The sequence below is a fragment of the Corynebacterium sp. HMSC034E11 genome, from assembly GCF_001835905.1.
GTDB classification, from domain to species: Bacteria; Actinomycetota; Actinomycetes; order Mycobacteriales; family Mycobacteriaceae; genus Corynebacterium; species Corynebacterium coyleae.
This window is the reverse complement of sequence record NZ_KV826385.1, coordinates 1-55,015: the sequence shown is the minus strand read 5'-3', so window position 1 is coordinate 55,015 and position 55,015 is coordinate 1. Positions and strand designations below refer to the sequence as shown.

Annotated in this window: 53 protein-coding genes and 3 tRNA genes (1 of these 56 cut by a window edge); 29 read left to right on the top strand and 27 right to left on the bottom strand. The window is 62.1% G+C overall.

Annotated elements, in window-relative coordinates:
• Positions 1-953, bottom strand: partial view of a hypothetical protein gene (locus HMPREF2690_RS01860; RefSeq protein WP_070421965.1) — the 5' portion only. The gene continues 298 nt to the left of window position 1, outside the view; 953 of the gene's 1,251 nt are visible here — the first part of the coding sequence; the start codon lies at positions 951-953; its stop codon lies off the left edge, out of view.
• An 89-nt stretch (positions 954-1,042) separates the two neighbouring features.
• Between HMPREF2690_RS01860 and HMPREF2690_RS01855 the strand changes: the two genes are divergently transcribed.
• Genes HMPREF2690_RS01855 through HMPREF2690_RS01845 form a run of 3 tightly spaced genes read left to right on the top strand, consistent with a single transcriptional unit; the run spans position 1,043 to position 5,165 of the window.
• Entirely contained in the window at positions 1,043-2,704 is a 1,662-nt protein-coding gene (locus HMPREF2690_RS01855) for a glutaminase (RefSeq protein WP_070820070.1), read from the top strand.
• 48 nt (positions 2,705-2,752) lie between these two features.
• Complete coding sequence (locus HMPREF2690_RS01850) at positions 2,753-3,997, top strand: ATP-binding protein (RefSeq protein ID WP_070421966.1); 1,245 nt, start codon at positions 2,753-2,755, stop codon at positions 3,995-3,997.
• 10 nt (positions 3,998-4,007) lie between these two features.
• Positions 4,008-5,165, top strand: a complete 1,158-nt coding sequence (locus HMPREF2690_RS01845) for an alpha-amylase family protein (protein ID WP_070820069.1) — start codon at positions 4,008-4,010, stop codon at positions 5,163-5,165.
• Here the strand turns inward: HMPREF2690_RS01845 and HMPREF2690_RS01840 are convergent.
• From HMPREF2690_RS01840 to HMPREF2690_RS01830, 3 genes are all read right to left on the bottom strand, one after another.
• On the bottom strand, positions 5,144-5,710 hold the full coding sequence (locus HMPREF2690_RS01840; protein ID WP_070820020.1) for a hypothetical protein: 567 nt from the start codon (positions 5,708-5,710) through the stop codon (positions 5,144-5,146). The genes HMPREF2690_RS01845 and HMPREF2690_RS01840 overlap by 22 nt on opposite strands.
• A 47-nt stretch (positions 5,711-5,757) precedes the next feature.
• Entirely contained in the window at positions 5,758-6,318 is a 561-nt protein-coding gene (locus HMPREF2690_RS11625; RefSeq protein WP_083316694.1) for an excalibur calcium-binding domain-containing protein, read from the bottom strand.
• Between the two features lie 188 nt (positions 6,319-6,506).
• Positions 6,507-7,820 (bottom strand): M20/M25/M40 family metallo-hydrolase, encoded by a 1,314-nt coding sequence (locus tag HMPREF2690_RS01830; RefSeq protein ID WP_070820019.1) that lies wholly within the window; start codon positions 7,818-7,820, stop codon positions 6,507-6,509.
• A gap of 41 nt (positions 7,821-7,861) precedes the next feature.
• On the opposite strand from HMPREF2690_RS01830, the gene HMPREF2690_RS01825 reads away from it, so the two are divergent.
• Together HMPREF2690_RS01825 and amn are read left to right on the top strand one after the other, a co-directional pair.
• Positions 7,862-8,452: a TetR/AcrR family transcriptional regulator gene (locus HMPREF2690_RS01825; protein WP_070815852.1), complete on the top strand. Its 591-nt coding sequence runs from the start codon at positions 7,862-7,864 to the stop codon at positions 8,450-8,452.
• A gap of 11 nt (positions 8,453-8,463) precedes the next feature.
• Positions 8,464-9,822 carry an AMP nucleosidase gene (gene amn, locus HMPREF2690_RS01820; protein ID WP_070484934.1) on the top strand — a complete coding sequence of 453 codons (1,359 nt, stop codon included), beginning with the start codon at positions 8,464-8,466 and terminating at the stop codon, positions 9,820-9,822.
• A 143-nt stretch (positions 9,823-9,965) separates the two neighbouring features.
• Here the strand turns inward: amn and HMPREF2690_RS01815 are convergent, their stop codons facing one another.
• Positions 9,966-10,847, bottom strand: a complete 882-nt coding sequence (locus HMPREF2690_RS01815) for a hypothetical protein (RefSeq protein WP_070421971.1) — start codon at positions 10,845-10,847, stop codon at positions 9,966-9,968.
• A 36-nt stretch (positions 10,848-10,883) separates the two neighbouring features.
• Here HMPREF2690_RS01815 and HMPREF2690_RS01810 point away from each other — a divergent pair, with 36 nt between their 5' ends.
• Together HMPREF2690_RS01810 and HMPREF2690_RS01805 are read left to right on the top strand one after the other, a co-directional pair.
• Complete coding sequence (locus HMPREF2690_RS01810) at positions 10,884-11,816, top strand: Sir2 family NAD-dependent protein deacetylase (protein ID WP_070820018.1); 933 nt, start codon at positions 10,884-10,886, stop codon at positions 11,814-11,816.
• A complete protein-coding gene (locus tag HMPREF2690_RS01805; RefSeq protein ID WP_070820017.1) occupies positions 11,813-12,952 on the top strand; it encodes a glycosyltransferase 87 family protein in 1,140 nt (379 codons plus the stop codon). Before HMPREF2690_RS01810 ends, HMPREF2690_RS01805 begins: the two co-directional genes overlap by 4 nt.
• A 764-nt stretch (positions 12,953-13,716) precedes the next feature.
• Here the strand turns inward: HMPREF2690_RS01805 and HMPREF2690_RS01795 are convergent.
• The gene (locus HMPREF2690_RS01795) at positions 13,717-14,469 is read right to left on the bottom strand and encodes a hypothetical protein (RefSeq protein ID WP_083319419.1); all 753 of its coding nucleotides are present in this window, start codon (positions 14,467-14,469) and stop codon (positions 13,717-13,719) included.
• The gene (locus tag HMPREF2690_RS01790) at positions 14,469-15,533 is read right to left on the bottom strand and encodes an ROK family transcriptional regulator (RefSeq protein ID WP_070820016.1); all 1,065 of its coding nucleotides are present in this window, start codon (positions 15,531-15,533) and stop codon (positions 14,469-14,471) included. Before HMPREF2690_RS01790 ends, HMPREF2690_RS01795 begins: the two co-directional genes overlap by 1 nt.
• A gap of 67 nt (positions 15,534-15,600) precedes the next feature.
• Here HMPREF2690_RS01790 and HMPREF2690_RS01785 point away from each other — a divergent pair, with 67 nt between their 5' ends.
• Positions 15,601-17,232: a DUF885 domain-containing protein gene (locus HMPREF2690_RS01785; RefSeq protein WP_246819493.1), complete on the top strand. Its 1,632-nt coding sequence runs from the start codon at positions 15,601-15,603 to the stop codon at positions 17,230-17,232.
• Here the strand turns inward: HMPREF2690_RS01785 and HMPREF2690_RS01780 are convergent.
• Positions 17,229-18,248: an AbrB family transcriptional regulator gene (locus HMPREF2690_RS01780; protein WP_141740806.1), complete on the bottom strand. Its 1,020-nt coding sequence runs from the start codon at positions 18,246-18,248 to the stop codon at positions 17,229-17,231. The two genes, HMPREF2690_RS01785 and HMPREF2690_RS01780, sit on opposite strands and share 4 nt — an antisense overlap.
• Before the next feature lie 18 nt (positions 18,249-18,266).
• Here HMPREF2690_RS01780 and HMPREF2690_RS01775 point away from each other — a divergent pair, with 18 nt between their 5' ends.
• Positions 18,267-19,016 (top strand): TSUP family transporter, encoded by a 750-nt coding sequence (locus tag HMPREF2690_RS01775; protein WP_070815844.1) that lies wholly within the window; start codon positions 18,267-18,269, stop codon positions 19,014-19,016.
• On the opposite strand, the gene HMPREF2690_RS01770 is transcribed toward HMPREF2690_RS01775, so the two are convergent.
• A complete protein-coding gene (locus HMPREF2690_RS01770) occupies positions 18,987-20,354 on the bottom strand; it encodes a basic amino acid/polyamine antiporter (protein WP_070484943.1) in 1,368 nt (455 codons plus the stop codon). The genes HMPREF2690_RS01775 and HMPREF2690_RS01770 overlap by 30 nt on opposite strands.
• 88 nt (positions 20,355-20,442) lie before the next feature.
• Here HMPREF2690_RS01770 and HMPREF2690_RS01765 point away from each other — a divergent pair, with 88 nt between their 5' ends.
• The gene (locus HMPREF2690_RS01765) at positions 20,443-21,087 is read left to right on the top strand and encodes a Rib/alpha-like domain-containing protein (RefSeq protein WP_070421980.1); all 645 of its coding nucleotides are present in this window, start codon (positions 20,443-20,445) and stop codon (positions 21,085-21,087) included.
• On the opposite strand, the gene HMPREF2690_RS01760 is transcribed toward HMPREF2690_RS01765, so the two are convergent.
• Positions 21,065-23,182: an ATP-dependent RNA helicase gene (locus HMPREF2690_RS01760; RefSeq protein ID WP_070820068.1), complete on the bottom strand. Its 2,118-nt coding sequence runs from the start codon at positions 23,180-23,182 to the stop codon at positions 21,065-21,067. The two genes, HMPREF2690_RS01765 and HMPREF2690_RS01760, sit on opposite strands and share 23 nt — an antisense overlap.
• Before the next feature lie 25 nt (positions 23,183-23,207).
• Here HMPREF2690_RS01760 and thpR point away from each other — a divergent pair, with 25 nt between their 5' ends.
• Entirely contained in the window at positions 23,208-23,750 is a 543-nt protein-coding gene (gene thpR, locus HMPREF2690_RS01755) for an RNA 2',3'-cyclic phosphodiesterase (RefSeq protein WP_070820014.1), read from the top strand.
• A gap of 1 nt (position 23,751) precedes the next feature.
• Here the strand turns inward: thpR and HMPREF2690_RS01750 are convergent, their stop codons facing one another.
• Positions 23,752-25,317, bottom strand: coding sequence for an HNH endonuclease signature motif containing protein (locus HMPREF2690_RS01750; RefSeq protein ID WP_141761170.1), 1,566 nt, complete (start codon positions 25,315-25,317; stop codon positions 23,752-23,754).
• Between the two features lie 160 nt (positions 25,318-25,477).
• On the opposite strand from HMPREF2690_RS01750, the gene HMPREF2690_RS01745 reads away from it, so the two are divergent.
• From HMPREF2690_RS01745 to HMPREF2690_RS01725, 4 genes are all read left to right on the top strand, one after another.
• Positions 25,478-25,786: a hypothetical protein gene (locus HMPREF2690_RS01745; protein ID WP_070820012.1), complete on the top strand. Its 309-nt coding sequence runs from the start codon at positions 25,478-25,480 to the stop codon at positions 25,784-25,786.
• A gap of 140 nt (positions 25,787-25,926) precedes the next feature.
• The gene (locus tag HMPREF2690_RS01740) at positions 25,927-26,505 is read left to right on the top strand and encodes a hypothetical protein (RefSeq protein ID WP_083320279.1); all 579 of its coding nucleotides are present in this window, start codon (positions 25,927-25,929) and stop codon (positions 26,503-26,505) included.
• 752 nt (positions 26,506-27,257) lie between these two features.
• Entirely contained in the window at positions 27,258-28,352 is a 1,095-nt protein-coding gene (locus HMPREF2690_RS01730) for a sensor histidine kinase (RefSeq protein ID WP_070820011.1), read from the top strand.
• 181 nt (positions 28,353-28,533) lie between these two features.
• A complete protein-coding gene (locus HMPREF2690_RS01725; RefSeq protein ID WP_070484946.1) occupies positions 28,534-29,157 on the top strand; it encodes a response regulator in 624 nt (207 codons plus the stop codon).
• A 55-nt stretch (positions 29,158-29,212) separates the two neighbouring features.
• Here the strand turns inward: HMPREF2690_RS01725 and HMPREF2690_RS01720 are convergent, their stop codons facing one another.
• A complete protein-coding gene (locus HMPREF2690_RS01720) occupies positions 29,213-29,464 on the bottom strand; it encodes a hypothetical protein (protein ID WP_070451955.1) in 252 nt (83 codons plus the stop codon).
• A gap of 159 nt (positions 29,465-29,623) precedes the next feature.
• Here HMPREF2690_RS01720 and HMPREF2690_RS01715 point away from each other — a divergent pair, with 159 nt between their 5' ends.
• Genes HMPREF2690_RS01715 through HMPREF2690_RS01690 form a run of 6 tightly spaced genes read left to right on the top strand, consistent with a single transcriptional unit; the run spans position 29,624 to position 33,256 of the window.
• Entirely contained in the window at positions 29,624-30,259 is a 636-nt protein-coding gene (locus tag HMPREF2690_RS01715; protein ID WP_141761169.1) for an alpha-ketoglutarate-dependent dioxygenase AlkB, read from the top strand.
• Positions 30,259-30,831 (top strand): LysE family translocator, encoded by a 573-nt coding sequence (locus HMPREF2690_RS01710; protein ID WP_070421988.1) that lies wholly within the window; start codon positions 30,259-30,261, stop codon positions 30,829-30,831. The genes HMPREF2690_RS01715 and HMPREF2690_RS01710 overlap by 1 nt, the downstream gene beginning before the upstream one ends.
• The gene (locus HMPREF2690_RS01705; RefSeq protein WP_070820010.1) at positions 30,828-31,538 is read left to right on the top strand and encodes an SDR family oxidoreductase; all 711 of its coding nucleotides are present in this window, start codon (positions 30,828-30,830) and stop codon (positions 31,536-31,538) included. The genes HMPREF2690_RS01710 and HMPREF2690_RS01705 overlap by 4 nt, the downstream gene beginning before the upstream one ends.
• A gap of 16 nt (positions 31,539-31,554) precedes the next feature.
• Positions 31,555-31,836, top strand: coding sequence for an RNA-binding S4 domain-containing protein (locus HMPREF2690_RS01700; protein ID WP_371326004.1), 282 nt, complete (start codon positions 31,555-31,557; stop codon positions 31,834-31,836).
• Entirely contained in the window at positions 31,836-32,525 is a 690-nt protein-coding gene (locus tag HMPREF2690_RS01695; protein WP_070820008.1) for a VOC family protein, read from the top strand. The genes HMPREF2690_RS01700 and HMPREF2690_RS01695 overlap by 1 nt, the downstream gene beginning before the upstream one ends.
• The gene (locus HMPREF2690_RS01690; protein WP_070820007.1) at positions 32,522-33,256 is read left to right on the top strand and encodes a hypothetical protein; all 735 of its coding nucleotides are present in this window, start codon (positions 32,522-32,524) and stop codon (positions 33,254-33,256) included. Before HMPREF2690_RS01695 ends, HMPREF2690_RS01690 begins: the two co-directional genes overlap by 4 nt.
• Here HMPREF2690_RS01690 and HMPREF2690_RS01685 read toward each other — a convergent pair.
• Genes HMPREF2690_RS01685 through HMPREF2690_RS01655 form a run of 7 tightly spaced genes read right to left on the bottom strand, consistent with a single transcriptional unit; the run spans position 33,192 to position 43,006 of the window.
• Positions 33,192-33,848, bottom strand: coding sequence for a hypothetical protein (locus tag HMPREF2690_RS01685; protein WP_070820006.1), 657 nt, complete (start codon positions 33,846-33,848; stop codon positions 33,192-33,194). The two genes, HMPREF2690_RS01690 and HMPREF2690_RS01685, sit on opposite strands and share 65 nt — an antisense overlap.
• Entirely contained in the window at positions 33,842-35,692 is a 1,851-nt protein-coding gene (locus HMPREF2690_RS01680; protein WP_070820005.1) for a M13 family metallopeptidase, read from the bottom strand. The genes HMPREF2690_RS01685 and HMPREF2690_RS01680 overlap by 7 nt, the downstream gene beginning before the upstream one ends.
• A 9-nt stretch (positions 35,693-35,701) precedes the next feature.
• Entirely contained in the window at positions 35,702-36,556 is an 855-nt protein-coding gene (locus tag HMPREF2690_RS01675; protein WP_070820004.1) for a cutinase family protein, read from the bottom strand.
• 12 nt (positions 36,557-36,568) lie between these two features.
• A complete protein-coding gene (locus HMPREF2690_RS01670) occupies positions 36,569-39,784 on the bottom strand; it encodes an arabinosyltransferase domain-containing protein (protein WP_246819492.1) in 3,216 nt (1,071 codons plus the stop codon).
• A gap of 10 nt (positions 39,785-39,794) precedes the next feature.
• The gene (locus HMPREF2690_RS01665) at positions 39,795-41,660 is read right to left on the bottom strand and encodes a galactan 5-O-arabinofuranosyltransferase (protein ID WP_070820002.1); all 1,866 of its coding nucleotides are present in this window, start codon (positions 41,658-41,660) and stop codon (positions 39,795-39,797) included.
• 30 nt (positions 41,661-41,690) lie between these two features.
• A complete protein-coding gene (locus HMPREF2690_RS01660; RefSeq protein ID WP_070820001.1) occupies positions 41,691-42,335 on the bottom strand; it encodes a response regulator transcription factor in 645 nt (214 codons plus the stop codon).
• On the bottom strand, positions 42,332-43,006 hold the full coding sequence (locus HMPREF2690_RS01655) for a sensor histidine kinase (RefSeq protein ID WP_070451922.1): 675 nt from the start codon (positions 43,004-43,006) through the stop codon (positions 42,332-42,334). Before HMPREF2690_RS01655 ends, HMPREF2690_RS01660 begins: the two co-directional genes overlap by 4 nt.
• A gap of 92 nt (positions 43,007-43,098) precedes the next feature.
• Here HMPREF2690_RS01655 and HMPREF2690_RS01650 point away from each other — a divergent pair, with 92 nt between their 5' ends.
• Together HMPREF2690_RS01650 and HMPREF2690_RS01645 are read left to right on the top strand one after the other, a co-directional pair.
• Positions 43,099-43,764 (top strand): ABC transporter ATP-binding protein, encoded by a 666-nt coding sequence (locus HMPREF2690_RS01650; protein WP_070422000.1) that lies wholly within the window; start codon positions 43,099-43,101, stop codon positions 43,762-43,764.
• On the top strand, positions 43,761-45,152 hold the full coding sequence (locus HMPREF2690_RS01645) for an FtsX-like permease family protein (RefSeq protein ID WP_070820000.1): 1,392 nt from the start codon (positions 43,761-43,763) through the stop codon (positions 45,150-45,152). The genes HMPREF2690_RS01650 and HMPREF2690_RS01645 overlap by 4 nt, the downstream gene beginning before the upstream one ends.
• Positions 45,153-45,267: 115 nt before the next feature.
• Here the strand turns inward: HMPREF2690_RS01645 and HMPREF2690_RS01640 are convergent, their stop codons facing one another.
• Genes HMPREF2690_RS01640 through HMPREF2690_RS01630 form a run of 3 tightly spaced genes read right to left on the bottom strand, consistent with a single transcriptional unit; the run spans position 45,268 to position 47,688 of the window.
• Positions 45,268-46,032: a decaprenylphospho-beta-D-erythro-pentofuranosid-2-ulose 2-reductase gene (locus HMPREF2690_RS01640; protein ID WP_070819999.1), complete on the bottom strand. Its 765-nt coding sequence runs from the start codon at positions 46,030-46,032 to the stop codon at positions 45,268-45,270.
• A 9-nt stretch (positions 46,033-46,041) separates the two neighbouring features.
• A complete protein-coding gene (locus HMPREF2690_RS01635) occupies positions 46,042-47,439 on the bottom strand; it encodes a decaprenylphosphoryl-beta-D-ribose oxidase (protein WP_070819998.1) in 1,398 nt (465 codons plus the stop codon).
• A 21-nt stretch (positions 47,440-47,460) separates the two neighbouring features.
• Positions 47,461-47,688 (bottom strand): hypothetical protein, encoded by a 228-nt coding sequence (locus HMPREF2690_RS01630; protein ID WP_070613890.1) that lies wholly within the window; start codon positions 47,686-47,688, stop codon positions 47,461-47,463.
• A gap of 29 nt (positions 47,689-47,717) precedes the next feature.
• On the opposite strand from HMPREF2690_RS01630, the gene HMPREF2690_RS01625 reads away from it, so the two are divergent.
• Positions 47,718-48,161 carry a GtrA family protein gene (locus HMPREF2690_RS01625; protein ID WP_070819997.1) on the top strand — a complete coding sequence of 148 codons (444 nt, stop codon included), beginning with the start codon at positions 47,718-47,720 and terminating at the stop codon, positions 48,159-48,161.
• Here the strand turns inward: HMPREF2690_RS01625 and HMPREF2690_RS01620 are convergent.
• Positions 48,124-49,026 (bottom strand): galactofuranosyltransferase GlfT1, encoded by a 903-nt coding sequence (locus tag HMPREF2690_RS01620; protein ID WP_070819996.1) that lies wholly within the window; start codon positions 49,024-49,026, stop codon positions 48,124-48,126. The genes HMPREF2690_RS01625 and HMPREF2690_RS01620 overlap by 38 nt on opposite strands.
• A gap of 73 nt (positions 49,027-49,099) precedes the next feature.
• Between HMPREF2690_RS01620 and HMPREF2690_RS01615 the strand changes: the two genes are divergently transcribed.
• Positions 49,100-50,062, top strand: coding sequence for a DUF559 domain-containing protein (locus HMPREF2690_RS01615; RefSeq protein ID WP_070819995.1), 963 nt, complete (start codon positions 49,100-49,102; stop codon positions 50,060-50,062).
• A gap of 146 nt (positions 50,063-50,208) precedes the next feature.
• Here HMPREF2690_RS01615 and HMPREF2690_RS01610 read toward each other — a convergent pair whose 3' ends face one another.
• The gene (locus HMPREF2690_RS01610) at positions 50,209-50,994 is read right to left on the bottom strand and encodes a galactan export ABC transporter ATP-binding subunit Wzt/RfbE (RefSeq protein ID WP_070422008.1); all 786 of its coding nucleotides are present in this window, start codon (positions 50,992-50,994) and stop codon (positions 50,209-50,211) included.
• A 9-nt stretch (positions 50,995-51,003) separates the two neighbouring features.
• Positions 51,004-51,852: a galactan export ABC transporter permease subunit Wzm/RfbD gene (locus HMPREF2690_RS01605; protein ID WP_070819994.1), complete on the bottom strand. Its 849-nt coding sequence runs from the start codon at positions 51,850-51,852 to the stop codon at positions 51,004-51,006.
• A gap of 144 nt (positions 51,853-51,996) precedes the next feature.
• On the opposite strand from HMPREF2690_RS01605, the gene HMPREF2690_RS01600 reads away from it, so the two are divergent.
• Positions 51,997-53,208: an aminotransferase class V-fold PLP-dependent enzyme gene (locus HMPREF2690_RS01600; RefSeq protein WP_070819993.1), complete on the top strand. Its 1,212-nt coding sequence runs from the start codon at positions 51,997-51,999 to the stop codon at positions 53,206-53,208.
• Positions 53,209-53,224: 16 nt separating this feature from the next.
• Here the strand turns inward: HMPREF2690_RS01600 and HMPREF2690_RS01595 are convergent, their stop codons facing one another.
• Entirely contained in the window at positions 53,225-54,181 is a 957-nt protein-coding gene (locus HMPREF2690_RS01595; protein WP_070819992.1) for an NAD(P)H-quinone oxidoreductase, read from the bottom strand.
• A 73-nt stretch (positions 54,182-54,254) separates the two neighbouring features.
• Between HMPREF2690_RS01595 and HMPREF2690_RS01590 the strand changes: the two genes are divergently transcribed.
• Positions 54,255-54,342: transfer RNA gene (locus HMPREF2690_RS01590), tRNA-Ser, on the top strand.
• A gap of 8 nt (positions 54,343-54,350) precedes the next feature.
• Here HMPREF2690_RS01590 and HMPREF2690_RS01585 read toward each other — a convergent pair.
• Positions 54,351-54,737 (bottom strand): hypothetical protein, encoded by a 387-nt coding sequence (locus tag HMPREF2690_RS01585; RefSeq protein WP_070819991.1) that lies wholly within the window; start codon positions 54,735-54,737, stop codon positions 54,351-54,353.
• Between the two features lie 74 nt (positions 54,738-54,811).
• Here HMPREF2690_RS01585 and HMPREF2690_RS01580 point away from each other — a divergent pair.
• Together HMPREF2690_RS01580 and HMPREF2690_RS01575 are read left to right on the top strand one after the other, a co-directional pair.
• Positions 54,812-54,902 (top strand) — tRNA-Ser (locus HMPREF2690_RS01580).
• A gap of 2 nt (positions 54,903-54,904) precedes the next feature.
• Positions 54,905-54,977: transfer RNA gene (locus tag HMPREF2690_RS01575), tRNA-Arg, on the top strand.
• Positions 54,978-55,015: the final 38 nt, after the last annotated feature.

The following is a 55,015-nucleotide window of genomic DNA, read 5'->3' as shown; positions in this document are numbered from 1 at the left end:
ATCAGGTCGGGATCGGTGGTGGACGTGAGTTCGTCGTAAAGCAAACGCGCGGGTGCCGCGGAAGGGTTACGGGCCACAACGTGATGTAGCGATTCGCCGACCGCAGCAACGAGCGGGCCCGCAGCGGGGGATTCGACCAGTAGGCCCGTACACTCCTGGGCGCGGGCGCACGACAAGTAGTACTCGACCGCGCTCGTGCCGCAGCCCACCAGGCTGTCCAGGTAGTCGTCGATGCCGACGCGCACATCGCGCAGGATCTCGTGTGGCAGCTCCGTGCCGTCGTCGTCCACGTCCACCCGCAGAGATACTCTTCCGAGGGGAAATGCGCGGTCGATAAAGACCAGTGGGACGGTCTCCTCCGGGACCATGTCCAGTGAAAACACCTGGCGTCCTTCGCGGACGAATTCGTCTGCGGTGAGTGAGCCGATACGCACGCTAAACGTGTCGGGGTCGGGCAGGCGCATGATGTCGAAGTCGGCGGGGGACTGGGTGTCGTCGACAATGGCGTACTCGGTCACTCCTGGGATCGGCCGCGTCAACGGCTGAGGCATCACCGCGCGGAGCTCGTCCCAGGCGCCGTCCATCGCGTCTTCGATATCGAACTCACCCGCAAGCTGCGTTGCGTACCGGGCGAGAGAGTGGGCGTAGACAAACCGGGGTTCGACCCGTTCCAACTGCTCCATCGCCTGCCGCAGCGCGTCGAGGTAGAAAAACTGATCGGAGACGTGCATGTCGGCTGCGTCTCCCGCCAGGTCAAAGCACTGCCGCGCATACGCGAGCGTGGCGTAGTCCATGGGAGTTTTAAAACCACGGGTCGGGCGTGGTTTCCAGACCGCGAAGAAGTCGTCCATAAAAGCCTGCACGTTGTGCAGATCGCGGTCGTTCAGATCGCCCCAGATCTTCCACGTAACTTCAAGGCCGTGTGGGCGGGCGGTGCCACTGTAATCGCTCATGAGGTGAATCTAACCACCGCGCACGACACGAGGCGAACAGGTGTTCGAACATGTTCGAATGTGTCGTGCTCGGGCCTACACTTGCCACCATGCCTTCGCCAGTGACTGAATACCTGCAGGACATCGTCGAATCCGTGCGCGACCACGACTCCGGCCACCGCGCCGACTACATCGACGTGCTCAAACACGCTGACCCCGACAAGCTCGGCCTCGCACTCTGCACTGCGGACGGACAGCTCTACGCGGTCGGGGACTGCGACTACAAGTTCTCCATCCAGTCCATCTCCAAACCGTTCGTCTACGCGCTGGCGCTGGACATGTACGGTCCCGATGAGGTCCACGCCCACGTCGGCGTTGAGCCCTCCGGTGAGGCATTCAACGCGCTTTCGCTTGACGACGAAGGCCGCCCCGCCAACCCACTTATCAACGCCGGCGCCATCACCGTCAACCAACTTATCGGCGGCCCCGACATCCCCGTGGAGCAGCGCAGCGAGAAACTCCGCGCCTACTTCTCCCGCCTTGCCGGCCGCGAACTGAGCATTGATCAGCGGGTATTCGAATCCGAGAAGGCAACCGCCGACCGCAACAAGGCGTTCGCCCACATGCTGCGCGAAGCGGGCACGATTAGCGACGATGCCCACGAGGCCGTCGCCTCTTATATCGCCCAATGCGCCATTCTGGCCACCGTGAAAGACCTCGCCGTCATGGCTGCCACCCTTGCCAACGCTGGCATCCAGCCGGTCACCGGTGAGCGCATCGTCTCGGCGGAAGCAGCTCGCCTCGCCCAGGCAGTCATGGTCTCCGCAGGCATGTACGACGCCTCCGGGCGCTGGATGGTCAACGTCGGCATCCCTGCGAAGTCAGGCGTGGCCGGCGGTTTGATCGGGACGTTGCCAGGCCAGTTAGGTATTGCGTCGCTAAGCCCGCGCCTGGATAAACAGGGCAACTCCGTGCGCGGCGTGAAAATCTTCCGAGAACTGTCCAGCTCCATGGGGCTGAACCTGCTGTCGTCGAACTTCTACTTCGCGCCGGGCATCCGTCGCATTGAACGCCGCGACGACGCCGAAATCGTCGAACTGCAAGGCATGATCACGTTCACCTCCGCCGAAAGGATCCTGCGTGGTCTTTCCGAGCGCCGTCTGACCAGCACAAACCTCATCCTTGACGTCTCCGGCGTGACCGCGTTTAACAAGGCTGGCCGCGACCTGATCAAAGACGGTCTGATGCAGTACCGGGACGAGGGCTACAACATCTCCATCTACGACCCGGACCACACGCTGTCGGACTACGAGTTCGCCGACGGCACCACCGCCCAAGCCATCCGCGACTTCACCGCCTCCTTCTCCGTCCCGGCCACCCGCGAAGAGGTCTACGAGGCGATCACCAAACCCAAAACCTGGTGGGACGAACGCGTCGAAGGCGACGCCGCCGAACAAGGCTCCGAGTTCCACTACTCTGACGACGACCGCTACGTTGGCTTCTCCGTCAAGGAAGCCGACGACGGCAAGCGCATCGTCTGGGATGTCGAACCCACCGACAACCCCAAAGAGGACCACGAGTGGGACGACACCTCCCTCATCTTTGACATCGAAGAGGACGAATCCGGCAAAACCAAGGTCAACTTCACCCACCGCGGCATGCGCCCCCACGACAGCGGCTACGAAGAAATTGCCAAGGAGTGGCGCGAGCGCATCGCCAAGGGTCTGCAGCCGCTCATTCGGCGCAGGGAGGAAAATTCGACCGATTCATGACGGAAAAAACGACCGATTCACGACGGAAAATTGGTATGGTTCGTGTCTATGGGATACCTGCAACGGGCCGTAGACACCCAACTTGACCAGCTCCTTCCGTATGCGTCTGCTATTGCGGTTGAGGGGCCGAAAGGTGTCGGCAAAACCGAAACTGCGCGCCGGCGAGCGTCGACGGTGCTCAAGCTCGACACGGATGAGGGTGCCGGAGTTCTCGCCTCGGATCCGGCGTTCACCGCAAGCCCTGATGGCACGATCTTGATCGATGAATGGCAGCGCCACCCCGAGTCCTGGGATTACGTCAGGCGGGCGGTGGATAATGGTGCTCCCGCCGGGCGTTTTCTCCTGACCGGCTCAGCCACTCCCGTAGCCGGGACTGATACTCACAGCGGAGCAGGGCGCATCTTGTCAATGCGAATGAGACCGTTGGCGTTGTTTGAACGGCGTGGCTGGGAGTCGTCGATAAGCATGCGCGAACTTTTTCAAGGTGACGCAACCATCGCAGGCGAGACCGACAAAACCCTGAAAGACTACATTGACGCGATAGCGTCCGGCGGCTTCCCGGGCTTCTATGAAGCGCCACCGGTACTCCGCAACCAGCAGCTGGACTCCTATCTCACCCGTGTGGTGGATCGCGACCTCCCTGAGCAGGGCTACACCGCGCGCAACCCAACAGCGTTGATGAACTGGCTAGCGGCGTACGCAGCAGCCAGCTCCACGACGACGAGCTACCAGGAGATTCTCGACGCAGCCACGCCCGGACAAACCAACAAACCCGCTAAATCCACGACGATGGTGTACAGAGAAAAACTCGCCGAGTTGTGGATGCTGGACCCCGTGCCAGCTTGGGATATGCGACGCTCCCCGTTCGCTGGCCTCGCGAAAGCACCGAAACACCAGCTTGCGGACCCAGCGTTTGTCCTGCGTCTGCTGGAGATTCCAGCTGCGAAACTCACGGGGCGGTTTAACTATCTGCTCGGACCACTGTTCGAGTCGCTCGCCACCCTCACCGTGCGGGTAGCGGCGCAAGCATCCTTCGGTACCGTCGGCCACTTCCGCACGGTCAAAGGGGATCGAGAGGTCGACCTCATTGCGCAGGACCAAGACGGTGCGATCGTGGCATTGGAGGTCAAACTGGCCGCCAACGTGGGTGACGACGACGTCAAGCACCTGCTTTGGTTGCGCGAGAAACTCCCGGACGATGTTGTGGACGCGGTGATCCTCACCACCGGCACCCGCGCCTACCGCCGCCCCGACGGAATCGCGGTCGTACCGCTGGCGCTGCTCGGTGCGTAGGCTCGGGCACATGTTGGATCGCACAATCTGGTGGCACGTCTACCCGCTCGCCGCGCTCGGCGCGCCGATCCGCGACACTAAAGATGCCGCACACCGCCTACGCGGACTCGAGGCGTGGCTGGACTACCTGGTCGAACTCGGCTGCAATGGCCTGCTGCTCGGTCCCATTTTCGAGTCGGTCACCCATGGCTACGACACCCTCGACCACCTGCGCATTGACGCAAGGCTTGGCGACGACACCGACATCGACTGGCTTATCAACGCCTGCGCAACCCGTGGCATCAACATAATGCTCGACGGGGTCTTTAACCACGTGGCCCGCACCCACCCTTGGGTTGAGCAAGGTCTTGCCGGCGACACGGACTGGGAGGGTCACAACGAACTGGCCACACTCCACCACGACGAGCGAGAGATCCGGGATGCGGTCGTCGACATCATGTGCCACTGGCTGCGCCGCGGCATCGCGGGGTGGCGCCTCGACGTCGCCTACGCCGTCCCGTCCGAATTCTGGCGCGACGTGCTCTCCCGCGTTCGCGAGGAGTTCCCTGACGCAATGTTCCTCGGGGAGGTCATCCACGGCGACTACGCAGAGATCGCCGCGGCCGGCACGCTCGACGCAGTCACCCAGTATGAACTGTGGAAAGCCACCTGGTCATCGCTTGCCGACGCCAACTTTTGGGAACTCGCCCATGCCCTCGAACGCCACCCCGCCGACCTGTTGACCAACACGTTCATCGGCAACCACGATGTGGACAGGATCGCCTCCACAGTCGGACCCGACAAACTGATCCTCGCCGCCGCGATTCTCATGACCGTGCCCGGCATGCCGTCGATCTACTACGGCGATGAACAAGGCTTCACCGGCACCCGCGGCGAGGGCTGGTCTGCCGACGACGCCGTCCGCCCCGCCCTGCCAACCACCCCGGCCGAACTCTCGCCACTGGGTGGGTGGATTTTTACGGAGTATCAGAAGCTGATCGGGGTGCGTCGCCGCAACGCATGGCTCACACGCGCCCGCGTTGAGGTGCTGGATAAGACCAACGAGACAATCTCGTTTACCTGCACCGACGGCGAGCACTCGCTCCAGACCGACCTGTGGCTTGACCCCACACCCGGCGTGCGCATCCACGCCGGCGGTGAAGAGCTCTACAGCTGGATGTTGAAGTAAGCCAGGATCTGCGCCAACGCGTCCTGCAGCATCTTCAGCAGGTCTGGCAGCTGCAGCGTGGTTACGCCAGCAACCGGCACATCAAACGACGGCATGCCCGCCGGCGTGAGGTTCACGCGCTCCGGGAACTGCGGCTGAATGTTCAGCTTCGGCTGCTGCTTCGGCTGCTGTGGCTGTTGTTTAGGCTGCTGAGCCGGCGCTTGCGGTTTCGGCTGCTGGGTCTGCTGCTTCGGGGCGGTGGTGTTGGCCGTCTTGTTGCCGCCCTGGGTGCCCTTGAGGCCGCATCGGTTGGCGGCTTCGTCGACACGCGACAGTGCCTCGAGGATCTGTGGGCCGCGACGGTCGAACGCCGCGAGCGTGCGGGCCTGGCGGACTTTCTGCTGGTAGTCGGCGTCGTTGGTCCAGTAGCGGGAGGCCTGGTCGCAGGAGATCGGGCCGGACGGCAGCGCGGCAAGTGCGTCGTCGATGGCGTCAGCTTGGGCGGTCGGCGCGGCGGCGATCGTGCCGGCCAGCGCGGCGGTCATTGCGAGAGTACGGAACTTCATGCGGAACAGTATGTCACGGATGGGGCAGATGTGACAGGTGGGAAGAGCTACTTCGGGCGCTTTTCGCATCCAATCCCGTCGCCATCGCGGTCTAGGTGGGAGCCGTAGCCCGGGTCATTGCTTCGAATGGGGCGTCCCAAGTCGTTCCAAACGGCGCGGCAGTTCGGGTATGCCCTCGACGGTGCGGGTGCCGGGGCAGGCTCCGGCCGTTGCACCGGCTTCGGAGCAGGGGTTGGAGCGGGCCGCGGTGCAGGTTTCGGTGCTGGCCTCGGTGCTGTTTTCGAGGCGGGCTTCTTCGGTGCGGGCTTCGGTTTCGCGTGGCAAGGGATGTACTTCGGTGCAGGGTTCGGAATGAATCCCTGTTTCATCGCCCAGCATGTGCCAGCAGCGATCGCCCCGTACACGGCAATGGCGCCAGCAAGTCCAAGCGCGATCTCGAGCGGGGTGTATTCCTCTGCGATGGCGGGGTTCTGCTCGGGATTTGCAGTAGTCGTGACTGGGGTGGCTGTCGCGGTAGTGCTTGGTTCCACGGCTTCGGCTGCGGGCGCTGTTAACGTTCCGGCAGTGACGGCGCTGGCGGCAAGCGCCGCTACGAGAGTTTTCTTCATGCGTTAAGCATCCCACGTGGCCACCTTTGCTTCATATGCAGGTCTCGATATGCGTAATCCCAGGTTGGAGCGTTTTCCCGAAATTACGGCGGAAACTCGGAAAACGTCGTGACCAGCAGTTACGCATATCGAGACCTGCATATGAAGGGAAATGGGGCGAGAAATGGGGCGAGAAATGGCCGCGAAACCTATGCCCCGACGAAGCGGCGGATCAGGGAACGGTACGCCCGGACCGTGAGGTCGACGTCTTCGAGGGAGACGGATTCGTCGTGGCTGTGGAGCTCACCTAGAACAGACCCCAGCGTTTCGCCGCGCCCGTGGAGGGCGAATCCGTAGCCGACACCACCTTTACGACGAGCAAAGCGCAGGTCGGATCCACCCGCCGCGATCGTCGGGACGACGGGGACGTCGGGGAAGAATTCGTGGAAGGTGTCCACGATGGCGTCGTAAAGCGGGCCCGAGGTGGGGGAGACGGTGCCGGGTTCGGTGATGAGGTGGGTGATCTCCACCTCGTCGGCAAGGTCACCGAGCGCTTCCCGGAGCAACTCGTCGATCTCTTCTTGCGTTTGGCCAGGCAGCGGGCGGATGTCGAGCTCCATCCAGGCGACGGACGGAAGCACGTTGATCGCCTCGCCGGCACGCAGCACAGTGGGGGAGATGGTGAGGTGGCTCATGGCGTGGGAGTAGCTCTGCAGCTGACCGAACGCCTCGTAGCCTTCGCCGCGCAGCAGGGCCGCTTCGGTGTCGGGGTCGAATTTCCAGGCGCGGACGTAGCCCTCCCAGATGTCGTCGCTACGCACTTCGGGCGTGATGGCGGCGATGCGGCGGGCGACCTCGCCGATCTTGGTGACCGCCATGTCGCGGCCGAAGGGTGCGGAGCCGTGGCCGGCGTCGCCATGCACGGTCAAGCGGCGCTGTGCGGCGCCCTTCTCGCCAACGACAACCACGAGTGCGTCAGAGCCGTCGGACACAGGCAGGTGTGAGCCGCCCTCCTCGGATAGGCAGTTCGCCCAAGGGAACGACGCGTTTTCGGCGAGCCACGCCGCGCCGAGGCCACCGCGGGCCTCCTCGTCGGCGCATCCCACGAAGGTCAGGGTGCCTTTGGGTTGCGTGCCGGAGAGGGCAACGTCGCGCACAGCCGCCGCCATCGCTGCAGTGATGTAGAGCATGTCGGTGGCGCCGCGCCCGTACATGCGGCCGTTTTTGATCTCACCCCCGAACGGGTCAACTGTCCATTTATCCTCGTCGACGGGCACGACATCGGTGTGGCCCAAAAGGGTGAGTGGCTCAGCGTTGGGGTCGGTGCCTTCGATGGAAAACGCTACGGAAACTCGACCCGGATGGGGTTCGAAGCGTTCTACGTCTACACGGGTATCCCCGAAGAATTCCTGCAGCGTGCGGGCGTTTCTTTCCTCGTGTCCAGAATCTGCCGTTAGGTTGTTGACGCATCCATTTCTAATAAGGGCATGTAACAGTTCCAGAGTGTCATCGGTTAGGCTCATACCACATAACACTAATGTCGGAAATCTTTTGGAGACATGGGATGACTGAAACTACCCTCCCGGGCCGCCGCTCGGACAGCCAAGACCCGCGCGCGCTGCGCACTCGCAAGGCGCTAATCGACGCCACCATGCGCCTTCTCAACGACTACGAGGTCGCTGATCTGAATGTCTCGCAAATCGTGAAAGAAGCAGGCGTGAGCCGTCAAGTGTTTTACCAGCACTTTGAGGACCGCGACGCCCTCGTACTCGCCACCGCAGCGCAGTGGGTCTTGGCGGCCTACGGCAGTTTCGCGGAACGATTCAGCATTGACAAGAACTTTGAAGCGTCGGTCACTGCACTGGCACAGGCGACCGCTGGTCACTACACCGCCGCCACGCGCATCATCGACTCGCCGATCCACAGCCTCCTGGATAACCAGGTCTACGAGGTCATGCTGCCCACCATGCGCGAACAACTCCTGCCCCGCGCCGCCCGTTGGGAAAACGCGGACATGAAGCTTGTCGACGATATGGCCCGGTTCTACATCGCAGGCATGCAGCAACTCATTGAGCAGTGCATCCGCGAAGGCGTTCCCGCAGAGGAGTTTGGTCGCCGCGCCGAAGCCGTGCGCCGCGTGCTCATTCGTGAGTAGCCTGGCGGGGTATGAACCAGGTACGTGAGGTCGTCGAAAAGCTAAAAGCCCTGTACAACACGTCGTGCGACATCGCACGCGCCGGGGACTTCGAACGCTACGGGGAAGTGCGCTACCCCAAACTGACCGTTGACGTGCTCGAATGGCGCCCCATCGACCGCTCCAAAACCTTCGGCTACGTCGACAAAGCCGGCACCTACTCCGCCGTCCTCTCCCGCCCCGACCTGCTCGAGGACTACCTCACCGCCCAACTCGAGGCGCTGACCTCGAACTATCCGTGCTCCATGCGTGTGGAGTACTCCGATATCGTCATCCCGCCCGCCTACATCAAGGGCACACCGCCTATCGACGAAACACGCAACCTGCCCCGACCCGCCCTCGACGACGTTCACGACGCCATCGTCGACGGCCACTGGGACGCCTTCCACGGTCCGGAAAAACCCCTGTTCCACTTCGGCCCGCAACGCTTCGACCTCGCCATCGCGCGACTCGAGCACTACACCGGCATCGACGTAGACACCCTGCAGCGCTACATCCTGTTCACCAACTACGCCATGCACGTCACCGAATTCGTGCGCTTCGGCCTGCGTGAACTGTCCGACCCCGACTCGCGCTACACCCGCCTCGTCCTCCCCTCCGGCGAAACAGTTTCCGACACCGTCGCGCTCGAAGACCTGGAGCTGGGGTCGAAGTTCCAGATGCCGCGCTACGACCTGATCACCGAAAACGGCGACGGCATCACCATGATCAACATCGGCGTCGGCCCCTCCAACGCCAAAACCATCACCGACTCGCTGGCCGTTCTGCGTCCGGAAGCGTGGATCATGATCGGCCACTGCGCCGGCCTGGACGCCCGCATGCGCATCGGCGACCTCATCCTCGGCAACGCCTACGAACGCCACGACCACGTTCTCGACGACTACCTGCGCCGCGAACTGCCCATCCCCGCCGTCCCCGAAGTGCAACGCACCCTGGAAAAGGCCGTGACCAAGGTGTACGGCGACGACACGTCGTTGATGCGCACCGGCACCGTCCTGTCCACCGGCGACCGGAACTGGGAGTGGAAAGACCCGCAGGACCTGTGGGAATGGCTCCGGGGATCCACCGCCGCAGCCGTAGACATGGAGTCCTGCACAATCGCCGCCAACGGCTACCGTTACCGCGTCCCCTACGGCACCCTGCTGGCCGTATCCGACCTGCCGTTGCACGCTGTGCCGAAACTGCCCGCCGGCGCCCAGGCGTTCTACTCCAACTCGAAGGAAGCCCACGTCATGTGTGCCGTGCGTGCGATGGAGAAGCTTGCCCGGCGCCCCGAACGTCTCCGGACCCGGAAGCTGCGCCGCACGATCGGTGAGGTCCCGTTCCGGTAAGTCCTTCGCGGCTTCATATGCAGGGCTCGATATGCGTAACCCCTGGTCACGGCGTTTTGCGGAAAATTGGCCAAAATTTCTGAAAACGCGCCGACCTGCACTTACGCATATCGAGCCCTGCATATGAACAAAACCCCGCACACCTAACGGCCAAGTTCGAGGCGCGCCCGCACCGCCCCGACGAACTCCTCGGGGTGCTCCTCCAGGTAGCGCGGCGCGTACCGGAGCAGGGGATGGCCGGCGTTGCCGAGGCGGTCGGCGCGCGTTTTCTCGTCGAGAAGTGCCTTGTGCGCAGGGCCGAAGGTGGTGTCGTCGTACTTCACGCGCCCATCGATCTCAACTCCCAACCACCCGTTAATCAGCAGGTCAACGCGGTACCTCCACCGGGTGAGTGTGACGTTGGCGCGGACGTCGGTGATGCCGGCTTCGATGAGCAAAGCGCGCGCGTAGGCCTCGGGTGCGGATTCGGACAGGGTCGACGCGTGCTGCGCGGCCAGGCGGGCGGCGGGTTTGCCTGGGAAGCGCGGCTCAGTTTCGACGAGGTGCTGCAGCTGGGCCGGTGTGAAGCCACCGCGTTGGACGAGCCAGTCTGCGGCGACGAGTGCGTGGGTGAAGCCGTCGAGGCGGGCAATGTCCAGAAAGGTTTGCAATGGTGACGTAGTGGACATGGCTTCCCCGCGGCGGATCCGGGAGGCGGGGAGTGTGCGTTGCACGTAGCGCACGCCGGCGGGCCATGTTGAGCGCCGCGGCACCGACGGCAACACCAGCGCGACCTGGTCTAGCGGCGTGTTCACGACCCACATGTCGTTGAGGTACGCGGAGGCGCGACCGGTGATCACGGCGGCGTGGACGGCAAGGCCCGCGCAGTAGGCCCGGGCCCAGTGCTGCTGGTGGATCTTCAAGGCGTCGTACGAGCGGCGCGCCAGCGCGTGTGACGTGGATAGGCGAAGCAGGTCGCTGCTGAGATATGTCTGCCCTCGGACGTCGACAAGGTTGGTTCTGATTTCGGTTTTCCATTCCCCCATGCGGGAAATCCTAGGTGGTTTGTACACTGCCTGGCGATGGAAACTTTCTTCGACGACCCCGCGATTGCGATGGCGCATCGGTCCGCTGTGCGCTCGATTGAGCGGGTGGTCAAGGAAACGGCAACGCCGACCCCGAACGCACAGCAACGCGTCATAGAACAGTTAAGGAACCAAAAAACGCTGGTCATCACGGGCGCGGGTGTGTCGACGGATTCGGGCATTCCCGACTATCGCTCCGAAACCGGCCGTTTGACCAAGGGCCGTCCGATGACGTTTCAGGAGTTCGCGCATTCGCCGCGTCAGGTGCGTCGGTATTGGGCGCGTGCGTTCGTCGGTATGCAGTTCATGCGGGCGGCGCGGCCAAACCGGACGCATTTTGCGCTTGCGGAGCTCGAGCAGGCCGGCCTGATTCGTGGCATTGTCACGCAAAACGTCGATGGACTGCACACACAGGCGGGCTCGCGAAACGTGATTGCGTTGCATGGCGATATGGAGCATGTGGTGTGCCTGGACTGCAATGTGATGCATGAGCGATCGCTTATCGACGACCTCCTCACCGCCGCCAACCCCAACTACTTCAATTCTGTCGAGGTGGTCGGGACGATGATCAACCCGGACGGCGACGTGGAACTGCGCCAAGAGGACGTGGAGCGCTTCCGCATGATCACGTGCCCGAACTGTGGCTCGGAGCGCCTGAAACCCAGCGTGGTCTACTTCGGCGAGAACGTGCCCAAGGCCACGCGAACACAGGCCGATCAGTGGCTGGCGGAGTCGACGGGTGTGGTGGCGATCGGTACGTCGCTTGCGGTGATGAGCGGCTACAAGTTCATTCTGGATGCGAAGAAGCAGGGCAAACCTACCGCTGTGATCAATGGCGGGCCGGGGCGTGCGGATACGAAGGTGGACACGCTGTGGCGCACCGACGTCGCTGACGCCATGGATGCGATCCTGGACGGGCTCGACTTGTGATTCTCCTGCTCATTGTTCTTGCAGTAGCGGTTTATCGTTACATCACTACGCCGTTGGAGACTGCGTTTTCCACCGCCTACCCAAGTGATCTCCACGTCTACGTGCTGGGCGGGCAGCAGGTGAAGGACCACCTGCCGCTCTATGCGCACGACCTGTTGCCGGGCTTGCCGTTCACGTATCCGCCGTTTGCGGGCGTGGTGTTTTCGTGGCTGCCAACCGAGGAGTGGTTCGGCGTCGCCTGGAAGTTGGCCAGTGTGGTGGTGTTGGCCGGGGTGGTGTGGGGGTCGTCGATAAGCAAGAAGCACGTGGTGCCGCTGGTGGCCTTTTTCGTGCTGTGCACGGAGCCGGTGCAAGGCACGCTGTACTTCGGGCAGGTGAACCTGCTGCTCATGGGGCTGGTGTGCCTGGATTTCCTGCCGAAGAACAGGTTGCCGGGCATCGGGACGGGCCTGGCTGCGGGGATCAAGCTCACGCCCGCGTTTTTCATCGTGTTGTTGATCTATCAGCGCAGGTGGGGAGCAACATTCGTTGCCGCGTTCACGTTCGTGTGCACTGCGGCGAGCGGGATGAATGTGGTGGACGCGCCGAACTTTTGGACGCGCGCGATCTTCAGCACGCAACGGATTGGGGTGGACGAGAATCCGGGGGCGCAGTCCATACGCCAAGTGCTGGCCCGCGCCGGGATGGATTCGACGCTGCTGTGGCTCACGCTGTGTGCCGCCGTGACCATCCTTGCGCTCCTTGCTTGTCGACGAGCCCCCGCCCCCCTCGCCGTCTCCTTCATCGGCCTAACCGCGTGCCTGGTTAGTCCGTTTTCCTGGTACCACCACTGGGTATGGATCGTGCCGCTTGGCGTGTTCGTCTTCGAACGCTACGGCTCGGTGGCGCTCATGGTGCTGATGGCCCCGTACGCTTCGGTAGTGCTCTGGCCTGGCGCCCCGCAGTTCCTTTACATTGCCGTGCCAGTGCTCTTTATGGCGTGGTACGCGCTACCCTCGGGTTATGCGCATCCGTTTATACGCCGCAGCGACCGCGGCAGCCACAGCACTCGTCCTCGCCCCCGCAGCCTCCGCCGACCCGGCCCCCGTTACCGGCGTGGAACTCAACCAGCCCGCCGACCAGGTCATCGCGCTTGAGACGAAGTTCAACCTGACCAACGATGCGGAAACCGGCATCAGTGAACTGCGCAAGCTCCGCGGCGACATGTGGGACCAGAACGTGCCGTACGACGGAAAACCGCTCCGCACGGTCGCTGCAGAACAGGGCCTGGATACCCGCGAGAAGTACGTCAACGCAGTGCAACTGGACACCGGCTACAACCTGATCGCGCTGCAGCGTGCGGTGGAGGCGGCGAAGAAGTTCGCGCACGTCCGCCCGTTCAACGCAACGTGTACGGACAACTGCGGCCCGGAGGACACCGCCACCATCGGCGGCAAAGGAGGCTGGGGCGCGAACTTGCACAGCACGGCTAACATGAGCCGCGCCATGCAGGGGTGGGGCTATGGCGAGCTGGCGGACCTGAAGCGTCTGAACGGCAAGTGGTCCGACGACAAGAACAGCATGACCGGCCACCTGCACACGTTCCTGAACCCCACCGTGACTCGTGTCGGTTTCGCCGGTGCGGTCACCGCTGAGGGCGAGGCATCGGCTGCGGTGGTGGGATACAAGCCGACCGACGTGGAATCCATGCCGCAGGGTTCCCAGAAGGTGGTTCTGCACCGTCCGGCGGATGGCAACGAAACCCCGAACACCACGCCGAAGAAGTTGGTCTTCGCGGGTGTCGGCGATAAGTCGCCGGACGACGTGCGTCGGACCGTGGGCATTGTGTTGACGGTGCTATCGATCCTGGCTGCAATTGTGAAGTTCATCGAGCCATACCTGCGCCCGATCGCCGATAAGTTTATGGGGCGATAGCCTCGGCGACTTGGTCGAGGGCATCCATGGTGTCCTCGTAGCTGCCGTCGGCGCTGCGCGCGCCGATGGCTACCCCAACGTGTTTGATCCAGCCGAGTTGGCGGGTGTGCCAGGAGCCGTCTTCCTCCACGTCTGACCAGCCGCCTTTGAACGGAACCCCCAACTGGCCGAGCCCGTAGGCCTGGTCTTCGGTGATGTTGCGCATGTCCGCCAGGACGGGTTGGGATTGGTCGCGGGTGCTTAAGTAGTGGGCGTATTTCGCCTGGTCGGCGAACGTCCAGCTGGTGGTGCCAAACGCGCCGCGCACGTTGACGTGCGGCCCGGCTTTTTCGATTTCCTCGCCGACGAGTTTGGCGGCTTCGAGGTCGTCGCCCATGCAGTCCCATAGGGCGCGGGCGGAGTCGTTGTCGGACCATTCGATGGAGGCCTGGGTGAAGTCCGCTATGGTGGCGTGGTCGTATTCGCAGTGCCGTTCGGCGGCGCGTGCGATGGGGATTTTGATGGTGGACCAGGCCGGCAGGGTGTCCAGGGAGCCGGCTTTGGTGAGGGTGGTGCCGTCGTAAAGCGCGACGCCCACCTCGGTGTTTGTCGCCTCCTCAATCTTTGCGACGACCCCCTCAAGGCCCTCATACTGCTCCTGCGAATGCGTCGGTACTGCCTCGGTCTGCAGCGGCTCAACGGGAGCCTCTGCGGAGCAGCCGGCCAGCAGCAGGGGAATAACCCAGGCGACCTTGCGCATTACGCCCCCGCAACCGCCAGGGGCTCGCGAAGCACGTAATCCAACGCCACGGCGCGGGCGATGTCGCGCACGACGTCTTTGTGGCTGGGGATCAGGCGCAGGTCGATGGGCCCGGAGATGTGTTCGCGGACAGTGCGGGCGAAGGGGGCGGAGGCGAGGGGGTCGTCGATAAACGCACTGCCTGCGACAACCACGGTGTTGGGGCAGTGGTCGGAGCATAGCCCAGCCACGAGCGTGCCCAGGCCGCGGGCGCGGTTGTCGAGCGCGGAACGGGTTGCCTCCCCGGCGTCCTCCACCGCCTGGCGCAGGGTGCGGATCGTGGGCACATCGATGGCGTCCAGCAGGCCCTGGGTGGTCAGCTCGCCCTGTTCGACCTCGATGGGGTTGACCCCTTCGGGGCTGGAGATGGCGCAGGCGAGGGAGTCGTCGGCAAACAGCGCCATCACCGACGGGGTGTCCAGGTCCGCGGTGGATTGCATCTCAGAGCCGACAATCGCGCTGGAAATCGAGGTGACCTGCACCGGCACGGAGAACTGCTCGCGCATCTGATCGCCGATGTTTACCCCGTCCCAGCCGAGGTTGGGGGCGTAGACGTCGCCGCTGCCGCGCACCGTGCCGGATGTGGTCACGCCCACGGTGGCGAGCGGGCGGCCGACGCTGGTGGTCAGTTTGTTCAGGCCGGCCATGATGTGCTGGATGAAGTCGTCCTCGCTCATACGCGAGACCGGCAGGGCCACGTCCACGCTGCGCAGGGTGCGGCCCTTGAGGTCGAACAGGGCGATGTAGGTGGAGTCGGTGCCCACGGACACACCCGCGTGCGTTTCGGTGGTTTCGGCGAGTTCGAGGGGGATGGTGGGCCGTCCACGGCCTTGGGATTGGGTGAGGTCGTTGCGTTCGGTGACGTATCCGGCGTCGACAAGCGCCGCGATTGCGCGGGTGACAGTGGGCTGGGACAGGCCGGTCGCGCGGACGAGCTCGCTGCGGGAGGTGAGTTCCTGCAGGCGAATGAGGTGCAGGCATTTCGCCGCGGGAGTACGTGGACGAGAAAACGAAGCCCAAGTCATGATGAATATATTTACTGGATGGTGCGACGAATTGTCCATTTGGCCAGCTCCTATACAATCGCCCAGCATGAGCCAACCCATGCGCGAGCCGTCGCTTCTCGACGCCACCTGCGAGGATTTCGTTTACGACCTCGCAGCCATCTCTCCCACGCTGGCAACCCAAATTGGCATCGATGGCCACGACGGCGAATTGCAGGACTTTTCCCCCGAGTACTGGGACCGGGTCGCAGACCGCATGCGCGACCTCATCGCCGACGTTGACGCGTTGAACGACTCCACCGATGACTCCGACGACGAAGACGACTTCGACGACGTAGACAACCTCACAGCCGCCATCCTGCGCGACCGCCTGTGTATGAAGCTCGAGCTTCACCACCGCGGCGAGCTCCTGCGCCAGCTGAACAACATCGACTCGCCGATTCAGGAGATCCGCGACTCGTTCGCGCTGATGCCGCGCGTGACGGAGCAGGACTTCGACGCCATCGCCTCCCGCATGTCGCGCATCCCGGCAGCGCTCGCCGGCTACCGCGAATCCCTGGCAGAGGCTGCCTCTGCCGGCGATGTGGCATCCCACCGCCAGATCGACGCCGTGATCAACCAGTGCGAGGCGCTGGGCGAAAGCGACTCCCAACTCGACGAACTGGGCCTCCCGCCGGAGTCCAAGATCGTCGAAGAGGCGAAGGCCTCGTTCACACAGATGGCCGACTGGCTCTCCACCGAACTCGGACCCAAGTCGCCCCACGACGATGCCGTGGGCCGCGAGCGCTACGAACTGTTCGCCGAACTTTTCCACGGCCGCAATGTGGACCTCGACGAGGGCTACGCCTGGGCGCAGGAGGAACTGAAGCGCACCGTCGATAAGCAGAAGCAGATCGCGCGCAAGCTTTACGACGACGACTCCGTCGCCGCCGCATACCGCCACCTGAACCAGGACGAGCGCTACACCATCCACGGCACCGACAACCTCCTCGCCTGGATGAACAGCGTCAACGAAGACGTGGCCAACGTGTTCCCGATCCCCGAGGGCATGCCCCCGGTGGAGTGCGCCATCGACCGCGCCGGCTCCGGCGGTATCTTCTACACCCCGCCAAGCGACGACATGATCCGCCCCGGCACCATGTGGTGGTCCGTCCCAGAAGGCCAGGAGACGTTCCACACCTGGCAGGAGCTGACCACCGTGTTCCACGAGGGCATCCCGGGCCACCACCTACAGCACGCCTACGCCCTGCTCAATCGCGGTGAACTGAACATTTGGCGCCGCTCCGTCTGCTGGAACTCCGCCCACGGCGAAGGTTGGGCGCTCTACGCCGAGCACCTCATGGACGGCTACCGCGAAGACCTCGGCTACCGCATGGGTCTGCTCGACTCCATGCGTCTGCGCCTCGCGCGCGTGATGGTGGACATCGGCGTACACCTGAAGAAGACCACCCCGGAAGGCACCGGCGTGTGGGACGCCCAGTACGCCAAGGCCTTCCTGCGCGACAACACCGCCATGGCGGAAGCCAACCTGGCCTTCGAGCTGGACCGTTACATGGGCTGGCCGGGCCAAGCCCCGTCGTATGCCCTGGGTTTCAAGGACTGGATCGACCTGCGCGACCAGGCCCTCAGCCGCGGCATGACCCAGGACGAGTTCCACACGAAGGCGCTGAGCCTGGGCTCAATGCCGATGGATATCCTGGCCCACGCGATCCTGCACTAGTCGTCTCGCTCGATTCGTTTCAGGATTCGGGGGACGAACCCGGCGAAGATCAACACGCAGATCAGCCGGATGAGCTGCAGTGCCACCACGGCGGGCCCGGCTCCGCCTTCTGCGGATAGGGCGAGCGCGGTCTCGAGCGCGCCGGGTGTGGTGGCGAGGTAGCCCTCGTAGAGGGTCAGACCCAGCCACTTGGCTACGACCCACCCGATGCCCGCACAGAACACCATGAGGCCGACGATGTAGGCCATCGTCGCCGGCAGCAGTTTGGAAAACGCCTTCAACGCCGGCACGGACAGGCCGCCGCCGCACATCCAGCCAAGCGCCAGGAATGCCGTAATGCTCAGTGGTTCCGGGGGAACAATGGTGAAGTCCGCGAACGACCCAACCAGTACCGTGACCAGCATCGGCCCGAAAATGGACGGGTTGGGCAGCCGAGAAACCTTGCCGAGTGGAATTCCCACCCCGATCAGTGCCGGCACCAGCAACCACATCCACCAATAGGGCTTGAGGTGCATGACTTCGCCGGCGGCGGGCGCATCCAAAAATGACACCACCACCGGCAGTGTTATCGACACCGTCAGCAACCGCAGGTATTGGCTCAGGCTGACGTAGCGCATGTCCGCCCCTAGGTCTCGCGCGAGCGCCGGCATCAGCGACGCCCCACCAGGCAGCAGCGACAGCACACCCGTCTTCCTGGAAACGCCATGGTTCGCCAACACCAAACCACCGAAGAACGCCACCGCAATCACCAACACCGCCGCGATGAGGCCAGGGACCAAGAACGGCAGCAAATCACCCGGTGGAATACCTACCAGCGGCAGCGCCGCCACCACGCCGATCACACCGCGGGCGAGGGTGAACAGGTGTTCGTTGATCCGCAGGTCACGCTCGGTAACAATCGCGACCGTTCCAGCACCAACGATCCCGGCGAGAATCCATGCGGCCGGCACGTGCAGGTAGGTGAACACGAGACCGCACAGCACCGACAGCGGGGCAGCGACGATCCAACGGTTCATGTGGTGCATAGTAGTCGTATGCTCGCCTTCCTTATCGCTGCTTCAGCGTTCGCCGGTTGGATCGATGCGGTGATCGGCGGCGGCGGTCTCGTGCTCATCCCAATCCTCATGGCGACGACCGGCATGCCCGCCGCATCCGTGCTCGCCACCAACAAGGTCGCGGCGATCAGCGGCACCGCCTCGGCCGCAGTGTCGCTCGTGCGCCGCGTCGGGGTGCCCAAGTTCACGTGGATTTATGCCCTCATCGCAGGCATCGCCGCCGCGCTTGGAGCAACTGCAGTTTCGCTTATCGACGACTCCATCGCCAACCCGATCATCATCACCCTCCTAATCGCCGTGGGCATCTTCGTGGTGGTCAAACCGACGTTTGGGACGACCGGGGAGAGAAGGGTGTCGTCGATAAGAATTGCTCTGGGAGTCGCAGCAGCGGCGCTGATCGGCGCCTACGACGGCATCTTCGGCCCGGGCACCGGCATGTTTTTGATCATGGCGTTCACCGCCATTTTCACGCAGCAGTTTCTCCAGTCGGCGGCGATGGCCAAAGTGGTCAACACCGCCACGAACCTCGGCGCGCTGATTGTGTTTGGCGTGGGTGGCTACATCGATTGGAAACTGGCGCTGATCTTGGCGGTGGCCAACGTGATCGGCGCGCAGATTGGCACGAGAACGGTGCTCAAGGGCGGCTCCAAACTGGTGCGCGTCGCCCTGCTCATCCTCGTGGTGGTGCTGTGCGTGAAACTACTCAAGGACCAGGGAGCCATTGGCTAGGCCATAAATGGCCGCAACCGCGCCGACCAGAACCAACGCCACAACGAACCACTCAAAGGTGTTGAAGGAACGCTCGTTGTTGGCGCGCCGGGTAGCCACGTACGGCACCATGCCCGGCACCACCGCCAGCGCGCCCAACAGCACGTATACCGGGTCCGCCGCGTAAATCAGCCATAGCGAGTACACCGAACCGATCAACCCCACCACCAGGTGAACGTGATGATCACGCGCGATGAGCACCAGGTAGATAGAGGAGAAGATGTAGGGCAGCAGGTACATGATCGTGGCCAACTGCACCATGCCGTTGTACGACGCCGCCGAGACAAAGAACACGACCACGAACAACTGGATCACGATGGTGGACAGGACCTGGGCGTTCTTGGTCGTCGCCAATCGCTTGGGCAACAACCCATCGCGGGCCATCATCACAATCGGTTCGGCGCACAGCATCTGCCACGACACGTACGCACCCAGCACCGACAAGCACAGACCGATAGAGACCAGCGCGCCACCCCACGGGCCGACAACTGCCTCAAGCACGGCACCCATCGAGTTGTCCGGCAGCGCCGCCAACTCTTCCTGGCTGAGCACACCGTAGGACAGGGTGGACACCGCCACGAGCAGGGCCAACACCGACAGGAAGCCGATGATGGTCGCACGGCCCACATCGCTGCGGCGGCGAGCCTGCTTGGAGTACACCGACGCGCCCTCGATACCGATGAACACCCACACCGTGTACAGCATGATGCCCTTCAACTGAGCACTAAACGGCGCACTGTTGGCGTTGCCCCAGAAGTCGGTGGTGAAGCGGTCCCACGAGAACCCCAGGAACGCCACCAGCACAATAAACGCCAGGATGGGTACGAGTTTTGCCACGGTGGTGACCACGTTCATCACCGCCGCCTGCTTCAGGCCGCGCGTCAGCCCCCACAGGATCAGCCAGCTCATTGCGGACACCGCGATTGCCAACACCCAGCGGTTCTGGAGCACCGGCACATAGTGGCTCAGTGTGCCGAAGAACAAGGTGGCATACCCAACCTGGGCCATCACCGAGCCGAGCCAGTAGCCCCAACCTGCGGTAAATCCGATGAAGTCACCCAAGCCGGCGCGCACGTAGGCGTACACGCCGGAGTCCAGGTGGGGTTTCCTCACCGCCAGGATCTGGAACACGAAAGCAATGGACAACATGCCGACACCGGCAATTGCCCAACCAACAAGCATCGCTCCGGGGCTCGCGACCGAGCCGATGTTTTGGGGGAGCGCGAAAATGCCGGAACCAATGGTCGATCCGATGATGAGGGAGACCAGCGTCCAGACCGAAACGGTGCGCTTTGTCATGGCGACTAACACTACCCCAGGGGTTGTCTACTACAATCATCAATCGATACAGAACGTTTAAAGCATAAACAACTGAGGGAGGCGGCAAATGCGCAAGAAAATTGCGGCAATGACATGTGCCATTGCACTGTCGTTGGCAACCGTTTCCCCAGCGTATGCCGATGACGGATACAAACAAACAGCAGTCGTGCCGGGCCTGACCGCCACCATCGAGGCACCCCTGCCCATCGGCGAAGCCTGGTACGAAGCCGAAGACTTACCGCGTTGGGCAACCTTGAACCCCGACGGTTCCATCCACCTCACGCCGGGGGAGGGGGTTACCCCCGGTGTGTACGAGTGGCCCGTCCGCGCAGTGCTTGCCGACGAGACCGAGCGAGTCTTCCCCGTCCGCGTCACCATCAGCAAGGACGCTTCGACCGACCTCAACCAGGAAGGCGCGATCCTCGACGCACTCGTCGAATACGCCCCCGAGGTCTCCCCGAAGTGCTCCGCTACCGCCATCGGCGTCGGCCTGCCACTGCTCGTGCTGCTGCCGCTTGGGTTCGCCTCCCAGATGAGCCTGCCGCTGGTCGCGCGTCAGAACGACCTCAACCTGGTCGTCGAGAACGCCCTGAGCGTCGATCTGAAACTTCGGGACCTCAACTCCCGCGACGTTGACCTCGGCATCGCCGCCATCCTCGCCGTCGCAGGCCTCGCTGGCGCAGGCGCGATCATTTCCCAGTGTGTGAAGTAGGGTCCTCCGGCCACGCATGCTTGGGGTAGCGGCCCCGCATCTCCTTGCGCACCTGCTGGTACGGCCCCGCCCAAAAACTGTCCAGGTCATCCGTCACCGCAAGCGGCCTACCCGCAGGCGACAGCAGGTGGTACAGCACCTTCACGCCCGCGACTGTTTGGCCGTGTTTGCCAAACATATGCTGCAGTTTCACCCGCTTCACCGGCCTGCCAGACGCATACTCAAACTCCTTCGGCGCCACCTGGTCCAACTCCGCAACCTGCTTCCAATCCAGTTGCCGCAACATCGCCGCCCGCATATCGCAATTGCCTATCGACGACCCCTTCGCCACCTCGGAAACCTCAACCGAATAGTCCCCTTCGCTCACATCCGGCCACCCAAGGGTGGCGTGCAGGAAGTCCAGCCGTTCCTTCAGGTGCTGCTCCTTGTCGGTGAGCGGGAAGTCCTCAAACCTGAGGTGGGTGAGCGCTTCCGCCGCCTCGTCGGGAGTCAGTTTGATCGGGGTGGAGGAGAGCTCAATCGCACCGATGGAGGTGACGAGCCGGCCGCGTACCTTGTCGTCGACAAGCATTGCTTTCTTGGTTTCGGTCACCCTGTCCTGCGGAAACGCAATCGGTTCGGCATCTCGGATGATCACCTGTGTCGGTGTGCGCTGGATCTCCGCCGCCGCGATCCACTCACTATGCGAGTTGAACTTCGCGCGCGTCCCCGACGCCAACAGGTACTCGCCCTCGCCGACCTTCTTCGCAATCCATTGCGGAAACGCCGCCGCAATCACCTCGCCGGGGTCCGCCGGGCCTTTGTCGTCGACAAGCCTGCGCAGCCGCTTCGTATCCACCTCACCAGCAAGCCGCGCGATCGTGCCCGCCGCCTGCGAACCGAACGTCAACAGTGCCGCGCCCAGCCGCGGATCCAGCGGGAAACTGGCCAACCTCTTGCCAAAATCGGTGATTTTTCCGTTGCTTAGCGCCCCAATCGCCTCCAGATTCTGCTCCGCCTCCGTGTAGTCCTTCGGCTGATCCAACAGCGGCAGGTCCGGCGACGCCCACGCCTTCATAGTCAGCAACGCACCCGTCAGATCCGCCGTGAGGATCTCGGGTGTGATGTCCGCCTGGAAGTTGGCGTAATCGTCGCGCGAAAACACCCGCACAACCTCGCCCGGACCGAGCCTGCCCGCACGGCCAGCACGCTGATCCGCACTCGTCTTCGCCTCCGACACCGTGACCAGGCCCGTCATGCCCCTGTTATCTCTCTTTGGCACCCTGGACAGGCCTGCGTCCACCACCTTGCGCACGCCCGGCACAGTTATCGACGACTCCGCCACCGACGTCGCCACAACCACCCTCGCTGGCCCGTTCAGCGCCTCATCCTGCTCCTTGCTGCTCTGCCTCCCATGGAGGGGGACCGCATCGTCCAGGAACCCGCACACCAAATCCACCTCGCGCACACCCGGCACAAATACCAAGGTCCGCTCCGTGCCGTGCGTCTGTTGCGCCACGTGTTTGTAGAACTCGCGCGTTCCCCGGATCCTGTCCGGATGGGGCGCATAGGTGATGTCCAGTGGGTGCGTCACCGCCTCCGTGGACAGGACCTGCGCGCCCATATGGTCGGCAAACTTCTGTGCGTCCAGGGTGGCGGACATGGCGGTGAGGTAGAGGTCGTCGCGAAGCAACGCCACTTCCATGCACATCGCCAACACCAGGTCCGTGTCCAGTTGGCGCTCGTGCACCTCGTCGATCCCCACCGCACCGACCCCCTCCAAGCCGGGGTCCTTGAGCAGGCGATTCAACAACACCCCGGGGGTTACGAACTCCACCTCGGAGCCATCCTTGTGCTCCCCGCGGATGGAGTAGCCGACTTTGGTGCCGAGCGGCGTGCCGTCGAGAAACGCAAGCCTCCTCGCCGCCGACCGCACCGCCACCCTCCTTGGCGCCGTGACCAGTGTCTTTCCTGCAATGTTTGAGATCGCCGGCGGGATCAACGTCGTCTTGCCCGTACCCGGCGGCGCTTCCACCACAAGGGGACCGCGGTGGGGGATCTTGTCCACGACTCGCGACACCGGTAGGTCGCGGCCGATTTTCGCCAGGTCGAACATGGCAATCCAGGGTAGCGTGTGGGCCATGAGACGCCTCTTCGCAGCGATCGTCCCACCCGACGAAGTCCGCGAACACCTCATCACCGCCCTGCGCCCAATCCGGGATTTCTCCGGCACCGAAGTGCGCTGGTCTGACCCCGACAGTTGGCACATCACGCTGGCGTTTTACGGCAACCAACCCAACGACGCCGACCTGGTCACCGATCATCTCTCCCAAGCGACTGCCTTCACTCGGCCCCTCCGCTTGCATCTGCGGGGCGCCGGCTGCTTCGAACGCCGCACCATGTGGATCGGAGTCGGCGGCGACAAAGCACCTCTGAAAGACCTCATGGCGGACTGCCAACTCGACCCAGATGCCCGCCGTCGCCAACGTGCGCATCTCACCGTCGCCCGCACCGGCACCCGCACCAGGGACCCATTGCTTCTCGACGACCACGCCCACGCCCTCGCCGTCTACACCGGACCAGAATTCGCCGTCGACGAAGTGTTGCTGCTCGAGTCCCACCTGGGCAAGGGGAGAAGTGGCGGCCCGAAATACGACGTGGTGGACAGGTTCTACCTGCGGTGATCTACGTGGCCAGCCCAAAGTTGTCCCCATCGATATCAAGCACCAGGTTTTTAAGGTCATCAAATCTGAATCTGTGAGCGAAGTAAGGCAGATCAATCTTTGGTTGTTCGTGGAACGGGTTTTCCTCTGGGTAGTAGTCTTCCGGGTCCGGGAACGGCGGTTCCTCGTCGTCCGGTTCTGGAGGGAGTGGCTCTTCCCACGGCATTTCGGGTGCGAATGGGAATTCCATGTTGTATTCCTGCTCGAGTTCTTCGATCGCGGTGGTGGCTGCTTCTTCGTCGAGGGTGTCGTCGAAAATGTCCAGGATTCGGTGGCCTTTGGCGTAGAACTCGGCGGCCCGGGCACGGTTTTTACGTACGTTGGCCAGGCTGGACTTCCACCGCGGGTTCGTCGGAGTGACTTGCTCGTGGAGGAGGCCTTCCGGCGTGCAGATTTCGTATGTTCCGTCCGCGAAAAGCCAGACGATGTCACCGGTGACCGGATCGGGAATGTAGAACCCGCGACGATCCGTTTTCAGATTGTGGTGGTGCTGGCATAGTGCAAACAGGTTCTCCACTGCGGTTTCGCCACCTTCGCCGTAAGGGATGCGGTGGTCGAGCTGGCACTGCTGAGCGGCGCGGTTACAGCCAGGGTAAATGCAGGTGCCGTCACGGGCGATGACAGCGTGACGCATCGCCTCGTTCGGGGCGTAGCCACCTAGTTTCTGTACGGCTGCTGCGTCGAGGTCGCGTTCGACGTGGTCGGTGGACGCCAACCAGTCTTCGAAGGCTGCGGTGGTTTCAGCATCGGTCCAACCCAAACCTGGCAGAAAAACCGGGTCGCCTTCCTCGCGGTCTTTCGGGCTGTACACGTTGAGCACCGGTGTGACGGATGTGCCGGCGATTTCACCACACAGCAACTTCAAAGCGGCTTCGGGCATGCTGATGCCATGTTCGCGGGCGACAGCCTTCACACTTGCGCCGACGCGACCTGCGGCGATTGGGTTGGTGAATATCTCTATCGACGCGCGGTCCTCTCCACCGAATGAGAAGCAGTCGATCCGGAACGTGTCGCTAGTGTCCTTTTCGCGTTCATCGCGCTTCTTTGCGTTGTACCCGCGCGACTTGTCCAGGCGTTTAATTGCAGCGCGGATGCGGTCGGTGACCGTCTTGCGTTGCGGAACCTGCTGGTTGTTGCGCTTGGGGGTAAAGGTGTCGACCAGGATCTCGTCGATAAGCGCGAGTGCTTCCTCGTCTGGATCTGGGCCGAGCTCCTCGATCGCGGTATATGTAGCGGTCAGGTGGCCGATGTCCATCACCCGTGTGTTGCTCTGTAGCGCGCGAAGCCGTGGAAGTTCTTGTAGGACTGCATGTCCGAGGATCGCGTTCTTTACAAACCCCTTGTTCCAACTGGTGGCCGATTGCACCTTCTCAACAGTGAGGTCGAAATCATCCACCTCGAGGCCCGGATATGCGTACTCGCCGAACATTGTCCAGTAAATATCGCGAATCATTTGAGCGTTTCGGCTGTCTGGATCATCTGGTCGCTGACTGCGGAAAATTTTCGGTGGTGCGGTTGCCGTTGTCATGGTCCCCCCTTTCGTCTATGGTGCTATAGTATCGAACAAACAAGCGATACGCAAGGGGGTATAACGGAACAATGAAGAATAAAGAGTTCAGGTGTTCGAAAATCCTGGGTGGTTATTTTGAAGATCATATAAAACGGCCACGACACGGTATGTTGGCCAGATGCTTTTCGACGCCACCGTGATCCCACGCGAACCCAACCGCGTCATGTCTGGGGTGGTGCATTTACCTGCGTTTTTCACCTCTGATGAGCAGCGGGAAATTATCGAACAAGCGCGCGAATTAGCGAGGTCGGTTGCCGGCACGCCGGTGGCGATGCGCCAACCACGGGTAGGCAAAGGGCAGATGGATGCGTGGATGCTGTCGCTCGGGTGGTTCTGGGCGAATTCTTTAACCACTGATCTATTTCCCACCACTCCCTGGGGCGCCAACGGCGACAGCGTCAAGTTGTTTTTGAGCCGAAAAGATTAAGGCGCTCCAAAAAGGAGTGCAACCTTTGGAACCACTGTGGATACTAAAGTTCCAGAAGTGATCTGAACTATTGCCCTTTCTGCAGGTAGGCGGTTAGTTTCAAAAGTGTCTCCAATCCAGTCCACCACTAGAGAGGTACTATGTTTTTTCACCGTAATCGTGTCCTCGCAGGGGCAGTCACGCTGACCATTGCATGCTCGGTCGCGTCAGTGTCAGCCGCGTACGCTACTCCGTCACCCACCGACGCCCCCTCTATCAGCACTCAAAAGAGCAATGGTAAAGGGATTTCCACGAAGCATGCAGCGGGCACCAGCACTGAATTTGACCCTGCATTTGCCGAACAGGCACAGCAAATGGAAGCCGACCTGAAAACCATCATGTCTATTCCAGATGAAGTCCTCCTTCAAGGCGATGCTGCTACTCAAACATGGGTCCAGCAAAACCTTGTGACAGGGACACCGGGGGTAACTACTTACGCCAGTGTTCTTGGGTGTACTGGGGCAATTACGGGGATGATCGCAGGTAATTTGGTTGGATCCGCCAAACTTCTCAAGATAAAGCGCTATATCAAAGAACTTGGAGGAGTGGCGGAAGCCGTTCGCGTCATGTGGGGGGCGAGCTTCAGCTACGAGAAGCTGCAAGCTCTCGGTGGAGCTGTCGGTGCACTCGCGGCGGAGCTCGTAGGAATCGCTGGCGTGCAGGAAAAGTGCTTCGACTAGCGCACGCATGTAGCAATAGTTGCACAAGAGGAAGATATGCTCGAAAAACTAGAGTACATAGGGTCTTGTTTGTCAATTGGGGCGGCAGTAGTGGCCATCGTTACGGGGCAGTTCGTCTTAGCGCTTGTTCTCGCAATCATCGGAGTGTGGGGACTAAAGCCAAACAGAAACCTCTCGAAGGCCCAAGAAATCGATTCGAGCCTACCCATCCCCTCAGCGTCTGCAATCAAGCAGTTCCGACAAGACAATCCGGACTTCTCGCTCACTGAATCAATTGTTGAGCTGCAGAAACGAGATGCTAAAAATGGAAAATGCGACCCTATCTAGTTTGCTTATCTTGGGAAAGTTTTACCCCGAAGGTGGCAAATTCCCTGGTTCGGGTACTGCTGGTCGTTGTCCCCCCTTTTGTTGAGGCTCTGGGATGGTGCCAAACAGATAAAACATGGACAGCGCCCCATGGGCTTCAGAATGGGGGTGATCTCTAGCGATGCTGTCTTACACACTGGCCAACGACGAGGGAGAGAATCAAGGAGAGTGGAAAGGTACTTTGGGTCGCGGAACAAAGCCTAGGGGTGCTCTAGTTTGAAGTGCTATCGCCTCGCTTTTCGATTGGATTTTGGGGGTTCTGATTGGCCGATTCTGGCATCGCTTTTTGAATCAACGTTTATAAGTTGATAGTTGAAAATTCGATTGCTGGGTGGCGGGACGAACCGTAACTTTCATGCTTCACTGTTCTTCTATGGTTTCCATCGATGCAACTCTGGGTGCTTAATGTGTTTATTAAGGCGTTTCATTCTGGCCGCGTAGTAATAGCGCTGGTGTTGTGCTTGCTGGCTCTTACTCTGTGGGGCTTGCGCGTTTCGGTAGTCGCACCTGTCGACATTGGCACTGGGGTGCTTTTCTTCTTGCTAGCAGCTACATTGCCTCTGGCGACATATCGGCCTACTGTCGCCGCTCTGGGGCATCTTGCGCTGTTTGCGGTCGCAAGCTTTTCCGCTCGTTCTCCAGATTTGGTGACGTTGACGTCCGTTCTGATGGTTACTGTAGTTACTGCGCAACGCAGGTACAAGACTGGAGTAGTCCTTGCAGTTTTTACGACACTACTTGGGTTTTACTCCCCGGATAAAAAGTCGTTTAGTGTGGATTCGCAGTCTGTGACCATCTTTAGCCTCATGATGGTTTGCGCATTTGCCGTTGGGTGGTTTATCAACACGGTGAATACAAAAGAAAGGCAACGCCATCTCCAGATACGCCAACGTAAGGCAGAAGTAGCTGGGCTTCTCCATGACACGGTAGCTGCTGATCTAACTGCGCTGATTGTTAGGCTTGAAGCATTGGCGATCGCCACGCCGGAGATAGAGCAAGCTCTACAGAAGTGTGCTACCACAGCGCGTAAGTCAATAGGCGGTATTCGCGCGTTAGTGGACGAGCTCAATGCCCAGGCGATCAATCATCAGCAAGCGACTGTGCCAGCGCTAACCACGACACTGATACAAACTAATCGCGCGCTTCAGGAGGCCGGATTTCATGTTGAATCCACCGCGAATATCAGCGTGGATCCCGGCACTGAGTCTATCGACAAGGCGCTCAGTCGATGTTTGTCTGAGGCCAGTGCCAATATCATCAAGTATGCCGTACCTGATTCCATGGTGAGAATGACTGCAACTGCAGATGCCAAACAAATCATTGTGACTCTCGCTAACACTTATAGACCGGGGCGTGGGCGAGCTGGTTCCAGCCATTTTGGTTTAGTATCTATGCAGCGAACGATTGCCGCCGTAGGCGGAAACATGACACTGGATAGCGCTGACGCCCGTTGGTCGATTACTTTCCATGTCCCCGTCTGAAAGGTTTCGTCGTAAATATGAATTCCGTGATCTCTCTTATGCTTACCGTTAGCCTTGTGGCAGGATCCCCCGTAACAGTCGAGGTACCTCCCGCTGAGAGGAAACCGGTGACTCATACATACCAGATTATTAAGGACTGGCTGGGGTGCAGTAAAGGTCAAACCCATCCTTGGTGTAGTAAATGAGCGCCAGGATCCTCCTTGTTGATGATGATCCCGTAATCCGGGAATCCTTTCCGCTTTACTTCTCTAAAACCCCAGACCTAGAGGTTGTTGCCACCGCCGCGAACGGGCGCTGCGCGCTGACATGGCTCGATAGTCATACCTGTGACGTTGTGTTGTCCGATGTCCGCATGCCCGATATGGATGGAGTCGAATTACTGAAACAGACGAACAGTTTCGATGAACCACCTGTTTTTGTTGTGATGACAGCTTACGACACTGACGACACGATGATTACTTCTCTTGCGCGTGGGGCGTCCGGGTACGTCATTAAAGGACAACCTCCGCAGGTAATTATTCAGGCACTCAGAGATGCGCTTAACGGAGGGACCAGTCTCTCACCCCAATGCGTGAAACGGCTGGTAGCTCAATCCCCGTGGGGACGGTTTGTCGAACGAATGGCACACGCTTCATTAACCGATAATGAGGAAGCTGTCATGGAATTGTTGCGCCGAGGAAACAGCAATAGACAAATAGCAAAAGAGTTATTTTATTCTGAATCCTATATAAAGAAAATAGTGTCTTCTCTTCTGAAAAAAATGGACTGTAGCTCTAGGGCGGAACTTATAGCTCTCCTGAACTGAGCTAATTGTTTCGGCGGAGTACTTTCGCTGTCTGGAAAAAGGCTCTTGGCGTCAGCTAGAAGTCACGAAGAAGACGACCACTACAGCCACGAAGCCTGTGCAGTCCGCATTCTGCCAATCCGCAAGCCGCGGCTACGTCAAGAAAGTGACAGTCGAGGTAGATCATGTAAAAGTCGTCTTCAACGTGTCCTTCGTACGTGTACATGCGGAACATTCCCCAGTAGATGTCGCGGATCGCTTGGGCGCCGCTTGCGTGCGGGTCGTTAGTGCGTTGGTTGCGAAACATCGGTTCGATTGCCGTGGTCATGGCCCCCTTTGCAGGGTCGTCAATAGCAATATCGAACACACGAACGAGCGTCAGGGGATTAACCAGCAGAAATAAAAAGTAATACGGTTGCCTATTCGAACACTTTGGGTTATTGTGTGAAAATCATATAAAACGACCGCGACACGCAAGGTGGAGCAATTGCTTTTCGACGCCACCGTGATCCCACGCAAACCCAACCGCGTCATGCCTGGGGTGGTGCATCTACCTGCGTTTTTCACCTCTGATGAGCAGCGGGAAATTATCGAACAAGCGCGCGAATTAGCGAGGTCGGTTGCCGGCACGCCGGTGGCGATGCGCCAACCACGGGTAGGCAAAGGGCAGATGGATGCGTGGATGCTGTCGCTCGGGTGGTTCTGGGCGACGAATCCGTACCGCATGCTGCAGGAAGTCGATGGATATCAGGTACCGCCGGTGCCGGAGAATTTCCAGCGGATCGCAGGGGAGGTGATGGATCGGGCACGCGAGATTGACCCGCGGGTTGGTGAGACTCCACGTGTGGAAACGGCGTTAGTGAATTTCTACCCGCCGGGCAAAGGAATGGGTATGCACGTCGATGCGGAGGAAGAATCTGAGAACGCGGTGGTCAGCCTGTCGTTCGGTCAGGACTGTGTGTTTCGCATCGAGGGGCACGATATTCTCCTCATGTCCGGGGATGCCCTCGTGTTCGGTGGCCCAGCCCGCCGCGCGAGACATGGCGTGCTGGGGGCGAAGAAGGGGACGTCGGCGCTGCTAGAAGGAAGACTCAACATCACGATGCGGCAAATGGAGAAGTGATGATCGCACTGCTTGGAGTCTGGTTCGCGGCAATCGTCAGCCCAGGTCCGGACCTGTTTCAGATCATCCGGGTTGGCGCGAAGAATCGACGGGATGGCATCCTGTGCGCGCTCGGCATCATGCTGGGCAACACGGTGTGGATCGTCGCGTCGCTGGCGGGTCTGAGTGCGTTGATTCAAGCGTTCCCGGAGATCCTGTCGGTGCTGCAGATCGTCGGTGGCGCCTACTTGTTGTGGATGGGCATAGGCGCGATTCGGGCGAGTGACCCGGAGTTGCCGGAAGCGCAGCAGGTGAGCAGACCGTTCCTCACCGGTGTGGCGACGAACCTGTCCAACCCGAAGGCCGTCCTGTTTTTCGGGGCGATCTTCGCCCAGTTCGCACACGTGGGCTGGTGGGCGGTGCCGCTGCTGGTTGTCACGGGCATCATCTGGTTCGTCGGGTTCGCATTGGCGGTCCGTGCGATGGCGTCCAAGATTGAGCGTTACGGCAGGTGGATCGACGTGGTCACGGGCATCATCTTTATCCTTCTGGCCACATGGATGCTGTGGGAGGGCCTACACTTCGGCACATGAGCGAACAAAAGGTTGCAGTAGTTACAGGTGGTTCCGCGGGTATCGGCGAGGCGACGTGCCGGGCCTTGGCTAAGGATGGGTGGAAGGTGATCGTGGCGGCGCGGCGTTTGGAGAAGTGCCAGGCGATTGCCGACGACATCGGTGGCGTTGCGGTGGAGTTGGACGTGACGGACCCGGGGAGCGTCGATAAGCTTGCGCGCCTTGAGCGCGTGGACTTGCTGGTCAACAACGCGGGTGGCGCGAAGGAGACTGACTACCTGCGCGACGCGGACGACGCGGACTGGGAGTGGATGTTCCAAACCAACGTGATGGGCACCATGCGCGTCACTCGTGCGCTGTATCCGCAGCTCAAGGCGTCGGAGGGGCTTGTGGTCAACATTGGTTCGGTGGCCGGCACGGACGCATACAAGGGCGGTTCGGGGTACAACGCCGCCAAGTACGGCCTGCGCGGTATGACCAGGGCGATGCGCAGGGAAGAGGCGGAGAACAACATTCGTGTGTGCGAGATCGACCCGGGTCGGGTGAAGACCGACTTCTCGCTGAACAGGTTCGGCGGCGACGAGGAACGTGCGCAGAAGGTTTACGAGGGCAACGTGAACCTCACCGCCGAGGACATTGCGGAGGCGGTGCGGTGGGTGGCGAGCCTGCCGAAGCGGGTAAACATCGACACAATGAGCATCATGCCGGTCGATCAGGCGGACCGATAGACTGTCCGGCATGCATATGGACGTGTCGATTTCGGGCGAATCAATCAAGCTCGGACAGTTCTTGAAACTGGCCAACCTGGTGGAATCCGGTGGTCACGCGAAGGAAGCGATTGCGGGAGGCGAGGTGCTGGTTAACGGCGACGTGGTCACCTCGCGGGGGCATTTGCTTCACGACGAAGACACCGTCTCGATCGGCGACGCCTCCGCCACTGTGATGACGGACTCGGACGGCGACGATTACTTCGACGAGCGCACCGCCAACGATGATTTCGATCCGGAAAAGTGGAGGAACATGTAATGCCTGCATTCGAGGGCAAGGATGGCATGCCGTTTTGGCAGGACCTGATGACCACGAACGTGCTGAAGTCCACGCACTTCTACAGCAACGTATTCGGCTGGGAGATTGTCGACGGCACTGCCCGCAAGGATGGGCTGCCGGTGGCGGGCCTGGTGTCTGGTAAGGCGGACGGTTGGGTGACGTCGTTTATGGGCGGCGGCGAGGTGGAGAAGCTCGGCGGCCGGATTTTGAGCACGGACGGGGAGCTAACACTGTGTGAAGACCCATCCGGCGGTCTGTTTGGCCTGATGGATCCGGAGGAACGCTTCGTCGCGGCCGGTGAGCCGGGGGTGCCGGTGTGGTACGAGTTGGTGACCACGGACCAGGCCACCATCGATTTCTATGGCGACCTGTTCGACTGGGAGATCCGCGAGGAAGACGGCTACTTCCTGGCGCTCGAGGACGGCGCTCCGTTCTTGGGCATGTATGTCGGGGAGGCGGCGTCGTGGGTGAGCTACTTCGGCGTGGAAGACCTCGAGGCAGCTTGCAAGGCGGTTGAGGAGCACGGAGGCACTGTGCTCGTCGGACCTGGCGAGGGCGCGTTTGGGCCGATGGCGGGCATTGCGGACCCGAACGGTGCGCAGTGCTTCATCGTCGAGGTTGACGTGCCGACGTTCGAGGAGATCAGCGAAGCGGACTCTGTGCTGTGAAACGTGTAGGGGCGGCGCTGCTGGTGGCGTCGTTGAGTTTTCCGCTGAGTGCGTACCACGTGGACCCGTCGTACAACAGGGACCGGACGGGTCTTGCTGTGGTGCATCCGGACGGACGTGTGTCCATTTCGCCGAAGGCGGAGGAGGCCCGGCCGGCGTTGTCGTTGGCGAAGCTCTATCTGGGCTACTACGTGCTGTACAACGGCACGAAGGCTGAGAAGAAGCAGGTGGAGGAGATGATTGCCTCCTCTGATGACGGGATTGCCAGCACGTTGGATGCGAAGTATCCGGAGGCGATTGATGAGATTGCCAAGGACTTTGACCTGAAGCAGACGGCACGCGGTGTGTCGTGGGGGAAGTCGCAAACTTCGGCGCGGGATCTGGCCACGTTCATCGCGTCGATTGTGTGGGACCCGGCGGCGAAACCGCTGTTCGCGGGCATGGAGAAGCAGACCGCGGTGGCGTCGGACGGTTTCATCCAGGGGTTTGGCACGGCCCGGTTGAAGCGTGTGAAGGGCTCGAAGATGGGTTGGTCAGACGACCGGGAGAGTGCGACGGGCTCGGTGTCCTGGGGTGAGATCGGCAAGGAAACGTGGGCGGTGGCCGCACTGACGTACGGCACCGCCTATGAAAACACGGTGGATACCAACGTGGGTATCAACCAGGTCAACGACGGAGATGCTCCGCGACATCCTGCACTCGACGGCGGATTTCTGCCGGTGTGGAAATGAACCCCTTGGCGTAGTACTCGGTGCCTTCGAGCCCTGAACCTGCCGGGACCTGCACGAATCCCTCTCGGTTGGTGGTGGGGAAGGTGAAGACGTAGTCGTCGGCGGTGGGGGCTGGGGTATCCCCAAGCACCCAGGCGGTGACGGGGCCGGGCAGTTGGTCGACGGCGCGTTGGGCGTCTTCTGCGCGGTCGACGTCGAGGATCGTCGTGCCGGAGAGTTCAGCGGCGGCGGCCACGTCGGGGCGCCACAGCATCTCTTTGGCATTGTCGGGCCCGTCCCACACGGAGACGGCCCACGCGCCGGTCGGGTTGCTCGGCTTGAACACAACACCGAGCTCATGCTTCTCGACGACCACCTCACCCGACCACTTCGTCGCCGGCATCGCATGATCCACCGCACTGCCAAGCATGAGCATGGCGGCGTGCGTGATCCGGTCCGGAAGGAGTGCCAGGTAGTTCGGGCCGTCCTCGTAGGTCGCCTCGATGTAGGAGGTGAGCTGCTCCAACTGCAGTTCCGGCGGCAGGTCGCGCTTGACGCCACCGACGTTGAAGTTCGGGTCACCCTGTTCGTTGAGCGGGTATTCCTCTACCAAATCGTCACCCTGTCCTCGGGCTCGATCCACATCTTGGAGCCCTTCTCTACGTCGAAGGCGTCGTAGAACTCGTCGATATTCGCAGCGATGACGTTGCAGCGGAACTCGTTCGGGGCGTGCGGGTCAATGGCCAGCAGCTGTGCCGCCATCTCCGGACGGGCCTTGGAACGCCACACGCGAGCCCACGCGTAGAACAGGTTCTGGAAGCCCTCGCGGGTTTCCTCGAGGCCCTTGTCGGCGAGGTACTTCTTGTACGCCACGACCGCAATGCCGAGTCCGCCGAGGTCACCAATGTTTTCGCCAAGCGTGAACTCACCCTTCACGCCAGAGGTGTCGGTGCCCTCCAGGACGGATGGGACGAGCCCGTTGAACTGCTCGACCAGTTTGGAGGTGAGTTCCTCGAAGTTGGCGCGGTCCTGTTCGGTCCACCAGGAGTTGAGGTTGCCCAGGCCGTCGTAACGCGAGCCCTGGTCGTCGAAACCGTGGCCAATCTCGTGGCCAATCACTGCACCAATCGCGCCGAAGTTCTGGGCGGCGTTTGCGTCCGGGTCGAAGAACGGGGGCTGCAGGATCGCGGCCGGGAAGGTGATGTCGTTGACTACCGGGTTGTAGAACGCGTTGACGGTCTGCGGGCTGGACACCCACTCGTCGCGGTCGGATGGCTTGCCGATCTTGCCCAGCTGGTAGTCGTGCTCAAACGCGGCACCGCGGCGCACGTTCTCGACGAGGTTGTCCGTGAACTCCAGGCCTTCGTAGCTGCGCCACTTGTCGGGGTAGCCGATCTTGGAGTTGAACTGGGAAAGCTTCTCCGCGGCCTTCTCCTTGGTTTCTTCGCTCATCCAGGGGAGGTCGGCGATGCGGGTGCGGTAGGCGTCGATAAGGTACTGCACCAATTCCAGCATCTGCTCCTTGGACTGCGGCGGGAAGTGGCGCTTGACGTATTCGCGTCCGATGTCCTCGCCGATGAGGGATTCTGCGAGGGCCACGCCGCGCTTCCAACGGTCGCGCTGCTGGGTCGCGCCGGAAAGCTTCTTGCCGTAGAACTCGAAGTTTGCCTTTCCGATCTCCTCGCTGAGCACGCCGGCGCGGGAACGCAGGATGTTCCACGCAGCCCACAGCTGCCAGTCGGCGAGCGTTTCGCGGCGCAGCATTGCATCCAGATCCGCGGTGTAGGAGGGCATCATGTCGATGACGCGGCCGTCGGGGAGGCCGGAGGCGCGAAGCATCTTCTGCACCAGCGGCGGTACCTCGGAAAGTTCGGTCGGGTTGTAGGTGGCGATCGCGTCGCGCGACTTCACCACATCCCAGTGGGAGTCTGCCAGCGCCTTCTCCACGTTGATAATGCGCTGTGCGGCGATCTCCGGGCTCAGGCCCAGCAGGTACTTTGGGGCGAGGAACTCGAGCATGCGCGCGACGTGCTTCTCATAGTCCGCGAGCGTCTGTGCGTGTTGTTTCTCGTGGTAGTAGGCCTCGTCGGGAAGCCCAAGCCCCGATTGCACGAGGTACGGGACGGAATCCTCGCCCTGGGAATCCTTCTCCACCCAGTAGGTCAGCGGTGCGCCAATGCCTGTGCGCTCCAAGAGCCCTAACTTTTCGACGAACTCCTCAACGCTCGCCACCTCAATCAACTCCAAGTCGGCGTTGAGGGCGTCGATGCCTGCAGCGTTGACCGCATCCACGTCCATAAAGGAGGTGTAGAGGGCGTTGCCGTCCGCAAGAATGGCGTGGACATCTTCCTCCGCCTTATCGCGCAGGGCGTAAAACGCGCCGTCAATGCCGCGGTCAGCGGGGATTTCGTGGTTGGCGACCCACTCGCCGTTTACTACTTCAAAGAGGTCATGCATGCCACCATGCTACGGAATTGGCACCTGGATCGGGGCCAAAGATTGCTCGATAATCCAGTTGGATGCCTCCCGCTGCTGGCCGAGGGTGTAGCTGCCGTGCAAACCAATGTCGTGGAAGACAGCAAACGCGCCCAACCCGAGGGAACGGAACAGGTTGTTGAACTCCCCGAACGGGATCTGCCCCGCAGCCACGTTGGTACGCATCGCCGGGGAGACAAGACCACGGTGCGCCTCGTTCATGTTGCACACCAGGTCACCGGCGTTGCAGATCTCTAGCACGCGGGGGCCGAGCTCGCCGTAGCCCTCCGGGAGCGGGCCGAGGGACCCGCGTGCGTGGGGGGAGGTGCCGTGGGACAGCACCGCACCGTTGTCGCCCTGGTACGGGTTGGCAAACAGTGCCACACCCGAGACCTTCTCCGGCGCGATCGGGCCGCGACCGTGCGCAATATCACTGGTCAGGCGGGCGGCGATGTCGGCGCCGAGGGAGTAACCGGTGAAGGAGAAGCGGGCGTCCGGGCACGCATTGGCTAGGCGGGTGACAGTTGCACGCGCCTTGTTGTAGCCAGTGGCGGACGCCTGCTTGTACGGGGTAGCCGCGAACGGGGTGGAGCGGTACGAAACCCAGACTGGATCGATCTCGCCGGCGGTGCCGAGCTTGGTCAGGATGCCCGTCATGAACACGTTGCCACCGTGCGGCACGTAGTCCGGGATCCCCTCAGCCGTGTTCGCTCCGCCCGGCACCGCCACAAGGTAATGCGGGGCGCAACCCTTCTGCTTGAAGGGCTGTGCTTCCGCAGTGGTGGTTGCGGTGGCGATGACGCTAAGGGCAGCGGCGCAGGCTGCGAGAACTTTTCTGAGTTTCATGACAAGTGCATCTTATCCCTGCTCGTCGGGATTGCGCACCTTCATCGGCCCGGGGGTGTACAGGCCGGAACGTGTGGTCACCTCGGTGTCCACGTGTGCCAACTCGGGAACGTCGCCGACGGAGTTGCGGCGCGGCTCGTACTGCGCCACCGAACCCCAGTCGCGCTGCCAATCGTCCTTGAGGTAGCCCGGGATCTCATACGAGGTGTTCACGGCCTCCGCAGGGGCGAGCGCGCCGCCGCCGAGGAAGTCCATGAAGCCAGAGAGCTGCTGCTTGCCCGGGCCGTCCGGCATGACGCGGAACTCCGGAATCTCGGTGACACCGTTGGCGTGGAAGAACGGGCGCTGGCAGGGGTATTGGAACGCGACGGTCCAGTCGAGCAGGCCCGGGGTGTCGGAATCGAAACGCTCAGACAGCGGGATCAGCTTCGGATTGCGCAGCGGGGTGACCGCCAGCCAGTCCTTCTCCGCAAGGGAGGTGTCCTCGCCGACGAGACGCACCACGTTCGCCTCCTCCGGCAGGTCCGCCAGCGGGAAGCGCAGGTTACGCCACAGCGGGGTTGGGCCCTGGTCCAGCATCTCTACCTCGCCGAGCTTGCGCACCACACCGTCCTTGTTGGTGCCGTACTCCAGCTTCAGCTCGGTGCCTTCCTGCTCCACGCCATTGATGTCGTGGTGGGCGATGCGGCCGGCGACGGAGGTGACCAGGAGGGGGCGGTCGTCGCTAAGCTGCGGCAACTCGTACCACGTGGTCTCCAGCGACGCGGACTGCTTCGGCTCGTCATCGAAGGTGCCGGCAACCGGAATGCGGTTGTAGTCCAGGCCGAACGGCAGGCGCACGGTCGAGCCGTTCACGCCGCGCATCGAATTCGGACGGTTGCCCTGGGTGTTCACGCGGGAGGTGGACTGGGCTTCGTCGGAAGCGGGATCGACGTCGGCGGTGTCGTCGTCAGACTGTGTGTCGCTAAGCGTGCGGTCCGAAGTATCGGCCGTCTCCGAAGCGATGAACGCCGGCACGCCGTCCGGAGTGAAGCCGATGTTCTTGCCCGCATCCAGGGACTTGCCCAGTGGAACGCCGCCGACGGGGGTGAGGAAGGACTCGTTCGTGTCGTCCTCCAGAAGCACGTCGCCGCCGAGGGCACACACGTCGCCCTTGAACGACTTCACGTTGCCCATACCCACCGAATACGCCGGGGCTTGGGAGACGAACGACTTCACAAACGTCAGGCACGAGAACGTCACCATGAGGATCGCAAACACGGCGATCGGCGCAGCCATCACGCCCGACCAACGGGTGCTGATCGCGCGCGGGCCGCGCATCGACTGCACCACACCAATTGCGAACACCACCAGGGCAATCGCCAGCACCACGGTGTTGGCCTCGATGGCCTTGAACTGCACAGTGCGGTCCCACCACGGCACCGCGAACGAGGACACATACCACCACGCGTTCCAACCCGCCAGGGTAAACGCCATGAGGAACAGCACCGCAGCCATAGCGAACGTGCGGTTGCGGTCCGACTTCATCGCAATCCGGGAGAGCACCACCGCACCCACAGCCGCGATCGCACCGCCGAGACCCGCGTAGATGCCGAAGTGGTGCGTCCACTTCGTCGGGGTGAACAGCAGGAAGAACGTCGCCATGCCAAGGATCAGCATCATGCGCTTGGTCGTGCCGGTGGTCTTGTCGCCCTTCGCCAGCGCCCACAGGATCAGGCCGGTGCACAGCAGCAGCACGAACATGGGGAAGCGGCGCGACATGGAGCCGTCGACGGTCTGCTCGAGAAGCGTTGCGTAGCGGGTCCACTCCTCAAACCAGCTCAGGGCAGGGCCGACCTCGGAGCGCACCTTCGTCGCCTCGAGCACGGTGGCCAGAGTTTGGTCGTGGAACACCGGCACCATCACCGCCAGGCCCGCGCCCATAAACGGCGCGACGTAAGAAATTCGGGGCTGCGGGCGCGAACCGATCATGCGCAGCACCGCAGGCAGCGAAATCAGGAACACGCCAACCGCTGCGAGGCCGGTCGGGCCGCACGCCAGGGTAAACGCGGCGGTCACGGTGCCCCAGGCTGCCGGGGTGAGACGGTTCGTGGCAATCGCGCGCTCGAACAGCGCCCAGGTAGCCATCAGGCCAACGGCGATGATCGGCTCCGGGCGGGTGCCGTTGTTGTACGGCAACCAGAACGCCAGGAACACAAACGCCGCCGTCCAGTGGGCGACCCTGCGCTCGGCGATCTCCGGGCCCAACTTCGGCAGGATCTCCCGTGAGAGCAACCACCACGTGCCAAGCGCTGCAAACAGGGCCGGAAGGCGCATCCACATCGACGCGGTGGTCACCTCCGACAGCAGCGACAACACGTCGTAGAACGGGGAGCCGAACGGGGCCTCAGGCACGCCGTACCAGCGGTAGTAGTTGGCCATGTAGTCCGTGTTCGCGGCCACGCGCGCCATGGTCAGCAGGAAGCCATCATCGGAGGTGTTCGCGCCGAAGATGTGCCAAAAGCCAAGGACACCGGCTACGACGCCGTCGAGAGGCATCACACCCCTTGCTTGGCGACGACGATAACGCGCCGGACCATCCAACTTCCGCAACGCCCACAAACTGACCAGGGCGCTCAGCAGGCCGCCCCACATCGCAATGCTCTTGATCAGCGTCGGGGAGGACGTGAAGCGGGAGTTGATGTTCATATGGGCGGACAGGCCGTCGTCGATAAGCGTGTGCTTATTCTCAAGCTCCGTGTACATGCCTGTGACCTGCGGGCGGTAATCATCCTCGCTGGTCTCCGAGTGGGACGTGCCCGGGATCTCAACCGTGGTCTCCTCGTGCGTCACGCTGACGAGCAGCTTCGCATCGTCGGGGAGGTTGCGGACTTCGTCTGGGGTGAGCTCGAAAAGTACGTCGTTGAGGGAAGTCACCACCAAACCGCCGTCGGGAGCGGTGATGAACAGGCCACGGTCCGTCGCCTTATTCGACGACTCCGGCAACGTGCCAAAAATCAGAGTTTGGTCGTTGCGCAGCTCACCGACGCTGTTGGCCGGCACCGTCACCTCAAGGTCCTGCGGCGCCAACGAAATCAGCGGTGCGTTGATCGAACCAACCGTGTCGTTCTGCGGCCACGACACGCTCGCCTCCGTCTGCTTCACCGGCAAAAACGGGGTGAGCAGCAGAAGCACAAACGCGATGAGACCAGAAACGGTCGCAATAAGACGAGTAGATCCAGTTTTCACTCCGGTCACCTTACTTCCTCACCGCGACAGCAAACGGTCCGATGAACTTCACGTCCCAATTCGCCTTGTCAAACGCCTCCGGGTTGAAGAACAACCCTTGGTAGCGCACGTTCGGCTGGCTTGGGTAAATGTCGTGGGCGATGTGGGTCTTAAAGTCAGAATCCTCACTGCCGCGGAAAATGAAGGCAGTCGGCGGCTCCCACTGACTGTTGTCGATAGCCTCCGTGAATTTCTTCGGGTCGTCGTAAGAAATCTGCGACCACGCCTCCAGCTCACCGTTGCGCTGCTCGAACTCGCCGAGCGGGTTAGCGTAGTGGCTGGTAAACGCGTTGAAGCCGAAGAATGGCTGGAAGGCCATGAAGTTGATCTCGTCGGTGTAGATCACCGCGTCGTTCTTCATGTGGCCGTGCTCTTCGATGTAGTCGGCGATCTCGTTGTAGTACTGGCCCGCATCCGGCGGGAAGCGGTCCGCGCGCTCGCCGTAGCCGTCGGTATCGGCGTAGGCCTGGTCGATGTACGCCTCGTTCTTCACCGCAATGTGCTGCACCATCTGCAGCGACGCCACAGCCACCAAAACGATCGCCACCACGTTCAGGGCGGTCTTATTCTTCACCTGCTGCTCCAGCCAGGTCAGGCGGAAGTTCGCCACCGCAATCACGCCGAGGGTGGCAAACAGCAACACAACCAGCACCTCGAGGCGGAAGCCCAGCAGGGAAGTGCCCAGGAGGGTGATCGCCATGGAGGCGAGCGCCCACACGTAGCTCACGCCAATCGCCGCGCCCAGGGAGGCGATCTCCGGGTCGCGGAACCGCACGATAAGTCCAATGAGGCCGAACAGGCACAGCAGGCCTACCAGAGACAACGACAGGAACGGGAGGGCGAAGTAGGTGCCCTCGATGGGCAGGAAGTGGTTCGCGGTGGATTTCAGCGCCTCGTCACCGGTGACTACACGCCAGATGTACGGACCCCACGAGATCGCAGCGATGGCCATGGAGGCGAACCCGACGATGAACAGGTGCTTCAGCGGGGTCAAGGTGCGCTCGCCGGTGAAGAACATCACCACCGCGATCACCACAACCGTCAGCGCACCAATAGCGGTGAACAGCGTGTAGAACGACGCGGAAATGCCCAGGTAGATCGTCAACGCGGCGGTGGCTGCCCACGAACCACTCAGCGCCCTGTGGGCCCACACTGCCGCGGCCGGAAGGAACATCGCCACGATTGCCGCGTAAGGCTCCTCCGGGACTTCCGTCAGCACAATCGCGGTGGTCACCACAGCGATCGCAGCGGCAACCGGCAGGGAACCGACGAGCCTGCGCCAGATCGGCGTCAGCATCGCCGCACCCGCCGCCAGGGTGGCAATCGCGTACGGCTGGTACACCTCCCAACCGTCCATGCCCAGCACGTTGGCCACACGCCCGCCGACCCAGAACCAACCCATGGGATAGAAGGTGGGCAGGTCCTTGTACGCCATGTCCGCGTGGCCCAGGTTTTCAGTCATGCGGGACAGGAACTGCGTCCTAAACCCCTGGTCAACCTGGATGCCGTCGAGATACAGCTTGGTGGCAGACAGCGGAATGCCAAGCGTTGCGACGACCAACCCCGCCGGCACCAACGCCATCACCGCAGAAATAATCCAGTGCTGCTTCCCGCGCGTCCACAGCACCGCCAGCACAGCAGCAATGCCCAACAGGACGAACGACACACCGGTGGCCAACGACCTGGTCACCATGGAGGTATTGAACGCCGGCAGCGAGATCTGGTGCAGCACAAACCACGCAGCAAGCGCGAGGATGCCGCCCGCGAGCCCCGCCGCGACGGTACGGACGGCTGCCTGCCCCGGTGACAGCTCGTCGGGATGATAAGCGGTAGTCATGCGTAATAGTGTCGCATACGCTGCCGACACTCACCCCACGCCACGTTCCGCCAGGTACATGAGGATGGCGCGGACGCGACGGTTGTCCTCGTCTGGGGTGAGCCCCAGTTTGGAGAAAATGCTGGACACGTGCTTCGCCACCGCCGCGCCGGAGAGGTAGAGCTTGCCCGCGATCTCACTGTTGGACAGGCCTTCTGCCATAAGTTCGAGCACCTCCACCTCGCGAGGGGTGAGCGTGGTTAACCAGCGTGAGCTCGCCGCCATGAGTGCGCCCGCCACGTCTGGGTCGATGACCACGCCGCCGCCTGCCACGGTTTCGCAGGCCTGGATGAAGTCCTTCACCTCAGCGACGCGGTCTTTGAGCAGGTAGCCGGTGCCGCCGTCGCCACCGGAGAACAGTTCCCGCGCGTATGCAGGCGCGACGTATTGCGACAGCACCAGCACATTCACCGGGCCGCGTTTGCGTAGTTCCAGGGCGGCTCGGAGGCCGTCGTCACGCATGTTCGGCGGCATCCGCACGTCCGTGATCACTAGGTCGGGCCCATGCGTATCGACGACCCCCAGCAACCCATCCGCACTCTCCACCTGCGCCACAACCTCGTGGCCGCGCCGGGTGAGCAACCCTGCAACACCCTCCCGCAGCAGCGCGGAGTCGTCCGCGATGACGATCCTCATGGCGCAATCCCACTTTCTCCTCGGAACAACAGCAACGGAATACGTGCGGTGACGGTGGTTGGCCCACCATCCGGCGAGTGCAGCTCCATCTCACCGCCGAACGCCGCGATGCGTTCGCGCATGCCATCCAACCCACCGCCGGGTGTGATGCGTGCGTTGCCGCCGCCCTGATCCGTGACGGAAACGTTCAGGGTGTGGTCGCAGGTCACGAGCACGCTCACCGGTGCATGTGGTGCGTGCTTCGCGGCGTTGGTTAAGGCTTCGGTGGTGAAGAAGTAGGCGGCGGCGGTGACGGAGGCGTCGATACGCGGCAGCTCGTGCGGGGCACGGACCGTGACATGCGGGCCGTGCTGTGCGGCGGCAGTCTCGATCGCGGCGACCAGCCCGTGGTCCGACAGCTCCCGCGGGTGGATGCCACGTACGGTTCTTCTGAGTGCGTCGAGGCCGTTGTGGAGGTCGCGGGCGGCGTCGTCGAGAAGCTGCGATGCAATGTCCAACCTTGCCTCGCCCAGTTTCATCGCGGCGGCCACAAAGTATTGCTGCGCGCCGTCGTGCAGGTCTCGCTCGATGCGCAGCCGCTCCACCTCGTACGCCTCCGCGATCCTGCGCCGCGAAACCGTCAGCTGGTGGATTTTGGCGGCCGCGCGCTCCTCGTGTTTATGTCGCCGCATGGCCCCGAGCGTAGCCAGGTAGAGCTAGCACTACCCATATTCGGGACCCAGGGCCATAGTGCTTATCGACGACCACCTGTGGAATAGAAACCATGCTTGAACTCAACGACATCACGAAGTCCTTCACCCAACAACGGGTCCTCGAAGGCATCAGCCTGACGGTTGGAGGCGGCGAATCCGTCGCGATCATGGGTCCCTCTGGCTCCGGCAAATCGACCCTGCTGCACTGCATGTCCGGCGTGCTCGTGCCCGACGACGGCCAGGTGCGCTTCAACGGCCAGGACGTGTCGGCTATGAACGACGCGGAACGCTCGCGCCTGCGCCTGGAAAACTTTGGCTTCATCTTCCAAGACGGCCAGCTGCTGCCGGAACTGACCGCCACCGAAAACGTCGCCCTGCCACAGATCATGCGCGGGGTGCCGCGTGCGGAGGCACACAAGGAGGCCGTGGACATGCTCACCCGGTTGGGTTTGGGTGCCTTTGTGGATCGGTACCCGGGGCAACTCTCCGGCGGCCAGGTGCAGCGCGTGGCCATCGCCCGCGCCTTGGCCGGGCCGCCATCGGTGGTGTTTGCCGACGAACCGACGGCGGCATTGGACCAGGCCACCGGGCACGAGGTCATGCAGCAGATCGTGGCAATCGCGCAGAAGTTTGGTGTGACCCTGGTGCTGGTTACGCACGACCCGAAGATCGCCGACTGGTGCAGCCGCCGCGTCGAAATCCGCGACGGCCTGATCCACTCGGAGGTGGCGCGATGAGTGCGGTGACGTTGATGCGCTCGGCGGTGTCGCAGACAAGCGAAGGGCGTTCGCAACGGCAGATCGGCGAGCGTTGGGTGCGTGCACTGTCGCTGGTCGCGGTGACCGTAGCCACGTGGATGCTGTGCACGCTCATGGGCGGCACCTGGATGTTCCTCGCGCGTGACCTGCACCCGCACGAGGCGCTGGTGGAAATCGAGGAGTCGATGGGCGGGCCGATTTCCATCGCGTATATCTTCCTCGCGCTATTCGCGTGTGTGCTCCTCGTGCCAAGCCTGTTGGGGCTGCTCACCCAAGCCGCGCGGGCGAACCTCGGCGGGCGCGAGGAGCACCTGGCGGTGCTTCGCCTCATCGGCGCGACCGCCGGCGAGGTGCGCGGAATGATGATCCTGGAGTCGCTGCGCCAGGCCCTGGTTGGGTTGGTGCTCGGGTCGGTGCTCTACGTGGTCACGTGTCCCGCGTGGTCGCTGCTGACGTTCCAGGAAAAGCGCGTCGGCGCCTGGGAGATGCTCACCTGGTGGGTCATCCCCATCGCTTGGATCGTCGTGCTCGTGCTGGCCGCCTGCTCCGTGTGGCTTGCTTTGCGACGAGTCGCCGTCACCCCACTCGGCGTCACCAAGAAAATCCCGCCGAAGGGACAAAACATGATCACGCTGGTGTTGTCAGTGGTTGGTGCGGTGGTGCTGTACCGCTACCTAAGCTCGCTCACCATCGCTCCGCAGGCAGACGCGTTGGAATTCGGCGCCTTGTTGGTCGTGGCAGGCGGCATTCTCACTGTCAATGCACTGATCGCCGTCGGCGTGATCCAACTCCTCGCACGCCTGAGCTACCGAGTCCCCGGGCCCGCGAACTACGTGGCCACGCGCCGGGTCGGCAGGGGAGCGAAAACCACCTGGAAGCGCGTCACCGCCCTGTACTTCGTGGCGTTCATCGGCGGCGTCGGCGCCTGGATCTCCGCAGTACCGGAGGTCGAAGATGAGCCCGCCCTGAAGATGATTACGGGTGATATTCCCTCCGGCGTGGCCATCACCGTCGTCTTCGCGGCAGTCTTGTTGGTGTCATCCACCCTGCTCACCCAGGCACTGTCCGTGGTGGAGCAGAAGCAACTGACCAAATCGCTCTACTTCATCGGAGCGCCCGCCGCCTTTCACACCAAGGTGGCCGTGCGCGAAGTTGGGATTCCCATGCTCGTGGTGGCCCTGCTGGGATTCGGCATGGGCAGCCTGATGGGCACCATCATGGTTATGGTTCACGTCAACGTGCTGGACAAGGTGGCCCTGTTCGGCGCGCTTGTTGCGGTCGCGCTGGTTGGCTGTGTCCTGGCGGTGGTGGGGACCGGTCGGCTTCGCGAGCAAGTGCTGCTCGGCATGGGCCGTGCGAAGGACTAGAAAATAGTTCCCGGGGTGTGAACTATCTTCCACCAAGACGAAAACGACCTGCAGGGAGTGAATCTTTTGCAGGTCGTTGTTGAAGAAAGTTCCCCGGCTGGGAACTATTTTGGCGCTAGAAGTTGAGCTTGCTCATGATCGGCGCCGGGATCGCCTTCAGCACCAGGGAGATCGGGCCAAAGAGCTTGTGCACGAACACCGATGGCTTGCCGGCCAGGGCAGCCTCCACGGCAGCCTCGGCGACGTCCTCCTTGTTTACGGTCAGCGGGGCCTCGTCGAGACCATCGGTCATCTTGGTGCGCACCTGGCCCGGGCGTACCACGGTGACCTTCACGCCGCTGTCCTTCAGAGCCTCGCCGAGCTGCAGGTAGAAGCCGTCGATGCCGGCCTTCGCAGCACCGTAGACAAAGTTGGAACGGCGCACGCGCTGGCCCGCCACGGACGACAGGGCGATGATGTTGCCGCGGCCCTGACGCTTCATCTCCTGGCCCAGCAGCACACCGACCGACATCGGGGCAGTGAAGTTGGTCTGCGCCGAGGCGACGGCAGCAGCCTGGTCCTGCCAGAGCTGCTCCTGGTCACCCAGGGTGCCGAAGGCGACGACGGCGACGTCGACCTCGCCGTCCTCAAAGGCTGCCTCGATCACCGCAGGGTGGGAGGCGAAATCCAGGGCGTCGAAATCGACCAGGCGTACATGGCCGGCGCCGGCGCGCTGGACTTCGGCGATGGCGTCGTCGATACGCGGGGAGTCCTTGCGCGCACACAGGGTGACGGTGGGGCTGCCGCCGCGGGAGACGAGCTCGCTGACAATCGCGAGCCCGATCTCACTCGTGCCGCCGAGGAGGAGGATGTGTTGGGCTTGGCCTACTGCGTTCAGCATGGGTACTCCTTAGTTGAGCTCAAGACGGCGGGACATGTCGGATGCGAACACGCCGGTCGGGTCGATGTCGCGGCGGGTCTTCAACCAGCCTGGCAGTTCCGGATACATCTTGTGGAACTTCTCTGCGCTCGTGCGCGATTCCTTGGCCAGGTAGAGACGTCCACCGAACTGCATGACCTGGTCATCCAGGCGGTCGAGGAACTCGTTGAGGCCATCCCTAATTGGGAAGTCCACGCACACATTCCAACCCTTCATCGGGTAGGACAGCGGCGCCTGGTTGCCCTCGCCAAACAGCTTGAACACGTTCAGGGCGGTGTAGTGGCCGGAGGACTGGATGTCGTAAATGATGTCCTTGAACGGCTCCACAGCGTCGGTGGGGACGACGAACTGGTACTGCAGGAAGCCAGCCTTGCCGTAGCCACGGTTCCACTTCCCGATGAGATCCAGCGGCTGGTAGAACTGCGTCAGGTTCAGCACCTGGTTCCGGGCGGGGGAGCCCATCATGTAGTACGCCTCGCCGATCGCCATCAGGGAGAGCTTGTTCATGGTCCAGGACGGGAAAATGTCCGGCACCGTCATCAACTGCGGGGCGTTGAACTTCAACGGGTCCTTCGCCAACTTCGGAGCGAACTCCTTCAACTGATCCAGGGTTGCCAACGAGCCGCGGGAGATGGTGGAGCGGCCCGTCTTCGGCGGAGCGGAAATCGCATCGAACCAGGCCGACGAGTAGGTGTAGTTCACCTCAGAGCCGTCGGAGTGCAGCGCGATCGTCTCGTCCAGCGTGTCGGTGCGCTCGGTGTCCGCGATGAAGTAGGCGGTCTCCGTCTTGGTCATCTGGATCCGCGCACGCAGGATGATGCCGGTCAGGCCCATACCGCCGACGGTGGCCCAGAACAGCTCGGCGGTCTCGCCGGTCGGCTCCAGGTGCAGCACGCGACCGTCCGCCACCAGCAGTTCCATGGACAGCACGTGGTTGCCGAAGGAACCCGCGGAGTGGTGGTTCTTACCGTGAATATCCGGGCCGATCGCACCACCGATGGTGACCTGGCGGGTACCCGGCAGCACCGGAACCCACAGGCCATACGGCAACGCGGCCTTCATGAGTTGGTCAAGGCTCACGCCTGCGTCGACGTCGACAATGCCGGAGTCCGGGTCGATGGAGTGGATCCGGTTCAGCGGAGTCATATCGACGACCAAACCGCCACCATTCTGGGCGGGGTCACCATAGGAGCGGCCCAGGCCGCGGGCGATGATGCCGCGGCGCTTGTGCTCGGGCAGGTCCGCGTTCTCATCCGCGACCCGCTTGACTGCCTCCGCAATCGTGTCCACGTCAGGGGTGGACAGGACCTGGGCGGTGGAAGGGGCAGTACGGCCCCATCCGTAGAGGGATTGGGTTGTCAGTTCCATGCCCACAACCCTACCGCCGGACTAGAGATCCATAATGCTACGAATCTCCGCGGGCAGTTCTTCTTGGCTCGAAATCACAGGCCCGTCGTGTTCGCGAAGAATCTCATAGATACGTGTGCGGCCTTTGGAGTCCACAAACGGCAGCTCCTCGGCCATCAGGCGCACCATGAAGTCGGACAGGGGGACCTCCACACGCTGTGCTGCCTCGTGGATCGCGTCCGGGTCATCACCTTTGTAATGCTTCCTCATGGCACACGAGCCTAGTAGGGTAAACGCCCGTGTCCTCGAACGCTTCCCTAAAACAGCAGCTCATCCCGTTTTTGGTCATCGGTATCGGCTGCGCTGTCATCGACTTCGGCATCACCAACACCCTCGACCAAGCCCTCGACGTCCAGCGCGACCTTGCCAAGGCCGTGGGCTGGGTCTTCGGCACCATCTCCGCCTACGTGCTGAACTCCAAGTTCGCCTTCAACGCCAAAATCGACGCCAAAAAAGCCAGCGCCGTATTCATCCTCTACGCCACCACCTTTGCGGTGCAGATGCTGCTGTGGAGGGTGACGGACGAGCCGTTGTCGTCGATAGGCCTGCAAGATTCGTGGAAGAACGCCGTGTCCTTCGTCATCGCACAAGGCGTAGCGACGACTACCAACTTCCTCCTCCAGCGCTACTGGATCTTTAAAGGCGCTAAGGGCGGCGAAAGTCCTCTCGCGCCCCCCGCCTAAGCAACTTCAGCCAATCGACGAAGCCCCTCGGGTCCTTCTTCTCTACCAGGAAGAACCACCCGAACCGGACAACCTCCTGCAACTGCATCTTCTTCATGCCGCGCTGATTGATGATGTAGCCACGGTTGCGGTACGTGAAATACCGCTTCGTCTCATTGTCCGGGAACTGCGCGTGCGCCCGCCCGCCCATGATCGGATGGAACTCATCCGACCCATCCGGGTGCAGATAAAACGCCGTCAACGCCGTGCCATACTTCAGGCCCGACTGCGCCAAACGACGGTGGTACTCCACCTCATCGCCCCTGATAAACAAACGGTAATCCGGCACACCGATGCGCTCCATCGCCTTCGCCGAAATCAACGCGCCATTAAACAAACTGGCGTACTGCGGCAAAAAATCGCCCTGCAGCTCATCAACACGCCGGTGCCACGTCGTGCCCTGCCTCAGCGGAAAGGCCAGCTTCTCCGGGTCGTTGATGTTCGCTACCACCGGCGACACCTCCGACAACTGGTGCTGTTCTGCGGTTCGGTACAACACCTCCAGCACCGTGTGATCCCGCGGGCGACCGTCATCATCCGCGCACCAAATCGCATCCGCCCCCAGCGCCAGCGCGTGCAAGAACCCATACGCGAAGCCACCCGCCCCGCCCAGATTGGTCTTGCTTGGTAGGTAGACGCCCTTGTCGTTGGCGAGCTCGTCGACAAGCACACGCACCGCATCCTCATCACCGTTATCCACCACAATGACCCAATCCACCGGATGCGTCTGCGACACCACCTGCTCCAACGAATGTCGCAGCAGGTCAACGCGCTTATGGGTCACAATCACGGCAGCAGTCGTACCGTTGCGATTCAAGGCAGTCATACATTTATTGTGCCCGAGGGATCCCAAACCGTCGCTCTTGCGTCTAATAACCATGACGAACCTACGAAACGGCATGAGTGTCGGACCAACCCACGGCCTCTTCTACGTGGCACACCTCCCACAAGGGCTGAAAACCGTCCGCATCAGCCAACACTTCCACATCCAAGCCGGCCTCCAACGCCCATTCGACACCGCTCAATCCGACGCCCGCCGCCACCCTAAAGGCATCATTTATCAAACACCCATTGCTTACCGCGCGGCTGCCCATGGAATCGAGAACCCAAGCTCGGTGGTGGTTGGATACAGCGCGTTGGCCCTATATGGGCTGCCCTACCTGGTCGAAGGGAAAGACACCGTGCTAATGAACCCTTCCGCCGAACGCAACCGACAAGGCAACATCCACCGCCCCTCAATCGTCCGACGCGGATGTAGAAAAACTGAAGTGTGGGACGTCAAAAACGGCAGCTATCCGCTACGCGTTGCCAGCCCCGCGGCTGCCACAGTCCAGGCGCTGAAAGAGATTCGCAAAATGGCTAAGGCGCAGCAGCCGAGGACGTTAGCCGGGCACAGCCTCGACATAGTTGAAGCAATCACGCTCCTCGACTGCGTGCAGCGTTACCTCGGTGTTGAACCACTATCGATCCTCCAAGCCAGCCCTGGAATCATCGACCAAAGGTGGGTTGCGCGGGCCCTAGCGGAATCAAGCAGTCTGGCGGATTCTCCGAAGGAAACCGAAATCCGCCTACTTGCCCAAATGGTGTGTTCCAAGCTGGGGCTCGAGCTAGAAGAACAGGTGGCTGTCTACAGGGGTAAGAAGATCCTCACGAGGTTTGACCTGGCCATTCCAGAGCTGAAGATCGGCATTATGTACGACGGGGCCCACCACAATTCCGCCACTCAATGGCACAAAGATGCTGACATCAACTCGGGGCTCACCATCGCCGGTTGGAGGGTGCTCCGGTTCACCTCCGCCAACGTGCACAAATTCGTTGACCTACTGACGGCGTTGATCACTGAGGTGCTCGCCGGGCGTTGAGGGATCTGGAGACGGACGTCCCTGACAAATTTTACAAAATCTGTCAGGGGCGATTTCTGACCTGCAAGTATGCGGCTGACTGACAGATTCCGCCGGACTTTGTCAGCCGACCGGCCGAGCGGGAGGCTGGAGGGCCCAACCAACACCTACCCGTGGAAGCGCTGCACCAGTTCTGCGACGTGGTCGCCGGCTTCGGGGCCTTCGTAGGCGCGGACGACGTCGGCAACCAGGCCGGCTTCCCTAATTTCGCCCTTGTCCACCCACAACGCGGTGTTGCAGAGCTGCGCCAGGAAGTCGTTGGAGTGGGAGGCGAACACGAGGATGCCGGAGCGCTCGACCATTTCGGCCAAACGGACGCGGGCTTTGGACATGAAGGCGGCGTCGACGGCGCCGATGCCTTCGTCGAGTAGCAGGATCTCGGGTTCGATGGAGGTGACCACGCCCAGGGCCAACCTGACGCGCATGCCGGTGGAGTAGGTGCGCAGGGGCATGGAGAGGTAGTCGCCGAGTTCGGAGAATTCGGCGATGTCGTCCATTTTGGCTTTCATCTGTTTGCGGGTCTGGCCAAGGAACAGGCCGCGGATGATGATGTTTTCGTAGCCGGAGATTTCGGGGTCCATGCCGACGCCGAGGTCGAAGACGGGGGCGACGCGGCCGCGGACGTCGGCGACGCCGCGGGTGGGTTCGTAGATGCCGGACAGCAGTCGCAGCAGGGTGGTTTTACCTGCGCCGTTGTGGCCGACGAGGCCGACGCGGTCGCCCTCCCTTAAATGCAGGTTGATGTCGCGGAGTGCTTCGACGACGACGGTGTTGGAGGCGTTCTGGCCGATTTTGCCGCCGGCCGAGGACATCATGGCCTTTTTCAGGGAGCGGGATTTGGCGTCGAAGATGGGGAAGTCGACGCAGGCGTTGTAGGTGTCGATGGAAACCATGTGTAACTCCTAGACCCAGTACGGCACGCGGAAGCGCCACTGTTTCATGGCCAGCAGGGTGATGAGTACGCCGACGATGGTGCAGGCGATGACGATGAGCCAGTGGTAGGCGGCGACGGGGTCGTCGATAAGCGGTGCTCTGACGATTTCGAGGTAGTGGAACAGGGGGTTGATTTCGGCGAGCATTGCACGCTTCTCGACGACACCACCCTGGTCCTTCAGCGTCCTCGTCGTCCATACGATCGGGGTGACGTAGAAGAGGAGTTGGACGAGGGCTTCGAGCAGCGGGGCGACGTCGCGGAAGCGGGTGGCCACCATGCCAAAGAACATGGCGACCCACACACCGTTGACCAGCAGCAGGGCCATACCCGGGATGAACAGGAGTGTGTTCAGGGTGATGGGGATGCGGAAGATCAGCGCCAGGATCACCCAAATGACCATGTTGTGGGCGAGGAACAGCGTTTGGCGCCACACGAGCCGGTAGATGTGGACCGACAGGGCGGAGGGGAGCTGTTTGATCAGGCCTTCGTTTTCGATGAAGACGTTCGCGCCGTCTTTGATGCAGCCGGAGATGAAGCCCCAGACGATGAAGCCGACGGTGACGTGCGGGAGGAATTCGGCGACGTCGATTTGGAACAGCATCGAGTACAGCAGGCCAAGGGCGAGCGACATCACACCGGTGGCGATGGTGATCCAGAGGGGGCCGAGCGTGGAGCGCCGGTAGCGTTGTTTGATGTCTTGCCAGCCGAGTTGGAGCCAGAGTTCGTGTTGGCCCCAGCCGCGGATGAGGTCGTCGAATGCCCGCCGGAACGTTTTGGATGTTGATGGCGGGGTGTTTTCGCCAGGCGCGCTGGTCATCCGGGCGACGTCATCGCGCAGTTGTTCTACGTTATGCACGCAGTTCACCCTAGTGCACAAGTTTCATGCCCCCGAGCTGGTGGTGTGCGCTGTGTCGGACGCACGTGCATAATTAAGGGCGTTCTTGCGTGAAGGAGGTCGGCCGTGGCTTATGACGTGTGGGGGGTCCGTGGGCTTTACGGGTCGTTGGGTGGCGGTTGGACGTATCTGAATGCGCATGTGTCGCCGCAGGTGCCGGAGAAGGTTGCGGGGGCGGTTGCGCGCAGTTTCCGTAATGCTGCGTCGGTGCCGCCGCCGGAGCCGGTGTTGGGGTCGCATTCCCGGTCGGATGTTGGTTTGCCGGAGGGGGCGGAGTATCCGAAGGCGGCGCGGGTCGCTATTGCGGATCTGGCTGGGGTGATGCCGGAGCAGGTGGTGTTGGGGCCGAGTGTTCCGGCGTTGTATTCGGCGTTGGTGTCGGCGATGCGTCCGATGTTGCGGCATAACTCGTCGATGGTGCTGAATCCGGTGGATCGTCCGGTGTTGTCGGGGCGTTTGCAGCGCGCTGGCGTATCGACGACCTGGGCGCAGGCCGATCTGGCCACCGGCGATTTGCCGGCGTGGCAGTACCGCGACATTGCGGACGGGTCGACGCGTTTGGTGTCGGTGCCGGCGGCGCATCCGGAGTTGGGCAACGTTGTGGGTGTTGCGGACATTGTGGAGGCGGTGCGTGAGAAGTCCCGGGCGTGGGTGCTTGTGGATGCGTCGGCGTACGCCCCGTACCGTCCGTTGGATTTGGATGCGTGGGGTGCCGATATTGCTGCGGTGGACATGGCCCAGTTCGGCGGCCCGGAGATCGCGGCCCTGATTTTCCGTGACGCGGCGATGTTTAAGCGTTTGGACCGTGAGGCTCTCGAGTTGGAGGTGTCGCCTGGTCTTGCTGGTGGTGTGCCGGCCACGGTGGAGCATTATGCGTCGTTGGTTGAGGGGGCGGCGGGGCGGTCGTCGAGACGCAATCGCTTGAAGTATTCGATGGGGGAGACCACCGCGTACCTGAACGGGCTGCGCGATGATCTGCATACGTTTTTGGGCACGCTGCCTGCGGTGCACATTGTTGGTGTGACGGGCGAGGCGGCGGAGGACGCGCGTGTGGAGCGCATCCCGCGCCTGGCGTTCGGTGTGCGGGGCGTGCCGTCGGAGACCGTGCTGGATCGCCTGGTCACGCACGGTATTGTCGCTGCTCAGACGACGCAGACGCAGCTTCTCGACGACATGGGCGTCGCCGACATGGGCGGCGCCGTCACCATCGCCATGTCGCCCTTTAATACCCAGAACGACATCGAGCAGTTGGTGCGCACAGTCGCCTCACTGGCGTAGCCTCGCTGACGCTCCGCTACACGATCAAAAGGATTTTTCCGGTGTTGTCGCCGGAATCCATGTGGTCGTGGGCCTTGGCGGCGTCGGCAAGCGGGAACGTGGAGGTGATGTTGGGTTTGATCTGGCCCGATTCGATGAGCGGCCAGACGTTCTTCACCGTCGAGGCGACAATCTCCGCCTTCATCGGACGCGGCCGGGCGCGCAGGGTGGTGGCGTGGACCGACAGGCGCCGCGGCATCATCCGGCCAAGCGACAGCGTGCCCTTCGGCCCGCCCTGCACCGCGATGACCACCAGGCGGCCGTCGGTGTTCAGCGTTTTGATGTTCTGCTCCAGGTACGGTCCACCAACCACGTCGAGGATCACGTCCGCCCAGGCCTTGAGTTCCTCGGCGAAGTCCTGCTCCTTGTAGTTAATAAGGACGTCCGCGCCGAGGCCCTTGCAGTAGTCGAGCTTCTCCTGGCTGCCCGCGGTGACGGCGACGGTGCAGCCCAGCGCCTTGCACAGTTGGATGGCAAACGAGCCGATGCCGCCCGCGCCGCCGTGGATGAGCACGTTGTCGCCCTTTTGGATGCCGGCGAGCATGCCCAGGTTCGACCACACCGTGCAGGCCGCCTCCACCACACCGGCGGTTTCCTCCAACGTGAGGTTCGCGGGCTTCGGCGTGAGCTGGCCCTCCGGCACCGCGACGTATTCGGCGTACCCGCCGCCCGCCAGCAGGCAGCCGACCTCTTCGCCCTTTTCGCGGCCGGTGGTGCCCGGGTCCTCGATCACGCCGGCGCACTCCAGGCCAATAATCTCCGACTCGCCCTTCGGTGGTGGATACTTGCCTTCGGCCTGCACGATGTCGCCACGGTTCACGCCCGCCGCCGTGACCCTGACCAGCACCTCCCCGTCCTGCAGTTGCGGGGTGTCCACTTCGGTGAGTTCGAGGGAGCGGGGGTTGGTGTCGTCGATAAGTGTGATCGCTTTCATGCGGCTAGGCTACCGAGATTGAGCGACGCGCGACGTGTTGTAGAGTATGTGCGTCGCACTTGCTTTGCGACGAGGAGACGTGGCAGAGCGGCCGAATGCACCGGTCTTGAAAACCGGCGAGGTTTATCCCTCCAGGGGTTCAAATCCCCTCGTCTCCGCCAATTACTTCTTATGGGAAGAGTTCCGGCATGGTGTGGAACTGGCGTTCGCCGGGAACGTCACGCAGGATTTCGATGGCGCGCTTGGTGTCCGGGCGGTTCTGGCCGGCGACGACCTGGATCTGCTCGAGGGGGAGGGGGTTGGTGAGGTGTACGGGGGTGGTGGTGTCGTCGATAGGCAGAATGCCCTGAAGATCGCCCGCTGGGATGCCGAGCAGCACAGTGCCTTCGGGCGCGTCGCGCAGCACCGATGTTTTCGGCGTGAAGTGCAGCGAGCCGGTGAGCGGACCGGTGCCGAGGGTGTCCAGCGCTGCGGGGAACCAGAGGAGGTAGTCCGCGGTGTCGCCGGAATTGTCGCGTGCTGCCAGTCCGGAATTGAGCCACGTGTGGATTTTCATGCGGCCGAGTATACGGACGGATTTCGGTGATATTTGGCTGCTCGCCCGGATACAGGTAATGTGTACGCAGCGCTGGAGATGTGCCAGAGTGGCCGAATGGGGCTCCCTGCTAAGGAGTTGCCCCCTTGACGGGGGCCGCAGGTTCAAATCCTGTCATCTCCGCCACTGCGCCCGTAGCTCAACGGATAGAGCATCTGACTACGGATCAGAAGGTTGGGGGTTCGAATCCCTCCGGGCGCACAAGTGTCATGAGTCGCGTCATGCTTGACGGATGAGTC

What these genes read in the sequence shown, in the direction of transcription:
- HMPREF2690_RS01840 (WP_070820020.1), bottom strand. Translation starts at nt 5,710, where the DNA reads ATGAAGTTCCGTACTCTCGCAATGACCGCCGCGCTGGCCGGCACGATC.
- HMPREF2690_RS01710 (WP_070421988.1), top strand. Translation starts at nt 30,259, where the DNA reads ATGATCGCACTGCTTGGAGTCTGGTTCGCGGCAATCGTCAGCCCAGGT.
- HMPREF2690_RS01695 (WP_070820008.1), top strand. Translation starts at nt 31,836, where the DNA reads ATGCCTGCATTCGAGGGCAAGGATGGCATGCCGTTTTGGCAGGACCTG.
- HMPREF2690_RS01675 (WP_070820004.1), bottom strand. Translation starts at nt 36,556, where the DNA reads ATGAAACTCAGAAAAGTTCTCGCAGCCTGCGCCGCTGCCCTTAGCGTC.
- HMPREF2690_RS11625 (WP_083316694.1), bottom strand. Translation starts at nt 6,318, where the DNA reads ATGAAGAAAACTCTCGTAGCGGCGCTTGCCGCCAGCGCCGTCACTGCC.
- HMPREF2690_RS01635 (WP_070819998.1), bottom strand. Translation starts at nt 47,439, where the DNA reads ATGGAACTGACAACCCAATCCCTCTACGGATGGGGCCGTACTGCCCCT.
- HMPREF2690_RS01810 (WP_070820018.1), top strand. Translation starts at nt 10,884, where the DNA reads ATGGAAACTTTCTTCGACGACCCCGCGATTGCGATGGCGCATCGGTCC.
- HMPREF2690_RS01650 (WP_070422000.1), top strand. Translation starts at nt 43,099, where the DNA reads ATGCTTGAACTCAACGACATCACGAAGTCCTTCACCCAACAACGGGTC.
- HMPREF2690_RS01750 (WP_141761170.1), bottom strand. Translation starts at nt 25,317, where the DNA reads ATGACAACGGCAACCGCACCACCGAAAATTTTCCGCAGTCAGCGACCA.
- HMPREF2690_RS01660 (WP_070820001.1), bottom strand. Translation starts at nt 42,335, where the DNA reads ATGAGGATCGTCATCGCGGACGACTCCGCGCTGCTGCGGGAGGGTGTT.
- HMPREF2690_RS01700 (WP_371326004.1), top strand. Translation starts at nt 31,555, where the DNA reads ATGGACGTGTCGATTTCGGGCGAATCAATCAAGCTCGGACAGTTCTTG.
- HMPREF2690_RS01780 (WP_141740806.1), bottom strand. Translation starts at nt 18,248, where the DNA reads ATGAACCGTTGGATCGTCGCTGCCCCGCTGTCGGTGCTGTGCGGTCTC.
- HMPREF2690_RS01725 (WP_070484946.1), top strand. Translation starts at nt 28,534, where the DNA reads ATGAGCGCCAGGATCCTCCTTGTTGATGATGATCCCGTAATCCGGGAA.
- HMPREF2690_RS01630 (WP_070613890.1), bottom strand. Translation starts at nt 47,688, where the DNA reads ATGAGGAAGCATTACAAAGGTGATGACCCGGACGCGATCCACGAGGCA.
- HMPREF2690_RS01765 (WP_070421980.1), top strand. Translation starts at nt 20,443, where the DNA reads ATGCGCAAGAAAATTGCGGCAATGACATGTGCCATTGCACTGTCGTTG.
- thpR (WP_070820014.1), top strand. Translation starts at nt 23,208, where the DNA reads ATGAGACGCCTCTTCGCAGCGATCGTCCCACCCGACGAAGTCCGCGAA.
- HMPREF2690_RS01645 (WP_070820000.1), top strand. Translation starts at nt 43,761, where the DNA reads ATGAGTGCGGTGACGTTGATGCGCTCGGCGGTGTCGCAGACAAGCGAA.
- HMPREF2690_RS01595 (WP_070819992.1), bottom strand. Translation starts at nt 54,181, where the DNA reads ATGAAAGCGATCACACTTATCGACGACACCAACCCCCGCTCCCTCGAA.
- HMPREF2690_RS01620 (WP_070819996.1), bottom strand. Translation starts at nt 49,026, where the DNA reads ATGACTGCCTTGAATCGCAACGGTACGACTGCTGCCGTGATTGTGACC.
- HMPREF2690_RS01825 (WP_070815852.1), top strand. Translation starts at nt 7,862, where the DNA reads ATGACTGAAACTACCCTCCCGGGCCGCCGCTCGGACAGCCAAGACCCG.
- HMPREF2690_RS01615 (WP_070819995.1), top strand. Translation starts at nt 49,100, where the DNA reads ATGAGTGTCGGACCAACCCACGGCCTCTTCTACGTGGCACACCTCCCA.
- HMPREF2690_RS01655 (WP_070451922.1), bottom strand. Translation starts at nt 43,006, where the DNA reads ATGCGGCGACATAAACACGAGGAGCGCGCGGCCGCCAAAATCCACCAG.
- HMPREF2690_RS01845 (WP_070820069.1), top strand. Translation starts at nt 4,008, where the DNA reads ATGTTGGATCGCACAATCTGGTGGCACGTCTACCCGCTCGCCGCGCTC.
- HMPREF2690_RS01850 (WP_070421966.1), top strand. Translation starts at nt 2,753, where the DNA reads ATGGGATACCTGCAACGGGCCGTAGACACCCAACTTGACCAGCTCCTT.
- HMPREF2690_RS01705 (WP_070820010.1), top strand. Translation starts at nt 30,828, where the DNA reads ATGAGCGAACAAAAGGTTGCAGTAGTTACAGGTGGTTCCGCGGGTATC.
- HMPREF2690_RS01730 (WP_070820011.1), top strand. Translation starts at nt 27,258, where the DNA reads ATGCAACTCTGGGTGCTTAATGTGTTTATTAAGGCGTTTCATTCTGGC.
- amn (WP_070484934.1), top strand. Translation starts at nt 8,464, where the DNA reads ATGAACCAGGTACGTGAGGTCGTCGAAAAGCTAAAAGCCCTGTACAAC.
- HMPREF2690_RS01795 (WP_083319419.1), bottom strand. Translation starts at nt 14,469, where the DNA reads ATGCGCAAGGTCGCCTGGGTTATTCCCCTGCTGCTGGCCGGCTGCTCC.
- HMPREF2690_RS01815 (WP_070421971.1), bottom strand. Translation starts at nt 10,847, where the DNA reads ATGGGGGAATGGAAAACCGAAATCAGAACCAACCTTGTCGACGTCCGA.
- HMPREF2690_RS01830 (WP_070820019.1), bottom strand. Translation starts at nt 7,820, where the DNA reads ATGAGCCTAACCGATGACACTCTGGAACTGTTACATGCCCTTATTAGA.
- HMPREF2690_RS01605 (WP_070819994.1), bottom strand. Translation starts at nt 51,852, where the DNA reads ATGACCAGCGCGCCTGGCGAAAACACCCCGCCATCAACATCCAAAACG.
- HMPREF2690_RS01785 (WP_246819493.1), top strand. Translation starts at nt 15,601, where the DNA reads ATGAGCCAACCCATGCGCGAGCCGTCGCTTCTCGACGCCACCTGCGAG.
- HMPREF2690_RS01740 (WP_083320279.1), top strand. Translation starts at nt 25,927, where the DNA reads ATGTTTTTTCACCGTAATCGTGTCCTCGCAGGGGCAGTCACGCTGACC.
- HMPREF2690_RS01665 (WP_070820002.1), bottom strand. Translation starts at nt 41,660, where the DNA reads ATGACTACCGCTTATCATCCCGACGAGCTGTCACCGGGGCAGGCAGCC.
- HMPREF2690_RS01790 (WP_070820016.1), bottom strand. Translation starts at nt 15,533, where the DNA reads ATGACTTGGGCTTCGTTTTCTCGTCCACGTACTCCCGCGGCGAAATGC.
- HMPREF2690_RS01640 (WP_070819999.1), bottom strand. Translation starts at nt 46,032, where the DNA reads ATGCTGAACGCAGTAGGCCAAGCCCAACACATCCTCCTCCTCGGCGGC.
- HMPREF2690_RS01720 (WP_070451955.1), bottom strand. Translation starts at nt 29,464, where the DNA reads ATGACCACGGCAATCGAACCGATGTTTCGCAACCAACGCACTAACGAC.
- HMPREF2690_RS01610 (WP_070422008.1), bottom strand. Translation starts at nt 50,994, where the DNA reads ATGGTTTCCATCGACACCTACAACGCCTGCGTCGACTTCCCCATCTTC.
- HMPREF2690_RS01760 (WP_070820068.1), bottom strand. Translation starts at nt 23,182, where the DNA reads ATGTTCGACCTGGCGAAAATCGGCCGCGACCTACCGGTGTCGCGAGTC.
- HMPREF2690_RS01585 (WP_070819991.1), bottom strand. Translation starts at nt 54,737, where the DNA reads ATGAAAATCCACACGTGGCTCAATTCCGGACTGGCAGCACGCGACAAT.
- HMPREF2690_RS01680 (WP_070820005.1), bottom strand. Translation starts at nt 35,692, where the DNA reads ATGCATGACCTCTTTGAAGTAGTAAACGGCGAGTGGGTCGCCAACCAC.
- HMPREF2690_RS01745 (WP_070820012.1), top strand. Translation starts at nt 25,478, where the DNA reads ATGCTTTTCGACGCCACCGTGATCCCACGCGAACCCAACCGCGTCATG.
- HMPREF2690_RS01855 (WP_070820070.1), top strand. Translation starts at nt 1,043, where the DNA reads ATGCCTTCGCCAGTGACTGAATACCTGCAGGACATCGTCGAATCCGTG.
- HMPREF2690_RS01770 (WP_070484943.1), bottom strand. Translation starts at nt 20,354, where the DNA reads ATGACAAAGCGCACCGTTTCGGTCTGGACGCTGGTCTCCCTCATCATC.
- HMPREF2690_RS01775 (WP_070815844.1), top strand. Translation starts at nt 18,267, where the DNA reads ATGCTCGCCTTCCTTATCGCTGCTTCAGCGTTCGCCGGTTGGATCGAT.